Annotated in this window: 45 protein-coding genes; 23 read left to right on the top strand and 22 right to left on the bottom strand. The window is 68.2% G+C overall.

The annotated features are described in order from the left end of the window. On the top strand, positions 1–523 hold a 523-nt coding region (locus QN350_RS07485; RefSeq protein WP_323516043.1), incomplete at its 5' end, for a DUF6264 family protein. A gap of 44 nt (positions 524–567) precedes the next feature. On the opposite strand, the gene QN350_RS07480 is transcribed toward QN350_RS07485, so the two are convergent. Beyond that, complete coding sequence (locus QN350_RS07480; protein ID WP_281536197.1) at positions 568–1608, bottom strand: 4-hydroxy-3-methylbut-2-enyl diphosphate reductase; 1041 nt, start codon at positions 1606–1608, stop codon at positions 568–570. Between the two features lie 89 nt (positions 1609–1697). Between QN350_RS07480 and xseA the strand changes: the two genes are divergently transcribed. The 5 genes from xseA to QN350_RS07455 are packed head-to-tail and all read left to right on the top strand — an operon-like array spanning position 1698 to position 6050. Then, positions 1698–2984, top strand: coding sequence for an exodeoxyribonuclease VII large subunit (gene xseA, locus QN350_RS07475; RefSeq protein WP_322139288.1), 1287 nt, complete (start codon positions 1698–1700; stop codon positions 2982–2984). A 10-nt stretch (positions 2985–2994) separates the two neighbouring features. Further along, complete coding sequence (locus QN350_RS07470; RefSeq protein WP_416173025.1) at positions 2995–3240, top strand: exodeoxyribonuclease VII small subunit; 246 nt, start codon at positions 2995–2997, stop codon at positions 3238–3240. Continuing rightward, positions 3237–3899 (top strand): DUF4245 domain-containing protein, encoded by a 663-nt coding sequence (locus tag QN350_RS07465; RefSeq protein WP_281534284.1) that lies wholly within the window; start codon positions 3237–3239, stop codon positions 3897–3899. The genes QN350_RS07470 and QN350_RS07465 overlap by 4 nt, the downstream gene beginning before the upstream one ends. A 17-nt stretch (positions 3900–3916) precedes the next feature. After that, positions 3917–4582 (top strand): carbonic anhydrase, encoded by a 666-nt coding sequence (locus QN350_RS07460; RefSeq protein ID WP_281534283.1) that lies wholly within the window; start codon positions 3917–3919, stop codon positions 4580–4582. A gap of 52 nt (positions 4583–4634) precedes the next feature. Beyond that, on the top strand, positions 4635–6050 hold the full coding sequence (locus tag QN350_RS07455; RefSeq protein WP_416173024.1) for a class II fumarate hydratase: 1416 nt from the start codon (positions 4635–4637) through the stop codon (positions 6048–6050). A gap of 81 nt (positions 6051–6131) precedes the next feature. Here the strand turns inward: QN350_RS07455 and QN350_RS07450 are convergent, their stop codons facing one another. The 3 genes from QN350_RS07450 to QN350_RS07440 all read right to left on the bottom strand — a co-directional run bounded on the left by QN350_RS07450 (position 6132) and on the right by QN350_RS07440 (position 9592). After that, entirely contained in the window at positions 6132–7481 is a 1350-nt protein-coding gene (locus QN350_RS07450; protein WP_416173023.1) for a PhoH family protein, read from the bottom strand. 195 nt (positions 7482–7676) lie between these two features. Then, positions 7677–8798, bottom strand: a complete 1122-nt coding sequence (locus QN350_RS07445; protein ID WP_322139285.1) for an aminotransferase class V-fold PLP-dependent enzyme — start codon at positions 8796–8798, stop codon at positions 7677–7679. An 8-nt stretch (positions 8799–8806) separates the two neighbouring features. After that, positions 8807–9592: an isoprenyl transferase gene (locus QN350_RS07440; protein WP_322139284.1), complete on the bottom strand. Its 786-nt coding sequence runs from the start codon at positions 9590–9592 to the stop codon at positions 8807–8809. Positions 9593–9660: 68 nt separating this feature from the next. On the opposite strand from QN350_RS07440, the gene trhA reads away from it, so the two are divergent. Beyond that, entirely contained in the window at positions 9661–10416 is a 756-nt protein-coding gene (gene trhA / locus QN350_RS07435) for a PAQR family membrane homeostasis protein TrhA (RefSeq protein ID WP_322139283.1), read from the top strand. A 29-nt stretch (positions 10417–10445) separates the two neighbouring features. On the opposite strand, the gene QN350_RS07430 is transcribed toward trhA, so the two are convergent. Continuing rightward, on the bottom strand, positions 10446–10730 hold the full coding sequence (locus QN350_RS07430) for a hypothetical protein (RefSeq protein WP_322139282.1): 285 nt from the start codon (positions 10728–10730) through the stop codon (positions 10446–10448). Next, a complete protein-coding gene (gene mca, locus QN350_RS07425) occupies positions 10727–11590 on the bottom strand; it encodes a mycothiol conjugate amidase Mca (RefSeq protein ID WP_322139281.1) in 864 nt (287 codons plus the stop codon). The genes QN350_RS07430 and mca overlap by 4 nt, the downstream gene beginning before the upstream one ends. A 69-nt stretch (positions 11591–11659) precedes the next feature. On the opposite strand from mca, the gene QN350_RS07420 reads away from it, so the two are divergent. Beyond that, on the top strand, positions 11660–12091 hold the full coding sequence (locus QN350_RS07420; protein WP_322139280.1) for a DUF4307 domain-containing protein: 432 nt from the start codon (positions 11660–11662) through the stop codon (positions 12089–12091). Positions 12092–12235: 144 nt separating this feature from the next. Next, a complete protein-coding gene (greA, locus tag QN350_RS07415) occupies positions 12236–12727 on the top strand; it encodes a transcription elongation factor GreA (RefSeq protein ID WP_281534277.1) in 492 nt (163 codons plus the stop codon). A gap of 96 nt (positions 12728–12823) precedes the next feature. Here the strand turns inward: greA and ilvA are convergent, their stop codons facing one another. Then, positions 12824–14059, bottom strand: coding sequence for a threonine ammonia-lyase (gene ilvA / locus QN350_RS07410; RefSeq protein WP_322139279.1), 1236 nt, complete (start codon positions 14057–14059; stop codon positions 12824–12826). Then, the gene (locus QN350_RS07405; protein ID WP_322139278.1) at positions 14056–15417 is read right to left on the bottom strand and encodes an AI-2E family transporter; all 1362 of its coding nucleotides are present in this window, start codon (positions 15415–15417) and stop codon (positions 14056–14058) included. Before QN350_RS07405 ends, ilvA begins: the two co-directional genes overlap by 4 nt. Before the next feature lie 59 nt (positions 15418–15476). Between QN350_RS07405 and QN350_RS07400 the strand changes: the two genes are divergently transcribed. Beyond that, positions 15477–16688, top strand: coding sequence for a winged helix-turn-helix domain-containing protein (locus QN350_RS07400; RefSeq protein WP_322139277.1), 1212 nt, complete (start codon positions 15477–15479; stop codon positions 16686–16688). Positions 16689–16785: 97 nt separating this feature from the next. Here the strand turns inward: QN350_RS07400 and QN350_RS07395 are convergent, their stop codons facing one another. Together QN350_RS07395 and QN350_RS07390 are read right to left on the bottom strand one after the other, a co-directional pair. Beyond that, entirely contained in the window at positions 16786–17670 is an 885-nt protein-coding gene (locus tag QN350_RS07395; RefSeq protein WP_322139276.1) for a M48 family metalloprotease, read from the bottom strand. Positions 17671–17682: 12 nt separating this feature from the next. Then, positions 17683–18249, bottom strand: coding sequence for a LemA family protein (locus QN350_RS07390; RefSeq protein WP_322139275.1), 567 nt, complete (start codon positions 18247–18249; stop codon positions 17683–17685). 171 nt (positions 18250–18420) lie between these two features. Here QN350_RS07390 and QN350_RS07385 point away from each other — a divergent pair, with 171 nt between their 5' ends. Together QN350_RS07385 and QN350_RS07380 are read left to right on the top strand one after the other, a co-directional pair. After that, positions 18421–19242, top strand: coding sequence for an ABC transporter ATP-binding protein (locus tag QN350_RS07385; RefSeq protein ID WP_322139274.1), 822 nt, complete (start codon positions 18421–18423; stop codon positions 19240–19242). Beyond that, positions 19239–19973: an ABC transporter permease gene (locus tag QN350_RS07380; RefSeq protein ID WP_322139273.1), complete on the top strand. Its 735-nt coding sequence runs from the start codon at positions 19239–19241 to the stop codon at positions 19971–19973. Before QN350_RS07385 ends, QN350_RS07380 begins: the two co-directional genes overlap by 4 nt. A gap of 126 nt (positions 19974–20099) precedes the next feature. On the opposite strand, the gene QN350_RS07375 is transcribed toward QN350_RS07380, so the two are convergent. The 3 genes from QN350_RS07375 to QN350_RS07365 all read right to left on the bottom strand — a co-directional run bounded on the left by QN350_RS07375 (position 20100) and on the right by QN350_RS07365 (position 24501). Further along, positions 20100–21749, bottom strand: a complete 1650-nt coding sequence (locus QN350_RS07375) for a glycoside hydrolase family 1 protein (RefSeq protein WP_323516041.1) — start codon at positions 21747–21749, stop codon at positions 20100–20102. Between the two features lie 191 nt (positions 21750–21940). Beyond that, positions 21941–23254 (bottom strand): D-arabinono-1,4-lactone oxidase, encoded by a 1314-nt coding sequence (locus QN350_RS07370; RefSeq protein ID WP_322139271.1) that lies wholly within the window; start codon positions 23252–23254, stop codon positions 21941–21943. After that, the gene (locus tag QN350_RS07365; RefSeq protein WP_322139270.1) at positions 23251–24501 is read right to left on the bottom strand and encodes an alanine racemase; all 1251 of its coding nucleotides are present in this window, start codon (positions 24499–24501) and stop codon (positions 23251–23253) included. Before QN350_RS07365 ends, QN350_RS07370 begins: the two co-directional genes overlap by 4 nt. 237 nt (positions 24502–24738) lie before the next feature. On the opposite strand from QN350_RS07365, the gene QN350_RS07360 reads away from it, so the two are divergent. Genes QN350_RS07360 through QN350_RS07350 form a run of 3 tightly spaced genes read left to right on the top strand, consistent with a single transcriptional unit; the run spans position 24739 to position 28386 of the window. Continuing rightward, the gene (locus QN350_RS07360; protein ID WP_323516039.1) at positions 24739–26907 is read left to right on the top strand and encodes a hypothetical protein; all 2169 of its coding nucleotides are present in this window, start codon (positions 24739–24741) and stop codon (positions 26905–26907) included. A 36-nt stretch (positions 26908–26943) separates the two neighbouring features. Next, positions 26944–27870 carry a Ppx/GppA phosphatase family protein gene (locus QN350_RS07355; protein WP_322139268.1) on the top strand — a complete coding sequence of 309 codons (927 nt, stop codon included), beginning with the start codon at positions 26944–26946 and terminating at the stop codon, positions 27868–27870. Between the two features lie 30 nt (positions 27871–27900). Further along, on the top strand, positions 27901–28386 hold the full coding sequence (locus QN350_RS07350) for a YbaK/EbsC family protein (RefSeq protein ID WP_322139267.1): 486 nt from the start codon (positions 27901–27903) through the stop codon (positions 28384–28386). Between the two features lie 29 nt (positions 28387–28415). Here QN350_RS07350 and QN350_RS07345 read toward each other — a convergent pair whose 3' ends face one another. After that, complete coding sequence (locus tag QN350_RS07345) at positions 28416–28646, bottom strand: helix-turn-helix domain-containing protein (RefSeq protein WP_281534269.1); 231 nt, start codon at positions 28644–28646, stop codon at positions 28416–28418. A 121-nt stretch (positions 28647–28767) separates the two neighbouring features. Between QN350_RS07345 and QN350_RS07340 the strand changes: the two genes are divergently transcribed. From QN350_RS07340 to QN350_RS07325, 4 genes are all read left to right on the top strand, one after another. Next, entirely contained in the window at positions 28768–29178 is a 411-nt protein-coding gene (locus QN350_RS07340; protein ID WP_322139266.1) for a GNAT family acetyltransferase, read from the top strand. Positions 29179–29242: 64 nt separating this feature from the next. Continuing rightward, entirely contained in the window at positions 29243–30517 is a 1275-nt protein-coding gene (locus QN350_RS07335; RefSeq protein ID WP_322139265.1) for an MFS transporter, read from the top strand. Positions 30518–30697: 180 nt separating this feature from the next. Continuing rightward, positions 30698–32881: a hypothetical protein gene (locus QN350_RS07330; RefSeq protein ID WP_323516037.1), complete on the top strand. Its 2184-nt coding sequence runs from the start codon at positions 30698–30700 to the stop codon at positions 32879–32881. A 64-nt stretch (positions 32882–32945) separates the two neighbouring features. Continuing rightward, the gene (locus QN350_RS07325; RefSeq protein WP_322139263.1) at positions 32946–33542 is read left to right on the top strand and encodes an acetate uptake transporter; all 597 of its coding nucleotides are present in this window, start codon (positions 32946–32948) and stop codon (positions 33540–33542) included. Here the strand turns inward: QN350_RS07325 and QN350_RS07320 are convergent. Then, complete coding sequence (locus QN350_RS07320) at positions 33539–34633, bottom strand: iron-containing redox enzyme family protein (RefSeq protein WP_322139262.1); 1095 nt, start codon at positions 34631–34633, stop codon at positions 33539–33541. The two genes, QN350_RS07325 and QN350_RS07320, sit on opposite strands and share 4 nt — an antisense overlap. 244 nt (positions 34634–34877) lie before the next feature. Between QN350_RS07320 and QN350_RS07315 the strand changes: the two genes are divergently transcribed. The 3 genes from QN350_RS07315 to QN350_RS07305 all read left to right on the top strand — a co-directional run bounded on the left by QN350_RS07315 (position 34878) and on the right by QN350_RS07305 (position 36968). Next, positions 34878–35240 (top strand): hypothetical protein, encoded by a 363-nt coding sequence (locus tag QN350_RS07315; RefSeq protein ID WP_322139261.1) that lies wholly within the window; start codon positions 34878–34880, stop codon positions 35238–35240. Further along, entirely contained in the window at positions 35237–35566 is a 330-nt protein-coding gene (locus QN350_RS07310) for a hypothetical protein (protein WP_322139260.1), read from the top strand. Before QN350_RS07315 ends, QN350_RS07310 begins: the two co-directional genes overlap by 4 nt. Before the next feature lie 145 nt (positions 35567–35711). Then, complete coding sequence (locus QN350_RS07305; RefSeq protein WP_322139259.1) at positions 35712–36968, top strand: APC family permease; 1257 nt, start codon at positions 35712–35714, stop codon at positions 36966–36968. 49 nt (positions 36969–37017) lie between these two features. Here QN350_RS07305 and QN350_RS07300 read toward each other — a convergent pair whose 3' ends face one another. From QN350_RS07300 to QN350_RS07280, 5 genes are all read right to left on the bottom strand, one after another. Next, positions 37018–38958 carry a glycoside hydrolase family 127 protein gene (locus QN350_RS07300; protein WP_322139258.1) on the bottom strand — a complete coding sequence of 647 codons (1941 nt, stop codon included), beginning with the start codon at positions 38956–38958 and terminating at the stop codon, positions 37018–37020. Between the two features lie 15 nt (positions 38959–38973). Next, positions 38974–40710, bottom strand: a complete 1737-nt coding sequence (locus tag QN350_RS07295) for an amylo-alpha-1,6-glucosidase (RefSeq protein WP_322139257.1) — start codon at positions 40708–40710, stop codon at positions 38974–38976. A 111-nt stretch (positions 40711–40821) separates the two neighbouring features. After that, the gene (locus tag QN350_RS07290; RefSeq protein WP_322139256.1) at positions 40822–41640 is read right to left on the bottom strand and encodes a carbohydrate ABC transporter permease; all 819 of its coding nucleotides are present in this window, start codon (positions 41638–41640) and stop codon (positions 40822–40824) included. Next, positions 41640–42623: a sugar ABC transporter permease gene (locus QN350_RS07285; protein ID WP_322139255.1), complete on the bottom strand. Its 984-nt coding sequence runs from the start codon at positions 42621–42623 to the stop codon at positions 41640–41642. The genes QN350_RS07290 and QN350_RS07285 overlap by 1 nt, the downstream gene beginning before the upstream one ends. Positions 42624–42662: 39 nt before the next feature. Beyond that, positions 42663–43916: a sugar ABC transporter substrate-binding protein gene (locus QN350_RS07280; RefSeq protein WP_323503368.1), complete on the bottom strand. Its 1254-nt coding sequence runs from the start codon at positions 43914–43916 to the stop codon at positions 42663–42665. A 237-nt stretch (positions 43917–44153) separates the two neighbouring features. Here QN350_RS07280 and QN350_RS07275 point away from each other — a divergent pair, with 237 nt between their 5' ends. Next, positions 44154–45167 carry a LacI family DNA-binding transcriptional regulator gene (locus QN350_RS07275; RefSeq protein WP_322139253.1) on the top strand — a complete coding sequence of 338 codons (1014 nt, stop codon included), beginning with the start codon at positions 44154–44156 and terminating at the stop codon, positions 45165–45167. Between the two features lie 53 nt (positions 45168–45220). Here the strand turns inward: QN350_RS07275 and QN350_RS07270 are convergent, their stop codons facing one another. Together QN350_RS07270 and QN350_RS07265 are read right to left on the bottom strand one after the other, a co-directional pair. After that, complete coding sequence (locus QN350_RS07270; protein WP_322139252.1) at positions 45221–46078, bottom strand: Cof-type HAD-IIB family hydrolase; 858 nt, start codon at positions 46076–46078, stop codon at positions 45221–45223. Positions 46079–46156: 78 nt separating this feature from the next. Further along, entirely contained in the window at positions 46157–47584 is a 1428-nt protein-coding gene (locus tag QN350_RS07265) for a glycoside hydrolase family 1 protein (RefSeq protein WP_322139251.1), read from the bottom strand. Positions 47585–47662 lie beyond the last annotated feature (78 nt).

Raw genomic sequence — 47662 nt, 5'->3', positions numbered from 1 at the left:
CCCCCGCCGAGACCCCCGGCCTCAGCCCCGCTACGGCGAACTGGCCCCGGAAGGCTGGAACTGGGACCCAGGCACCACGGCGTCTCCATCGTCCGCGGCCGACCAGGCCCAGCTCGCCTCCTCAGCGCTGGGGTCCCGAAGCGACCCGACCAAGCCCACGGTGCCGACCTGGGACCGACGGGTCACCCTCGGCCTCCTCGCGCTCGGCCTCGCCACAACCTTCATGTCGATCGGGGTGCTCAATGCACTTCCCGACGCGATCCAGATGCTCTACACCCAGTCCCACCTCGGCACCTACGTGCCGGACTCCTCGGTGGCCGGGCTCGTCACGGCGGGCGGCATCACCGAAGCGATCGTCTGGCTGCTCACCGCGGCCGCGTCGATCCTGCTCATCTCCCGCGGCAAGCGGGCGTTCTACATCCCGGTGATCGGCGCCGTGATTGCGTTCGTGGTGATCTTCGCCTTCATGATGGTGGTCGTGACGACCGACCCGACGTTGATCAACTTCTACAGCCAGCCGTAGGCATCCGCCCGGAGCGCCGGAAAGGCACCCCACGGGCGTCGGCACTACTCGACGCGGGTCACGCGCCCGCCGAGGGCCCGTGCGTCGTTGTTGCCCGCGAGGTCCTTCCGCAGTTCCTTCGGCAGCGAGAACAGCAGGTCCTCCTCCGCGGTCTTCACTTCCTGCACGTCACCGAAGCCGGCGCCGGCCAGGTCGCGCAAGAGCTCGGTCACGAGCTCCTCGGGCACGGATGCCCCGCTCGTCACTCCGACGGTCGCGACGCCGTCGAGCCACTCCTGCTTGACCTCGCTCGCGAAGTCAACCCGGTAGGCGGCGCGGGCACCGTATTCGAGGGCGACTTCGACGAGGCGCACCGAATTGGACGAGTTCGCCGAACCGACCACGAGCACGAGGTCGGAGGCCTCGGCGATTTTCTTGATCGCCACCTGACGGTTCTGGGTGGCGTAGCAGATGTCGTCGCTCGGCGGATCCTGAAGCAGCGGGAACCGGGCGCGGAGCCGTTTCACGGTCTCCATGGTCTCGTCGACGCTGAGCGTCGTCTGCGACAACCAGACGACCTTCTCCGGGTTGCGCACGACGATCGTGTCGGCCTCGTCGGGGCTGCCCACGAGGGTCGTGTGCTCGGGGGCCTCCCCCGCGGTGCCCTCGACCTCTTCATGTCCCTCGTGGCCGATCAACAGGATTTCGAAATCGTCGCGCGCGAAGCGCACGGCCTCGCGGTGCACCTTGGTGACGAGCGGGCAGGTCGCGTCGATGGCGCGCAGCCCGCGCGCAGCGGCCGCGTTGACGACGGCCGGAGACACTCCGTGGGCGCTGAAGACGAGGTGCGAGCCGCGGGGTACTTCGTCGACCTCGTCGACGAAGATGGCGCCCTGCTTCTCGAGTTCGGAGACGACATGCACGTTGTGCACGATCTGCTTCCGCACGTAGACGGGCGCTCCGTAGAGCTCGAGCGCCTTCTCGACGGCGACGACGGCCCGGTCGACGCCCGCGCAGTAGCCGCGCGGGGCCGCGAGCAGCACCCGTTTCGGCCCATCCACCGGGGTATCCTTGAGGACGTTGCGTGCCCGGGGAATCCGGGGCATGCCGAGGCCGATAACGCTTGAATCCGAGCTGATAGTCACCGGCTCATTCTATGGGTGCATGACTGGACAGGCCGTGGGAGGAACGATTCATGACCGATGCACCACCCACCCTCGAGGCCCCGTGGCCCGTCGCCCTGCTCGCGAACAAGATCCGCGGGTATATCGAACGGCTCGGAACCGCCTGGGTCGAGGGCGAAATCACCCAGTGGGGTGTCAGCGGCGGCAACGTCTACGGAAAGCTCAAAGACCTCGGTGAAGACGCCACCGTCGGCTTCACCGTGTGGTCCTCGGTCAAGGCCCGGCTCAGCGACGAGTTCAAGCAGGGTGACCGGGTCATCGCGCTCGTCAAACCGAACTACTGGGTCAAGGGCGGCACACTCACCATGCAGGTCTTCGACCTGCGCCACGTCGGCCTCGGCGACATGCTCGAACGCCTGGAGCGTCTCCGCAAGCAGCTCGCCGCCGAAGGCCTCTTCGCGGCCTCCCGCAAGCAGCCGCTCCCCTTCCTCCCGCACTGCATCGGCCTGGTCACCGGCAAGGACTCCGACGCCGAGAAGGACGTCATCCGCAATGCCCAGCTACGCTGGCCCGCTGTGGACTTCCACATCGCATACGCGGCCATGCAGGGCGACCGCTCGGTGACCGAGGTCGTCGCCGCGATCGAGCGCCTCGACGCCGACCCCGACGTCGACGTCATCATCGTCGCCCGCGGCGGCGGCGACTTCCAGAACCTGCTCGGCTTCAGCGACGAACGGGTGATCCGCGCTGCGGCGGCCTGCCGCACCCCCCTGGTCAGCGCCATCGGCCACGAGGCCGACCGGCCCCTGCTCGACGACGTCGCCGACCTCCGGGCCTCCACCCCGACGGATGCCGCCAAGCGCGTCGTCCCCGATGTCTCGGACGAACTCAACCGCGTCCAGCAGGCCAGGGCCCGGTTGAGCACCCGTCTGACCGGAATCCTCGCGGCCGAGGTCGACCGGATCGGCCAGCTCCGGTCGCGGCCCGTGCTCAGCAGCACGGCCTGGATCGTCGATTCCCGCGCAGAGGACCTCACCCGGTACGTCGCCCGAGGGACCGAGCTTGTGGAACGTGTCGTCGAGGCATCCGCAAGCGTCATCGTCGAGCTCCGATCGAGGCTGCGCACGCTCTCCCCTCAGGGCACCCTCGACCGCGGTTACGCGATCGTGCAGGTGCCGGACGGCCACGTGCTGCGCGCCGCCGACGACGCTCCGGACGGTACCCGGCTCAGGATCACGCTCGGCACCGGAACCCTCGCGGCCACAGCAGGGCCGACCGCTGGACCGACCGCAGAGCGGGCCGTCGACCCGACCGCAGACCCGGCCCCTGGGCCGAAAACGACAGGCAGGAATCAATAGAATGGACGCCATGACCGCTCCCGCCGACATCGCCACCCTGAGCTACGAGCAGGCCAGGGACGAACTCGTCCGGGTCGTGAGCGCCCTCGAGCAGGGCTCCTCGACCCTTGAAGAGTCCCTCGCCCTCTGGGAACGCGGCGAGGAACTCGCGCGGCGCTGCGAGGAATGGCTGATCGGAGCCAAGGCCCGCCTCGACGCCGCCCGCGCGCGCCAGCTGGACTCCTCCGCCCCCGCGACCGGCCCCAGCGGCGAATGACCGCGCAGAAGCGACCGCCCCGGGTCGTCGCCGAGCTCGGCCGGCCCGAGACCGCCCAGGAGACAGCCGACCGCCTCGCGACGAACTCGCGGAACTACCGGTCGCGCAAGACGGTCAACAACCTGGTCCTGTCCCTGCTCGCCACCCTCGGCGCGGTTTTCGTGCTCGTCCTCCTCGTCCCGCGCAGCGACGGGCCGGTCGACCGCACCGTGGATTTCGCCGCCGTCGCGAGCCAGGTGCAGGTCGGGATCGACGAGCCCCTCGTGGTCCCTGTGCTTCCGGACGGTTGGCGGGCGAACGCCGCGCAGTGGCGTCTCGGCGGCACCGACAAGATCCCGTCCTGGTACATCGGCCTGCTGACCCCGCGCAACGAGTTCATCGGCCTCACCCAGGCCCTCGGCGCCAACCCGACCTGGATCGGGCAGCAGCTCAAGGACGCCCCCGCATCACAGACGCTCACCCTCGGGGGCGTCACCTGGGACGTCTACCGGAACCCGGCCGCCGAGAAGGACCGAGGCAACTTCGACTACGCCCTCGTGACGAGCGCGGGGACGAGCAGTTACCTGCTCGTCGGAACGGCGGACGAAGAGGAATTCGCGGCCCTCGCGACCGCGATCGCCCCCCAGATCAGCTCCAACGGACCGGCGGTGACCCAGTGAACGGGCAAGGAAAAGACGTGTTCATCAGCCAGGCCGCCGCACCCGGCGACGCGGTGGGCCCGGCAGCGGTCTGGAGCCGGCTGCAGCGGGGCAACCAGCGGTTCGTGGATGGCGAGCCGCAGCATCCGCGCCAGGACGTCGACCGTCGCACCGAGCTCGCGACCGCACAGACTCCGGCCGCGGCCCTCTTCGGGTGCAGCGACTCGCGCCTCGCCGCCGAGATCATCTTCGATATGGGCCTCGGCGACCTTTTCGTCGTCCGGAACGCCGGCCAGGTCATCTCCGATTCCGTGCTCGGCTCCCTCGAGTACGCGGTCGCCGTGCTCAAGGTTCCGCTCATCCTCGTGCTCGGCCACGACGGCTGCGGCGCGGTCCAGGCCGCCGTGGACGCGCAGGCTCCCGGGGCGGCTCCCCTGCCCGTGCACATCGGCCGGATCATCGAGAAGATCGTGCCCGCCGTGCACCGGGTGGTCGCTGCGACGGATGCGACGCTGACCGACCCCGGGAGCATCGATGCGCTCATGGTCGGCAGGGAACACCTGCGCGACACCGTCACCGAGCTCCTGGAACAGTCCGAGTTGATCAGCGACGCCGTCGCAGCGGGTACATTGGCTATCGTCGGCGCCAATTACCGACTGCTCGAGGGCCGGGCCGTTCCCGACGTCGTCGTCGGCAACGTCTGATCCCACAGCCCGGGCAGTACCGTCTCCCAATCGAAAGGTCTTACACACAGTGGTGGAAAAAACCGCAGATGCCGGCTACCGAATCGAACACGACACGATGGGCGAGGTGCAGGTTCCCGTCGACGCCCTCTACGGCGCCCAGACCCAGCGCGCCGTCGAGAACTTCCCGATCTCCGGTTCCGTCCTCGAACCCGCGCAGATCTCGGCCCTCGCCCGCATCAAGAAGTCCGCAGCCCTCGCGAACGCGCAGCTCGGGGTGCTCGACGGCGACATCGCCGAGGCGATCGCCGGTGCAGCAGACGAGGTCATCACCGGTCTCTACGACGACCAGTTCCCGATCGACGTCTACCAGACGGGCAGCGGCACCTCCTCGAACATGAACATGAACGAGGTGCTCGCGACCCTCGCCACCCGCACCCTCGGCCGCCCGGTTCACCCGAACGACCACGTCAACGCCTCGCAGTCGTCGAACGACGTCTTCCCGACCTCCGTGCACCTCGCCGTCACGAGCGCGCTCATCGACGACCTCATCCCCGGGCTCGACCACCTCGCCGTCGCGCTCGAGGCCAAGTCGGTGCTCTGGGCCGATGCCGTCAAGGCCGGCCGCACCCACCTGATGGACGCGACCCCGGTCACCCTCGGCCAGGAGTTCGGCGGCTACGCCCGCCAGATGCGGCTCGGCATCGAGCGCGTCCGCAGCGCCCTCCCCCGCGTCGCCGAGGTGCCCCTGGGCGGCACTGCCGTCGGCACCGGCATCAACACCCCCGCCGGCTTCCCGCAGCTCGTGATCGAGCTCCTCGTCGCCGAGACCGAGCTTCCCGTCACGGAAGCGCGCGACCACTTCGAAGCGCAGGCCAACCGCGACGGCCTCGTCGACGCATCCGGGGCCCTGCGCACCATCGCGGTCAGCCTCACCAAGATCTGCAACGACCTGCGCTGGATGGGCTCCGGCCCCAACACCGGCTTCGGCGAGCTGCAGATCCCGGACCTTCAGCCCGGCTCCTCGATCATGCCCGGCAAGGTCAACCCGGTCATCCCCGAGGCCGTGCTGATGGTCTGCTCCCGCGTGATCGGCAACGACGCGACCGTGGCCTGGTCTGGCGCCTCCGGCTCCTTCGAGCTCAACGTGGCCATCCCCGTGATGGGCACCGCGCTCCTCGAGTCGATCCGGCTGCTCTCGAACGCGACGCGGGTGCTCGCGGACAAGACCGTCGACGGGCTCGAGGCCAACCTCGACCGGGCGAAGGCCCTGGCCGGCTCCTCCCCCGCGATCGTGACGCCGCTCAACCGGGTGATCGGCTACGAGGCCGCGGCGAAGGTCGCCAAGCACGCGGTCGCGCACGGCGTCCCGGTGCGCCAGGCCGTGATCGACCTCGGCTTCGTGGACCGCGGCGAGGTCACCCTGGCCCAGCTCGACACCGCCCTGGACCTGCTCAGCATGACGCGTCCTCCCGCGCGCACCGCCTAGCCCCGGCACCTTTCCGGTCGAGGGCGCCCTTTCCGCGGGTCACTCCCGACCGGAAAGGGCACCTTCGCCGGAACGCGGGGGTCAGTTCGGGTCGTTGCCCTCGAGCATCTCGGTGACGAGCGCGGCAATTGCGCTGCGCTCCGAGCGGGTGAGCGTCATGTGGGCGAACAGCGGATGTCCCTTGAGGGTCTCGATCACGGACGCGACGCCGTCGAAGCGGCCGACCCTGAGGTTGTCCCGCTGGGCGACGTCGTGGGTGAGGACCACCCGCGAGTTCTGTCCGATGCGACTGAGCACCGTGAGCAGCACGTTGCGCTCGAGCGACTGAGCCTCGTCCACGATCACGAACGCGTCATGCAGTGACCGGCCGCGAATGTGCGTGAGCGGCAGGACCTCGAGGATCCCCCGCTCCAGCACCTCCTCGAGCACGTTCTCGGACACGAGGGCGCCGAGGGTGTCGAAGACCGCCTGGGCCCACGGGCTCATCTTCTCGCTCGCGTCACCGGGCAGGTAGCCGAGTTCCTGGCCGCCGACCGCGTAGAGCGGACGGAACACCATGATCTTGCGGTGCTGCTGGCGTTCCAGAACGGCTTCCAGTCCCGCACAGAGCGCGAGCGCCGACTTCCCCGTCCCCGCTCGACCTCCCAGGGAGAGGATCCCGATCTCGGGGTCGAGCAGCAGGTCGATCGCCAGTCGCTGCTCCGCGGAGCGGCCCTTGAGACCGAACAGGTCCCGGTCACCGCGCACGAGCCTCATCTCACCCTTGCCGGTGACGCGGCCGAGCGCCGAGCCGCGGTCCGAGTGCACGACGAGGCCGGTGTTGATCGGCATGTCCTGCACGAGACGGGTGTTGAGCACCTCGTTGTCGTACAGTTCGCTGATCTGGTTGGAGCCGAGGGTGATCTCGTCCATGCCGGTCCAGCCGGAATCGACCGCGAGCTCGTGCCGGTACTCATCGGCGAGCAGACCGATCGACGCGGCCTTGACCCGCAACGGCAGGTCCTTGGAGACGACCGTGACGGCGAGGCCGTCGTTGGCGAGGTTCATCGCGACCGCGAGGATCCTCGAATCGTTGTCGCCGAGCTGCAGGCCGGAGGGAAGCACCGACATGTTGGAGTGGTTCAGCTCGACACGCAGGCTGCCGCCTTCCCCGACCGGGATCGGGAAGTCGAGCCGTTCGTGCTTCACGCGCAGCTCGTCCAGGAGCCGCAGGGCCTGCCGGGCGAAATACCCGATCTCCGGGTCGTTGCGCTTGGATTCGAGTTCGGCGATCACGACGACCGGCAGCACGATGGCATGCTCTGCGAACCGGAAGATCGCTTTGGGATCCGACAGGAGTACCGAGGTGTCCAGTACAAAGGTGCGCTCGGTTTGCTTTCCGTCGGAACCCGTCTGGTTCGAACCCAGATAGTCGGTTTGATTAGCGGTCACAACCACTCCCACCCCGTGCCCCGAGAGGCGCGGATTGTGTTGGCGAGCTGGCCACGGGGGTTCTCGAGCCGTACTTATGTGGCCGTCTCGATCAGGCGCCGTACCTGATGAGCATGACGCTACTTACACTGGCTGAATATCGGAAGTGCGACACACGCATTGTCACCAGACGTTAACGGACACGGCATCTGGGACTCAGTAGATGGCCGCCGTCGCATACGACGTGAATGCCCCGCGCAGCATGTCCACGGTGTCGACGCTGAGCACGGCGTGGGCGCTGAGCCGTACCCGGCCGTCGCGCGTCGTTGCGGTGATGCCGTGGTTGTGCAGGGCGATCGTGAGCATGTTCAGCTGGGCCGGGTTGGGCTCGAGCACGATGATCCCTGCCCGCTCCCGCTCATCCCGCGGCGACACCACGGGCACCGCGTACTCGTCGGCGAGGTCGATCAGCTGCGACACGTTGTCCGCGACCGCGGCCTCGATATTATGAATGCCCGTCGCGGCAATCTCTTCGAGGGCGGCGGAGAAGCGCGCCTGCGCGATCGCATCGCCATTGCTGACCCGGAATGCGCGGGCACTGTGGCTCGGCGGCAGCACCTCGTCCCACGGCTCGTCGACGTCGGTTCCCGCGAAGCCCGAGAACACCGGAACGAGCCGTTCGACCGCGCGGTCGCTCAGCGCCAGGAAGCCGGTACCCCAGCCCGAGCGCACCCATTTCTGGCCACCGGATGCGACGACATCCGCCGCATCGTAGGCCGCGTCAGTGACGCCGAAGCCCTGGATCGCGTCAACGATCAGGAGCCGGTCGCCGATCACCTGGCGGATGCCGTCGAGGTCGACCTGGAATCCGGTGCGGGAGTCGACGAGGCAGACGGCGACGGCGACCGTCGCGGGCGTGAGCTGCTCACGGATCTCGCCGGGGGTCACCCTGCCGTGTTCGGTGTGCAGCCAGATCGGGGTCACGACGCGCAGGGCCTCCGCCGCGCGCACGGCCGCGAACGGCACGGTGGGGAAATCGCCCGGTGACAGCAGCACACCCCCCGTCAGCCCGAACATGGCCTGCATGATGCCTGTCGTGGTGTTCGGCTCACAGACGACCTGGTCGGCGCGGAAACCGGTCACGGCCGAGACGGCCTCGCGCATCCGCTCGTCCTGGTCGAAGAGATGGTCGAGACTGCCGAAGCGGGCCCGGGACAGGATCTCGGTCTGGCCGAGATTCTCGGCCACCACCGTAGCCGAGAGCGGTCCGACGCGGCCGTAGTCGAGGTAACCGGGCTCTTCGACGAACCCTGCGGCGAAGGAATCGATCTCGGTCATCCGGTCTCCTAGCTTCCGAAGCGGCGCTGGCGTTTGGCGAAGTCGCGCAGAGCGCGCAAGAAGTCGACCTGGCGGAGGTCGGGTCCGAGGGCCTCGACGAAGTAGAACTCGCTGTGGGCGCTCTGCCAGAGCATGAAGTCGCTGATCCGCTGCTCACCGGAGGTGCGGATCACGAGATCGGGGTCGGGCTGGCCGCCCGTGTAGAGGTGCTGGCCGATGAGTTCGGGAGTGAGCGTCTCGGCGAGGTCGGCGAGGGTGTGCCCGTTCTCGAGGTGCGCAGCGACGATGCTGCGCATGGCATCGGTGATCTCGGTCCGTCCGCCGTAGCCGACCGCGAGGTTGATGTGCATTCCCGACTTTCCCGCTGTGCGGGTCTCGGCGTCGCAGAGGGCAGCGACGAGCGGTTCGGGCAGGCCCTTCCTGGTGCCCACCTGCTGGACACGCCAGTTGCGCTGGCGCGAGAGCTCTTCGGCGAGCTTGGCGATGATCTTGGTGAGCTCGGCGAGTTCCTCGCTCGGGCGGTTGGTGAGGTTGTCAGAGGACAACAGGTAGAGGGTGACCACCGAGATGCCGAGGTCGTCGCACCAGCGCAGGAACTCCCGCATCTTCGCCGCTCCGGCGCGGTGACCGTGTGCGGCGGACTCGAGTCCGAGCTGCCGCGCCCAACGCCGGTTGCCGTCGATGATCATCGCAACGTGACGGGGCAGGTTCTCCGGCGTCAGCCCGCGCCGAAGTCGACGCTCGTACAACCGGTAAAGGATGCCGCGCGCCGAGGGGACCTCCCGCTTCTGCACGTAGTTACGCTAGCCCACTCGGGCAGCCCGTGCCTCTTCCGGCATGTTCGCTGTCGTATTCTGGCTGCATGGCCGCAGAGAGCAGCACCGGGGACGACGCCACCGCACGACAGCCGCTGAACGGGCCAGACGACGAGTTCATCCCTCAGTTGCCGCTGCTCGAGTCGGAGGTCCCCCGGCCGGAGGACCTCAAGCCCACCTGGCGCGGCTGGATCCATGCCGGGACCTTCCCGGTCACGATCGTCGCGGGGATCGTGCTGCTCTCCCTCGCCGAGGGCCCGGCGGCGAAATGGAGCTGCCTCGTCTTCGTGATCAGTTCCCTGCTCCTGTTCGGCAACTCGGCGCTCTATCACCGCATCAATTGGAAGCCGCGCACCAAGCTCGTCTTCAAGCGCATCGACCACGCGAATATCTTCCTGCTGATCGCCGGTTCGTACACGCCGATCACCGTGCTCGCCCTACCGCCGTCGAAGTCGGTGCTCTTGCTCTCCCTCGTCTGGGGTGGCGCGCTTCTCGGCATCGCCTTCCGGGTGTTCTGGATCACCGCCCCGCGCTGGCTCTACGTGCCGCTGTACCTCCTCCTCGGCTGGGGCTCACTCATGTTCATCGTCGACTTCTTCCAGGCGAACGCCGCGATGATGACGCTCATCATGATCGGCGGCCTGTGTTACTCGGTCGGCGCCGTGATCTACGCGCTCAAGAAGCCCAACCCGTTCCCCGGGGTCTTCGGGTTCCACGAGATCTTCCACAGCCTGACCGTCGTCGCGTTCCTCTGCCACTGGGCGGCGATCCTGATCATCGCCATGAATCCGCTCTACCCCTGAGGCTGACGCATGGGGCTGACGCCCGGGGCCTACGCCTGGGGGTGCTCGGTTCCCTCGGCGACGGATGCCTCTGCCGCGTTCTTCGCCGCGAGCTCGGCCTGCAGGCGCTCGGCGATCTCGGCACGATACGTCGTGCGGCGGATGCGGCGGACCAGGTCGAAGCCGAGCGCAACGACCGCGAGCACGACGAACAGGATCGCCACGAAGCCGGCGGGACCCGGGGTGACGGTGTCGGGGTTGAATTCGGGCAGAGGCGTGTTGGCGAGCACGAAGCCCGTCACCGCGTCAGTGAAATGCGGGAACACGGCGTTCATGCCTCGTCCCGAATACCGGCGAACAGATCTGATTCAGGCATGACCGTGTCAACTTTCGATTCGACGAGCTGGAAATCCTCGTACGGCCACGCCTCACGGATGAGGTCGTTCGGCCAGAAGAAGAAGCTGCTCGTGGGGGAAACCTGGCTCGCGTGGGCCCGCAGTGCCGCGTCCCGTGCCTCCAGGAAGTCGCCGACCGGAACGTGGGTCGTCGCCAGCGCCGGGTAGTTCTTCATCCAGTCCCGGGCCTCCCCGAGTGGCTCGAGTAGCGGCGACTCCGGTTCCTTGACGCTGAGCAGCAGGAAGAGGGCGTCGATCCGCTCGAGGTTGAAGATGCGGTCGAAGTAGAGCTTGGCGATCTGCCAGGGCTCGCCGTCGCCCGGGTAGAGCGCGGGGTCCGCGGCGGCGCGGTATGCGGCCATCGAGACCTCGTGGCAGCGGATGTGGTCCGGGTGCGGGTAGCCGCCGTTTTCGTCGTACGTGATCAGGACCTGCGGTCGGAATTCGCGGATGATCCGCACGAGCGGCTCCGCTGAGAACTCGAGGTCGATGGTCGAGAAGGAATTGGCCGGGACCGAACCGTCGTCGTTCATGCCGGAATCCTGGTAGCCGAGCCAGCGGTGTTCGATGCCGAGGGCCTCCTGGGCCCGGCGCATCTCCCGCCGGCGCAGGCCGGCCATGTCGCGTTCGGCCATCGCCGTGTCCGCCAGGGCGTCGTTGAGGATGCTGCCGCCCTCTCCACCCGTGCAACTCACGACCATGACCTCGGCGCCGCGGCTCCGGTAGTACGCGTAGCTCGCAGCCCCCTTGCTCGACTCGTCGTCGGGATGGGCATGAACGGCCAGGAGGCGCAGTGTCATCGGACTCCTCAGAAATGGCGGATAACCTAGGGACAAGACTAATCGTTGAACCGTGAGTGTGGAGTCTGAGTGACCGGCAGCAGGAACGTCGACAGCGGTACCCGCAGCGAGGGCACCCTGGATTCCCGGTACGGACGTGCCCCGAACCGGCGCCTGCGCGACCGTCGGTCCCTGTGGATCACCGCCGGAGCGCTTGCGGTCGTGCTGGTGGGCTGGGTGGTCTGGGTGGGGCTGGGCGCTTCCCGCCCCCTGCTCGAGACCCGGGACATCCGCAACGTCGTCCAGGACGACCGAAACGTAGCGGTGACCTTCGAGGCCTCGATTCCGGTGGGGTCACCGGCGAGTTGCGCCGTCGAGGCGCTCAACCAGAGCTTCGCGGTCGTAGGGTGGAAGGTGATCGACCTGCCGCCGAGTGACCAGTATTCACGTACGTTCACGGAGGGGCTGCTGACGAGCGAGCCCGCCACCACCGGATTGATTTACCGGTGCTGGCTGACCTAGACTGACGTATTCGCCCCGACGTTCTTCGCCGGGGCGAGCGTTGTTTTCCTGCTGCGATCCGCCCGGAACCACGCACCGAACACCGCACGATCACGCACATCCGGTACCACACGCATGACTCGAGCATGAGGAGGAGACCCACCCATGACTACTGAAACCACCGTCACCTGGCTGACGCAGGAGGCGTACGACCGCCTCGCCTCCGAGCTGGAGGCCCTCAGCACCGTCGGCCGGATCGAGATCGCGAAGAAGATCGAATCCGCGCGCGAAGAGGGCGACCTCAAGGAGAACTCGGGGTACCACGCGGCGAAGGACGAGCAGGGCAAGCAGGAGGCGCGCATCCGCACCCTCATCGTGCTGCTCCGGAACGCCGAAGTGGGCCACGCTCCCGAGAGCAAGGGCGTCGTCGAGCCCGGAACCGTGATCACCGCCACCATCGCCGGTGACGAGGAGCGCTTCCTGATCGGCAGCCGCGAGATCGCCGGCGACAGCGACCTGGACGTCTACAGCGAGCAGAGCCCGCTCGGCGCCGCGATCCTCGGCCTCAAGGTCGGATCGAAGACGAGCTACACCACCCCGAACGGCAAGGAAATCGCCGTGGAGATCTTCGCCGTCGAAACCTGGGGCGGCGACTAGCAGCATCCGCGGCGCCTGCGGCCGTTTCGGACAATTGCGCCCGGTGCACGGGCAACAGTTGTCCGTAACGGCCACAGTCGTCCCGCGACGCGACTCCTAGTCGATCTGGGGGTCGTACCCCGCCGAGGTGAGCACGTCGACGACGTGCTGGCGGTGGTCGGGGCCGCGGGTCTCGACGCTGACGTTGAGTTCGACCTCGCTGATCTGCAGTCCGACACCGTGCCGGGTGTGCAGCACCTCGACGACATTGGCGTGCGCCTCGGCGAGCAGCTCGGAGATGCGCGCGAGCTGTCCGGGGCGGTCCGGCAGCATGATGCGCAGGGTGAGATACCGACCGGATGCCGCGAGGCCGTGACTGATGACGCGCTGCATCAGCAGGGGGTCGATATTGCCCCCGCTGAGGATGGCGACGGTGGAACCGTCCGGGGTGACCTTGCCGGCCAGGATCGCGGCGACCGCGACGGCGCCGGCCGGTTCGACGACGAGCTTGGCCCGTTCGAGGAGCACGAGCAGCGCTCGAGCGGTGTCGTCCTCGGTGACGGTGACGATCTCGTCGACCACGTCCCTGATGATCTCAAAGTTGAGCAGGCCCGGCTTCGCGACGGCGATGCCGTCGGCGATCGTCGGCAGGATCGGCACCTCGATCGCCTTCCCCGCCTCGAGCGAAGGCGGATAGGCGGCAGCGTTGGCGGCCTGCACGCCGATGATCCGGATCGTGCGGCCTTCGAGGAGCGCCTTCTGCTTCAACGCGCTCGCGACGCCGGAGATGAGGCCGCCGCCGCCGATAGGGACGACCACGGTGTGCAGGTCGGGGACCTGGTCGAGGATCTCGAGGCCCAGCGTGCCCTGGCCGGCGATCACGTCCGCGTGGTCGAACGGCGGGATCAGGATCGCGCCGGTCTCGGCCGCGTAGGCGGCCGCGGCGAGCAACGGCTCGGCGACCGTGCTGCCCCTGAGGATGACGTGCGCGCCATAGTCCCTGGTGGCCTGGAGCTTGGGCAGAGCGACGCCGACGGGCATGAAGATCGTGGCCTTGATCCCGAGCTCGCGGGCGGCGAACGCGACGCCCTGGGCGTGGTTTCCGGCCGACGCCGCCACGACGCCGTGCTCCTTCTCCTCGTCGGTGAGCTTTGACAGGCGGTTGTACGCCCCGCGGATCTTGTAGGAGCCGGTGCGCTGCAGGTTCTCGCACTTGAGGCGGACCTCGGCGCCGAGGACCGCGCTCAGGTAGCGGGAGCCCTCCATCGGGGTCACGGCGGCGACCTGGGATACCACGGCGCGGGCGGCTTCGAACTCGGCGAGGCTCGGCCCGACGAGGGACAGGTTGGTCATGAGGTGCCTTCGGTAGTGATCGTGCGGGACGGATTTCTTCTGGTCCGGGTGAAGCCGGGGCGTTGCGGCACGGTCCGCCAGAGCGGGGATCCGGTCTCGCCGGGAACGTCCGGGAGGTCGGCACGCCAGCTGCCGCCCTGGATGTAGTTGATCATGACATTGAGCACGGCCGCGACCGGAACCGCGAAGAGCGCCCCCGGGATGCCGGCGAGCAGGGACCCCGCGGCGACGACGAGCACCACCCCGAGCGGATGCACCTTGACGGCCGTTCCCATGATGAGCGGCTGCAGCACGTGGCCTTCGACCTGCTGCACGAGGAGCACGACCCCGAGCATGGCGAGCGCGATCGGCCACGAGTTGAAGAGCAGCGCGATCACCACGGCGACGGCGCCGGTCGCGACGGCGCCGACGATCGGGATGAAGGAACCGAGGAAGACGAGCACGCCGATCGGAATCGCGAGCGGGACCCCGAGCAGGAACGCGCCGAGTCCGATGCCGAGGGCGTCGATCGAGGCGACCAGGATCTGCACCTTGGCGAAGTTGCCGAGGGTGGTCCAGCCGGCCTGCCCGGCGCCGTCGATCGCCGCGCGTGCCCGGCGCGGGAAGATCCGCACGATCCAGGCCCAGATTCCGGGGCCGTCGATCAGAAGGAAGAGCAGGCTGAAGAGCGTGAGGAGGAGTCCGGTGAGGCCGTGGCCGAGCGAGGTGCCGAGCGAGAGCGCACCGCTCACGAAGACCTGGCTGTCGGCCTGGATTGCCGCGAGCGCTTGCTGCAGGTAATCGTTGATCTGCGGTTCGGTGAGGTGCAGCGGTGAGGCGAGCAGGAGTGCCTTGAGGTCGCTGTATGAGCCGGCGAGCCGGTCGCTGAGGCCGGCGAGTCCGCCGGCGAGCTGGGTCGCGGCGAGGGTGATCAGTGCGGCGGGCACGAGGAGTGTCGTGAGGACCGCGACGGCGATGGCGAGGCCCTTCGGCCAGCGGTGTCGCACGAGGAAGGCGACGAAGGGCGCGACGATCGAGGAGACCAGCACGGCGATGAGCAACGGGATGACGATGAGCCGGAGCTGCACGACGAGGAACAGGAAGACCGCGATGACGGCGAAGAGGGCGAGGAGCCGCCACGACCAGGCGCCGGCGAGACGGATCCCGGGCGGGACGTTCTCGTCGACGCCGTTCGGTGGCGCCGATACGGCGGTGGCCGCGGCCGCCCGCTCACCTGCCGTGTCCACGGCCGCGTTTCCGGCCGCGGGGCCGGACGCCGCGCCGGGCCCGCTGTCGGGCTCCCGGCGAGTCGGGGCGGCACGTCGACGCCGCCCGGTGAGGAGTGCGCTCCAGCCCGGCCTACCCGCGGATTCCGTCATCGGACCAGTCTAGGCAATCGCAGGCAGTGACTGTCCCCTGTCCTCGCTAGGGTCGAGGAATGGCTCAGTCCCTCTCCCCCGCACTCGCCAGACGAGTGGCCCTCGCCGCGCAGGGATTCGGGCGTCCTTCCCCGGCCGCCCCGGGCATCCGCCAGCTGGACGCCCTGATCACCCGGCTCGGGCTCTTGCAGATCGACTCGGTCAACGTCTTCGAGCGCAGCCACTACCTCCCGGCGTTCAGCCGGCTCGGCGCCTACGACAAGACACAGCTCGACCGGCTGACCTTCGCTGTCGGAAAGCAGGCCCGCTACACCGAGTATTGGGCGCACGAGGCCTCCTTCGTGCCGCTCGAGAGCCGACCGCTGTTCGCGTGGCGGATGGAGGACTTCCGCGAGCGTTCGGCTCGGACGCCGGGCGCCTGGTCGCAGTCCAACCGGCCGATGCTCGCGTGGCTGCTCGCTGAACTGGCCTCCACGGGCCCGTTGCCTGCGAGTGCGATCGAGCACGACGCGAACAAGCGCAGCGGCCCCTGGTGGGGCTGGTCGGACGTCAAGAGCGGCCTCGAGACGTTGTTCCGCTGGGGCGACGTCGTCACCGCGGGCCGCAGCCGGTTCGAACGGGTCTACGCCCTGCCGGAGCAGGTGCTGCCCACTGACCTGCTCGACCGCACGGTGAGCAGGGACGACGCGCACCGCGAACTCGTCCGCCGGTCGGCGCGGGCGCACGGCATCGGCACGGCGAAGGACTTCGCCGACTATTTCCGGCTGAAGACCCCGGCGACCCTCGTCGCGATCCGTGACCTCGAGGAGGCCGGCGAGCTGATCCCCGTCACGGTGCCGGGCTGGGGCCCCGGAGGCAGCCCCGGCGCTGCCTGGCTGCACCGGGACGCCCGGTTGCCTCGGGCCCTGGACGCCGCTGCGGTGCTCTCGCCGTTCGATCCCGTGGTCTGGGACCGGGCCAGGGCCCTCCGCCTGTTCGGCTTCCACTACCGGATCGAGATCTACACCCCGGAACCGAAACGGGTCTTCGGGTACTACTCGCTGCCGATCCTGCTCGGCGACACCCTGGTCGGCCGGGTCGACCTCAAGAACGACCGGCAGGCGGGTGTGCTGCGGGTGCAGGCGGCGTGGGCAGAAGCGGATGCCCCGGCCGACACCGCCGAGCGCCTCGCGCCCGTGTTGCGCGCGACGGCCCTCTGGCAGGGGCTCGGGGCGATCGCGGTCGCGCCGCGGGGCACCCTCGCGCCGGCACTCGCCGCCCTCCTCGCCTGACGGGCGCGTGAGCGCACTGCCGCGCCAACTGCGCCGGTGCGCGCCAGGCATGCCTGGCGCGGAGCGGCGCACAGGGCGCGCGACGGGTTGTCGGTCGTCAGAACTTGTTGCCCATGGCGTGCAGCCGGTCGATCCGGTCCTCGATCGGCGGGTGCGTGCTGAACAGCTTCGCCATCATGCCGGGCTTGAGCGGGTTCGCGATCCACAGGTGCGCCATCGACGTGTTCTGCTTCTGCATCGGGCGCCCGTAGGTCTCGAGCTTGGCGAGGGCGCTCGCGAGGGCATCCGGGTGCCTCGTGGTCAGTGCGCTCGTGGCGTCGGCGAGGTACTCGCGCTGCCGGGAGACGGCGAGCTGGACCATGCTGGCGACGAGCGGCGCGACGATCATCGCGACCAGCCCGAAGACCATGACGACCGGGTTGCCGTTGTTGTTGTTGTTGCGGCCGAAGAACGCCATCCGCAGGAACATGTCCGAGATGAAGCCGACGGCGACGACGAGGCCGAAGACGACCATCGACACCCGGATGTCATAGTTGCGCACGTGCCCGAGCTCATGCGCCATGACACCCTCGAGTTCCGCGTCGTCCATGATCGCGAGGAGGCCCGTCGTCGCGGCGACGATCGCGTGCTCCGGGTCGCGCCCGGTCGCGAACGCGTTCGGGGCGGGGTCATTGATGATGTAGATCTCCGGCATCGGCGAGCCGGTCGTGATCGACAGGTTCTCGACGGTGTTCCAGAGCCGCGGATGCTCCGCCTTGCTGTTCACCCGGATCCCGCCGCTCATCGCGATCGCCTGGCGCCCGGCCGCGAAGTACTGCACGAGGGCGTAGCCGGCGGCGACGACGATCGTGAGGATCAGGATGCCGTAGCCGCCACGTCCGTAGGCCGCGTTGGCGATCCAGCCGAGCCCGGCGATGATCGCCAGGAACAGGATGATGATGAAGACCGTGTTGCGCTTGTTCCGCGCAATCGCGCTGTACATCTGTGCCCGCCGCTAGAACTGCACGCGAGGCGGCTCCGCGATGGCTGCGGAGTCGGTGACCTCGAAGAAGTCGCGCTGGGTGAAGCCGAGGTTCTTCGCGATCAGGTTGTTCGGGAAGACCTGGATCTTGGTGTTGAGCTCACGGACGCCGCCGTTGTAGAAGCGGCGCGAGGCCTGGATCTTGTCCTCGGTGTCGACGAGCTCGGCCTGCAGTTGCAGGTAGTTCTGGCTGGCCTGGAGCTGCGGGTACGCTTCCGCGACCGCGAAGATGCTGCGCAGGGCCGACTGCATGTGGTTCTCGGCGGCTGCGGCGTCCGCGGGGGTCGATGCGCTGATCGATTCGGCGCGGGCCTTGGCGACGTTCTCGAAGACCGCCTTCTCGTGGGCTGCGTAGCCCTTGACCGTCTCGATCAGGTTCGGGATGAGGTCGGCACGCCGCTTGAGCTGCACGGTGATGTCGCTCCACGCCTCGTCAACCCGCACCTTGAGGGTCACGAGGGAGTTGTAGGTCGCCCAGAAGTAGATTCCGACGATGACGACAAGCACAACAACGATGAGTAGCGGGATGAGCCATTCCATGGCAGCGTCTCCTTGTGTTTCAGCGGTGCGAGCGAGCGGGCCGCGGCGGCATACGAACAATGTTGCCATCATAACGACGCGGCCTGACACTCTCATCCGCTTCCCACCAGACTCCAAGAAACACCCCCGATCCATGGTCCTTTCGGGCCGGACGGGCGAATAATCGAGGATATGAGCCATCTCTCTGCGCCAGCGGTCCACGTGACGGATCTGTTCGCCCGCCGGGGCAGGCATCCGGTGCTGCACGGGTTAAGCCTCACGGTGCCCCGCGGCCTCGTCGTCGGCCTGATCGGGCCGAGCGGATGCGGGAAGACGACGCTGATGCGCGCGATCGTCGGCGTTCAGCTCGTCCAGTCCGGGGAGGTCATCGTGCTCGGCCGCCCGGCCGGCTCGGTCTCGCTGCGGAACCGGGTCGGCTACGTGACCCAGGATGCGAGCGTCTACGACGACCTGACCGTGCGGCAGAACCTGAAGTACTTCCGCGCGGTGATCGGCGCACCCGCCGACGACGTCGACCGGGTGATCGACGCGACCGACCTCGGACGATACGCCGGCCAGCTCGTCGGTTCGCTCTCGGGCGGCCAGCGCAGCCGGGTGTCGCTCGCCGGCGCGCTGCTCGGGTCCCCTGAATTGCTCGTGCTCGACGAACCCACCGTCGGCCTCGATCCTGTGCTTCGGGTGGAGCTGTGGGAGCTGTTCCACCGGCTCGCGGCCGCGGGCACGAGCCTGCTCGTGTCGAGCCACGTCATGGACGAGGCCGGCCGCTGCGACCGGCTCCTTCTGATGCGGGACGGAGAGATCCTCGCGGACGACACCCCGGCCGGGCTGCTCGCCTCGACCGCGACCGAGGACGTCGAGGCGGCGTTCCTGAGCCTGATCCGGCGGCATCCGTCGTCGGAAGACCCGTCGCCCCAGGACACGGTGGACCCGGACCCGTCGAAACGGGACCCGTCGACCGGTGCCGGGCCGACCGGGATCGACGGTGCGCTGTGAACCCGCGTCGCACGCTCGCGACGGCCGGTCGGGTGCTCACCCAGATCCGGCACGACCCGCGCACGATCGTGCTGCTCCTCGTGGTCCCGAGCCTCCTGATCGGCCTGGTCGCCTGGATATTCTCCGACACCCCGGTGTTCGACACCATCGGGCCGGCGATGATCGCGCTGTTCCCGTTCATCGTGATGTTCCTCGTGACGAGCATCACGACCCTGCGGGAGCGCCGCACGGGCACCCTCGAGCGGCTGCTCTCGATGCCGCTCGGCAAGGGCGACTTCATCCTCGGCTACACCCTCGCCTTCGGGCTGCTCGCCGTGCTGCAGTCCGCGGTCGCTGTCGGGTACGCGGTCTGGGTGTGCGGCCTCACGATCGCCGGTTCGGTCTGGCTGCTGCTCGCGGTCGCCGTCGCCGACGCCGTGCTCGGCACGACGTTCGGGCTGCTCGCGAGCGCCTTCGCCCGCACCGAGTTCCAGGTCGTGCAGTTCATGCCCGCGCTCGTCTTCCCGCAGATCCTGCTCGGCGGCATCTTCCTCCCCCGCGACCAGCTTCCGGACGCCCTGCGCATCATCAGCGACTGGCTCCCGCTCTCGCACGCGATCGACGCCCTCCAGGCCGTCGCCTCGAATTCGCAGGACACCGCGTACATCGGCGGCGAACTGCTCATCATCGGGGCGTGGATCGTGGGAGCCGTCGTCCTCGGCTCGATCACGCTCCGCCGCCGCACCCCCTGACCACCCCTCCGCCCCTCACCAATTCGACGGAGTTTTTGGGTCTTCGGCACGTTAGCGGCCTGCTGAACCGGTTCAGAATCGAAAATCTCCGTCGAATCGGTTCGGCGAACGGATGCCGGGGTCGGGTCAGCGGGCGGAGAGCACCTTCTGCAGCCAGCGGTACGAGGACTTCGGCGTGCGCTTCCGTTCGGGGTCTGCGAAGTCGACGCGCACCAGGCCGTAACGCTGGGTATAGCCCGCGGTCCACTCGAAACCGTCGAGCAGGGACCAGACGAAGGCTCCGCGGAGGCTGACCCCGGCCGCCGGCTTGCCCGGAGCGACGGCGTCGAGCGCGGCGACGAGATGTTCGGCGAGGTAGTCGATCCTGGCCGGGTCGTCAACAGCGCCGCGGCTGTCGACCTGGTCGGGAAAGCTCGCTCCGAGGCTCGTGAGGTACACCGGCGGGAGGGCGTCGCCATACCGGGTCGCGAGCTCGGAGAGGGCGACGCCAAGGTATTCGGGGGCGATCGCGCGTCCGGCCCCGGTGACGGTGAACTCGCGGAACGGGAGCACGTGGAACGGGAACGAGACCACGGGCGCGTTCTCGTCGACACGGCCGGCGTTCGCGGCGGTGCGCGGTCCGGTGCCCGAGCCGGCGGCGCCCGGCCCCCGGGGCCCGCGGCCCCGGCTCGCCGGCCCGCGGGAGCCGGGGCCGCGGGATCCCGGCCTGCGGGGGCCTGAGCCCGCGCCGGCTTCGCCCCGCGCGCCGCCCGCGCCGTTGCCGGAGGGACCGCCGCCGGCGACCGCACCGCTCGCGACGGGGACGGGCCCCGCGGCGACCCGCGACGGCTGCACGTAGTTGAGACCGTAGAAGTCGAGCGGCTGGTGGATGGTGCGCAGGTCCTCCGGCTCCGTCTCGAGCAGGAGCCGCAGCTCGGTCTCGTAGGGCTCCGGCGGCGCCGGGTAGCTCCCGAGGAGGACGGCGTCGGCGAAAACGCGGTTGTGCAGCAGGTCGAAGAGGGCGGCGGCGACCTCGTCGGCCTCCCTGTCGCTTGCCGGCTGAACCGGCGAGTACGCGTTGGCGATTCCGATGCCCCCGCGCACGTCGGCGGCGCGGAGACCCTGCACGGCGAGGCCGTGGCCGAGGAGCTGGTGGTGCGCCGCGGGCAGCGCGGCGAACAGGCGGGCCTCGCCGGGGGCATCCGTGCCGAGGGCGTAGCCGGCGAGGGTCACGGTCGCGGGCTCGTCGAGGGTGACCCAGGCGTCGACCCGGTCGCCGAACACGGCCCCGAGCTCGTAGGCATAGTCGGCGAAGCGCGAGGACGTGTCGCGGTTCAGCCAGCCGCCGCGCAGGGCGAGGGGCAGGTCGCGGTGCTGCAGCGTCGCCATCGGGCGGATGCCGGCGGCGAGCAGTCCGTCGACGAGCCGGTCGTAAAACGCGAGCCCGGCGCGCGAGAGCGCCCCGCGTCCGTCGGGCTGCACCCGCGACCAGGCGAAGGAGAAGCGATACGCGTCGACACCGAGCTCGCCCAGCAGGGTGAGGTCTTCGGGCAGCTTGTTGTAGTGGTCGGCGGCGACGGATGCGTTCGAGCCGTCCACGATGCGGCCGGCGGTGGCCGTGAACGGGTCCCAGGCCGATTCGGCGCGACCGCCGTCGCGGGCCGCGCCCTCGATCTGGAACGCGGAGCTCGCGACCCCGATCGTGAAGCCGTCAGGCAGCCGGTCACCGAGTTCGTTGGCGCGGTGCGGCCAGGCTCGGCCGGCGACCGTGTTGGTGTTGATCGGCTTGCTGCTCATCGTCCGAGGACTCTCTCCCGCTGGTGTTTGTGGTGCGGCCGAGGTCCGCAGGTCACCAGCCTGTCACGCGCCGCGGCGAACCCGCACCGATTCGTGGGTCCAGGGTCACGGGGTCAGGTCGCCGGTATCCGCGCAGGGCACGCCGGCCGGCATCCACTCGGTCAGCCCGGCACGCGCGGACCGGCCCTGGTTCAGCGCCCGAGCACTCGCTCGAGGTACCGGTTGGCGAACCGACGTTCCGGGTCCAGCCGGTCGCGGACAGCGAGGAAGTCGTCGAAGTGCGGATACGTCTCGCGGAGGGACTCTGCGTCCCTCGTGTGCATCTTGCCCCAGTGCGGGCGCCCGTCGTGCGCGCGCATGATGGCCTCGACGGCGGTGAAGTACTCCCCGGGGTTCTCCCGGTAGAAGCGATGCACGGCGATGTACCCGGTCTCCCGGCCGTGGGCCGTGGACAGCCACACGTCGTCCGCGGCGGCGGACCGCACCTCGATGGGGAAGGAGATCCGCCAGCCGGAGCGCTGGATGAGGGCACGGACCTCGCGCACGGCCGCCGGGATCGCGGCGACCGGGAGCGCGTATTCCATCTCGTGAAAGCGCACGGCGCGCCGACTCACGAAGATGCGCGTCGAGGCATCCGTATATTCCCGCCGTGCCATGAAACGTTCGGCGACCCGGTTGATGGTCGGCACGGAGGGCGGGAGCACCGCCCCGATCGTGCAGAGCGCCCCGAAGACGCCGTTGGCGAGCAGTTCGTCGTCGATCCAGCGGGAGACCGGTGCGAGAGGCGCGCGCCCGGCAGCCGGGTCCAGCCGGGTGTTCGTCTTGGTGAGGGCCTTCTCGGTGTGCGGGAACCAGTAGAACTCGAAGTGGTCTGCGGCGCGGCTGCGCTCGTCGAAGGTGTCGAGCACCTCGCCGAGCGGCTCGGCCTGTTCGACGGCGTGCAGGAGGAACGCCGGGACGCACTGGATCGTCACGTCGACGAGGATGCCCAGCGCACCGAGGCCCAGCCGGGCGGCCGGGAAGATCTCCGCGTTCTCGGTCTCGCTCACGTGCAGGAGGCTGCCGTCTCCGGTGACGAGGGTGAGGCCGACGATCTGGGTGGCGAGTCCGCCGAAGGCGGCCCCGGTGCCGTGGGTTCCCGTCGACGTGGCGCCGGAGATCGTCTGCCGGTCGACGTCGCCCATGTTGGCGAGGTGGAGCCCGTAGGGTGCGAGCAGGCCGCGGATCCGGTGCAGGCGGGTGCCCGCGGCGAGGGTGACCCGGCCGGTGGCCGTGTCGACGCCGACAATGCCGGAGAGGTCGGCCAGGTCGAGGAGCACACCGGGGGCGACGGCGATGCCGGAGAAGCTGTGCCCCGATCCGACCGCCTTGATCGGAATCCCGGATTTCGCCGCGGCGACGACCGCACGCTGCACGGCCGCGACGCTCGTGGGCCGCTCGACCCTGGCCGGCCGGACGGACTCGCTGCGCGCCCAGTTCCGCCAGAGCGCACCGGTGTTCGTCACAGGAACGCCTTCCCCTCGCCGCGGTAGGTGGGCAGCAGGTCGACGACCCGGCCGTCATCCACCACTGCGAATTCTGTCACGTGTTCGCTGAGCTCCCCCGATTTGGTGTGCCGCAACCAGACCCGGTCGCCGACGTCGAGTGCCGCAGCCCCGGGCCCCGAGAGCGGGGTCTGCACCTCGCCGGCGGCTTCGCGGGGCACGACGGCGAGTCCGGGCGGCCAGGCGACGGCCGGCAACCGGTCGGTACCCGGCGGTCCGGATGCGACCCAGCCGCCGCCGAGAAGTGTCGCGGTATCCGGGCTCGGCTTCCGCACCACAGAGAGGGCGAAGGCCGCGGCGGGGGCCGGCGTGAACGCCGAATAGTTGTCGAAGAGGTGCCCGCCGAAGAAGCCGCTGCCCGCGGCGATATCGGTGACCGAGGCATCCGCGTGGGTGCTCTCGAGGGAACCGGTCCCTCCGCCGTTGACGAAATCGATCGGCGCGACCTCGCGCACGGCCGCGACTGCGGCGGCGCGGCGCACGCCGAGCTCCGCGATCGAGTGGCGGCGCACCCACCGGTTGACGATCCCGGTGGTGAGCGCGCGGGGGCCGCGACCGGCGGGCCGGTCGCCGAGACCGGCGACCTGCGATTCGTACGCCATCAGGCCGACGAGCGCGAAGCCGGGACGCGCGACGATGGCCGCCGCGACCTCCCTGGCCTCCTGGGCGGTGTGCACCGGCGAGCGCAGCACGCCGAGATGCCCGAGCACCGGGTTCCGCCAGCCGGCGTCAAGCTCGATGCACAGGCGGATCACCTCGCGCCGGTGCGGCGGGATCACCGCGTCGATCAGGTCGAGCTGGGCGAGCGAGTCGACCATGAGGGTCACCCGGGAGGCGAGGAGCGCCGAACGGCAGAGGGCCGCGATCGCCGCCCGGTCCACGCTCGGATAGCCGACGACGACGTCCTCGATGGATTCCGCGAGCCAGAGCGCCTCGGCCAGGGTGTAGGCGAGCACGCCCCGGTAGCCGGGAACGGCGAGGATGGCCTCGAGCACGCCGCGGACGCGGATCGACTTCGAGGCGACGCGGATCGGGGTTCCGCCGGCGCGCCGCAACATGTCGTGGGTGTTGTGGCGGAGCGCCCCAAGGTGTAGCGCCGCGATGGGCGTGTCGAGCTGGCGGGTGGCCTCGGTCAGCGCCGGCCAGTAGCTTTCCGGTCGAAGCCAGGGCGTTCCGGTGGCGGGAGCGCTCAGGTCGGGAAGCGTCATGGCGAGATCGGCCCTGTCTCACGGCGGGGCGGCGAATCCGCCTCGTGTCCGTCAGTATGCCCTACGCCCGCGTCCCGTGGCAGATAACAATCCCGCGCACGATCGTCGCTCTTGCGCGTTGCACGTTGACAATCGGGAGGATGACCCCTGAAATGGAGGCAGGGGGGACCTATGCATCGCTCACGCTTCGCTTGCGCCGGCCCGCCGCAGTCCCGTCATGGTCGACGAACGCGGCGGATGCTTATCGCGCTTCGTGGCGCCCGGTCACCGATCCGGGTGGCCGTGCCGTCGCTGCTCATCACCGCAGGGCTTCTGCTACTGAGCCTCGGCGGTCTTCCGATGGGCGCCGACGCCGCCCACGCCGCGACCCCACCGCCGAGCGGGCCGGCCGCAACCCCGCTGTCGGCATCACCCACAATCGACAGCCCACCCCCCGGCACCTTCGTCGGCCGTTCGACCACCACGGTCTCGGGCACCCGCTCGGCCAACCAGGAGATCCAGCTCCTCAACCCGGGTGCGGGCGACCCGCTCTGCATCATCGCTGCATCGCCTGCGACGGACTGGTCCTGCCCCGCGAACCTTCCGAGCGGGCAGCACGTCCGCCTGAAGGTCGTCGTGACAGGTGATTCGACGCTCGCCGCAGAAGAAACGATCGACGTACTCGGGGAACCCGTCGTGGCGGGCGGACCGTTCGGCGCCGCGGCGTCGAACGGAACCGTCCGGGGGTCCGCGTACCCGGGGGCATCCGTCGTCGCCTCGGTCTCGACCGGAGAGACCTGCCCGGCGACGGCCGACACGGGTGGGGCGTGGTCGTGCACCTTCCCGAACCTCCCGAGCAGCGGCACCCACACCGTGACGGCCGCGCAGCAGACCGGGTTCAGCGCACCCAGCTGGTCGAACGACAGCGCCCCGAAAAGCATCCTTTTCGACTTCGACCGACCCGCCGCTCCCGTCGTCTCGTCACCGACCGCCGGCGCGCGGGTGCCCAAGGCGGGGTCGAGCTATGCGGGGACGGGAGAGTACGGCGCCGCCATCACCGTGTTCGCCGGACCATACTCCCTGTGCACCGTCGCGGTCACCGCAGGCACCTGGGCCTGCACCGCCACGGGCACGGTCACCGCGGGCAGCTATCGGGTGATCGCCGTCCAACAGGATGCCGCAGGCAACCAGAGTCAGGGAAGCCCCGGCCTCGGCGTCGACTTCGGTCCCGCTCCGGACGCGTCACCGTCGGTCACCCCCTCGACGTCGCCCGCTCCTCCTGCCGGGAGCGACTCCCCGTCAGCCTCTGCTCCGGCTCCGGCTCCGGGCACCCCCTCCGAGAGCGCCACCGCGACCCCGACGCCCTCGTCGACCGCAACGTCCGTTGCGCCGGCCCCCATTCCGCCTGCGAGCGGCGGCGATTCGGCATCCGGGCACGGATCCTCCCTCCCCGGCGGCTGGAACGACCCGACCCAGTTCACGAGCGCGGTGCTGCCCCCGGGCTCGAACGCCGACTTCTCCTGGTTCGAGGCCGTGCTCTTCGCCGTCGGCGCCCTCGTGCTGCTCGTCATTCCCGCCCGCCTGCTGAGCGGCACCATCGTGCGGGCACGGGACGGTCGTCCGCTCTGGAACACGAGCGCCCTCTCGGGCCGCAACCAGGCGAGCGAGGAATTCGACAGGGCCCCGACCCTGGTCGTGAACCGCTGGCTGCTCGCGGCCGCCGCGATCGCGGCTGCGGCGACGCTCATCATGCTCTCCGGCACCGTGTCGAGCCAGCCCGCCTACCTGAGGCTGTTGCTCGCCGTCGTGCTCGCACTCATCGTCGTCAATACGGCCGGAGCCCTCGTGCCGCAGTGGTGGAGCTCGCGGGTGTGGGGCGTGCCGGCATCCGTCACCTTCCTGCCTCGCTACCTCCTGCTCGTCGCGGTGACTGCGCTCGGCTCGCGCGCGTTCGAGATCCACCCGGCCCTGCTCTTCGGACTGCTGGGGAGCGTCGCCGTGTCGAGCGGCCACAGCGCGATCCATCGCGGCCAGCTTGCGGCGCTGCGTGCCGGAAGCCTGCTCGCGCTCGCGGTCCTCGGCTGGCTCGTGCTCGGGGTGCTGCCCACCGGCGGCGGTTTCGGAGACCTGCTCGCCGCCGAAGTCGCCAACAGCGTCGTGCTGACCGCGGTCGGATCGGCGCTGCTCGTGCTCGTCCCGATCGGCAGCACGAGCGGGCGCAGCATCGTCGCGTGGTCGCCGCTCACCTGGGTCGGGCTGACCCTCGCCGCCTTCACAGTCATGTTCGCTGTCCTCAGCCCCGTCGTCGGGCTGTGGCACGGCGAGGGCAGCGTGACCCTGATGTGGGTCGCCTCCGGGCTCTTCGCGGCACTCAGCGTGAGCGCCTGGGCGTGGCAGCGCTTCGTCGTCCCTGAGCTCACCCCATAGGCGGCGACGGCTCCTCCGGCACGGTATCGTCGGACTGTGCGCCTGGGAGTCATTGACGTCGGTTCGAATACCGTCCACCTGCTTGTCGTCGATGCCCATTCCGGCGCCCAACCGGTGCCGATGGCCTCCGATAAGGCCGTCCTCCGGTTGATGCGGTATCTCACCCCGGAGGGGGCGATCACCGAGGAGGGCTGCGCGGCCGTGTTGTCCGCGGTGCAGCACGCTGCCGATGTCGCGAGTCACCACCAGGTCGACGACCTGCTCCCGTTCGCGACCTCCGCCCTGCGCGATGCCACGAACGGTCCTGAGCTGCTCGCGACGATCGAGCGGGAGACCGGCGTCGCCCTCCAGGTCCTCTCCGGCGAGGACGAGGCCCGCCTCACCTTCCTGGCGGTGCGACGCTGGTACGGCTGGTCGGCCAGGGACATCCTGTTGTTCGACATCGGCGGCGGATCGCTCGAGATCGCCGCCGGCGCGAACGAGACACCGGCGGTGGCCCTCTCGGTCCCGCTCGGCGCCGGGCGCACGACCGTCGGGTTCCTGCACCACGATCCGCCGCTGCCCGAGGAGGTTGCGGCCCTGCGCGCGCACGCGGCCGACGTGCTCGCCGAGGCCGTCGCGTCCTTCGCCGGACAGCCGGCACCGCACCACGTCGTCGGCTCCTCCAAGACGATCAGGTCTCTCGCGAAGCTCGCCGGGTACACCTCGGACGGTTTCGGTTCGGGTGAGCGGATGCTACTCAGCCGCGCCCAGCTCGCCGACTGGGTGCCCCGTCTGGCTCGCATTCCCGCGGACGCCCGCCCGGCCCTGCCCGGCATCACGGCCAACCGCACGTTCCAGATCGTTGCCGGCGGCATCGTGCTCCAGGCCGCGATGGCCGCCCTCAAGGTCGACGAACTCGAGGTTTCGCCCTGGGCCCTGCGTGAGGGCATCATCCTGCGCTACCTCGACCGCCTCGGCTGACCTGCCGCACGGGTGTGATTGACTCGCCCCATGACTGAAACGGGGCGTGAACGAGTGACGGCGGATGCCCGCGCCCGCGGACTCGAGATCGACATCGTCCCGCGGCCGGCGGCCGACAGCCTCGAGAGCGCCGCACGGCTCCTCGGAATCGACCCGTCCGGCATCGTCAAATCGCTCGTCGTCAAGCGGCACGACGGCGACTATCTCTTTGCGCTCGTGCCCGGCGACCGGCAGATCAGCTGGGCGAAGCTGCGTGCGCTGGTCGGCGTGAACAAGCTCTCGCTGCCGCACGAGGACGTGGCCCTGGCCGCGACCGGCTACTCGCGCGGCACGATCACCCCGCTCGGCAGCACGACCGCCTGGCCCGTCTTCGCCGACGAACGCCTCCGGGGCAGCCGGGTCGCGATGGGCGCCGGCGAGCACGGCTACTCCGCATTCGTGGACGCCGATGCCCTGATCGACGCATATGGCGCGACCGTCGCCGACATCACCGACCCGCTCAAACCGCGCGCGTAACCGCCGGCGCACGTGACGGCCAGGGCCTTCTACAGCTCGGTGCGCTCGATGAGGTCGATCACGGAAATGTTCAGGTAGCGGCAGATCCGCTCGAGTTCCTCGACATAGAACGACTTCTCCCCCGTGAGCCGTCGGCGCAGGATGGCCATCGAGATTCCGGTCGCCGCCGAAAGCTCCTTCAGGGTCCGGTTCTGGTACCCCATCTCGCCGCGGATCTCCTCGGCGATCCTGGCGCTTCGGCGCGGCGCATGCTCGAGCATCGGTTCCTCCCGCGTCGAATGGTGACTGGGTGACTGGGTGACACAGCGGCTGTCGCGGACATTCAACCGCTATCCGTCGCGTTCCGAAAGAGCCTCCGACGGGAGGTGGAAGAATCGGGTCATGCACATAGCCGACCTGACTCCGGCGGACCTCAGAAGCGCATCCGCGCTCTGGGACCAGGCCGGGCTCACCCGACCCTGGAACCCGCCCGAGCTCGACCTGCTGCGCGCGCTGGCCGGGGAGACATCGACCGTGCTCGGGTTGTTCGACGGGAAGATCCTCATCGGAACCGTGATGGTCGGCCACGACGGCCACCGCGGCTGGGTGTACTACCTCGCCGTCGACGACGCCCACCGCGGTAACGGACTCGGACGGCGACTGATGGTCGCCGCGGAGGATTGGCTCCGGGAACGGGACGTCGTGCAGCTGCAGCTGATGGTCCGCTCGGCCAACGCGGCAGTGCTGTCCTTCTATGATCGTCTCGGCTACGAGGATGCCGATGTCCAGGTTCGCGCGAAGTGGCTCCGCTGAAGCGATAGCCTGACACCGATACCCCTGCGGGTATACCTGAATCAGTAATCAACGGAAGGCACCTGTGTCCAACGAATCGTCCGCCGCCGAGACCTCGCTGGCCGGGCGACCCGCCCACGGAACGCTGCAGCGCAAGGTCGTCGGCGTGCTCGTCGCGGGACAGATCCTCGGGGGAATAGGCATGGGGGCGACCCTCTCCCTCGGTGCCCTTCTGTCGGCTCAGCTGTCCGGGTCGAGCTCCTGGTCGGGCATGGCCGCCACGATGAGCACTCTCGGCGCGGCCCTCGTCGCCGTCCCCCTCGCACGGCTCGCCCAGGCCAGGGGGCGACGACTTTCCCTTGCGACCGGTTCGCTCGTTGCCGGTGCCGGCGCCGTGCTTGCGATCACCGCGGTCTCCATCAACGTCTTCGCCCTCCTGCTCCTGGCATTGATGATGCTCGGCGCCGGATCGGCCGCCAACCTGCAGGCCCGATTCGCCGCCACCGACCTGGCGAGCCAGGCCTTCCGAGCCCGCGATCTGTCGATCGTGGTCTGGTCCACGACGATCGGTGCCGTCCTCGGACCGAACCTGTTCGGCCCCGGCGAGGTCGTCGGCGCCGCCCTGGGCCTGCCGCCGATGACGGGTGCCTTCGCGTTCTCCCTGCTCGCCACGGTGGGCGCGGCGATCGTGTACACGATCGGGCTGCGACCCGACCCACTCCTGACCGCCCTCGCTGCCCGGGGAACGGACGCAGCAGCGCCCCGCCCCCGCGGCGGCCTGGTCATCCTGCGCACCACCGCTTCCGCCCGTTATGCCGTCGCTGTGATCGCACTGAGCCATGCCACGATGGTCGCCCTGATGTCGATGGCTCCCGTGCACCTGCGCGAGCACGGCGCCACCCTCACGGTCGTGGGCCTCACGATCAGCCTCCACGTCGCCGGAATGTACGCCCTCTCCCCCGTTTTCGGCTGGCTGGCCGACCGGGCAGGGCGGATGCCCGTCATCCTTGCCGGCCAGGCCCTGCTGCTCTCGTCACTCACGCTCTTCTGGCTCGCCGGAGACTCGAGCACCGTCATGACGATCGGCCTGATCCTGCTCGGACTCGGCTGGTCGGCATCCGTCGTCGCCGGCTCAGCCCTCATCGGTGAGGCGGTCGGCCTGAACGACCGTGCAGCCCTCCAGGGCTTCTCCGACCTGTCGATGAATGCGGCCGGCGCCCTCGGCGGCGCCCTGGCCGGCCTGATGCTCGGCGCCGTCGGCTATTCCGGGCTCGGCCTGGCCACCATGGCTTTGGCCGGCGTTGTCGTGGTCTGGTCGATCGCCCGGGCCGCCGGCAGCCGCGGCTCCTCCGTCGCCTGAGCCGTCGGAACTCGACACCGGCCCGGTTCCGGGCGCGATACGACACTGCACTCGTGGCGTGACAGAAGTCTTATTACTGGTCAAGAGGGAAATCCGATAGCATGCAAGCTCGCCGTTCGTCACGGCGATGCCCACAGCGCGTCGATCCTCCGGTCATCCGGGGTACTCCAGGAGAATCACTTGGCCACTGCACGGTTCATGACCTTGATCGCGGCCGGTGCCGCTCTGACCATCGCGTTGTCGGCTGCTGCCGCCTGGGGCGCCGCGAGCGCCACCCTCTCGGCCCAGTCGACCAGTGTGGTCGCATCTGCGGCGAATCCGCCCGCGCCCGCATCCACGGGGGACGGTCCAGCGACCGGTGCCACGGGAACGACCGGTGCCAGCGGCACGGCCGGCACGAACGGCACGAACGGTACGAACGGTACGAACGGCACGGCGGGTGCTACCGGGCGTGCTGGCGCCAACGGCTCGATGGGGGCCGCCGGGCCAGCGGGCGTTCAGGGCATCATCGGATTGACGGGTCCGACGGGAGCCAACGGAACAGCGGGCAAAACCGGCATCCAGGGTGCCGCCGGATCGCTGGGGGCGACAGGAGCCACAGGGGCCACAGGCATGACCGGGCCGACGGGAGCAACCGGAACCACCGGCGCCAACGGCGCCAACGGCATCGACGGAATCGCTGGGACGACGGGTTCACCGGGTGCCACGGGCCCTGGCGGCGATGTCGGAGCAACAGGGCCGACCGGCGCCCAGGGCCCCGTCGGGCTTACGGGCGCGACCGGGCTCACCGGGCAGCCCGGTCTCACCGGAGCCACCGGAGCCAGCGGAGCCACGGGGGCCACCGGAGCCACGGGAGCCACCGGGCAGACCGGCGCTCAAGGCGCTCTCGGACTCACCGGGGCGACCGGGGCGCCGGGCCTTGACGGCAAGGACGGCCAGAAAGGCGATACCGGGGCCCAGGGTGTGATGGGCGCGACGGGGATCCAGGGAATGACGGGGGTCGCCGGAACGGCCGGGGTCCAGGGGATCATCGGCCTCACCGGCCCGACCGGGCAGCAGGGCATGATGGGAATTGCGGGAGCGACCGGCAGTCAGGGCGCCGCAGGCCAGACCGGTGCCACCGGTCCCATCGGACTCACAGGTCTTACCGGCGCCACCGGACCCGTCGGTCTCACCGGTCTCACCGGCGCCACCGGACCCGTCGGTCTCACCGGTCTCACCGGTCTCACCGGCGCCACCGGACCTACCGGAAGCCCAGGCCTCGACGGCGCTACCGGCGCACAGGGGCCGAAAGGCGATACCGGAGCGACCGGAGCAACCGGGGCTGCGGGTCCCGTCGGCCCGGCGGGCGGCTCGGTCGCGGCCGCTGTGGCACTGGGGTTCCCGGCGGAATGCGCGGCTTCTGGGAGCCCGGCGCTCGTGACCGTCGGCTTCGGCACAGTCGCCAACCCAAGCAGCAGGATGTTCGCGGCACCGACGGTGTGCATCGTCAGGTCCATGTCTGCCACGGTCACCTCCGGCTCTGGGAGTACCCAGACGGGCAGGGTCGAGTGGTCGCCGGTCTACCTCGATCTCGGCGCTTCGACGTCGACGGCCCTCCTGGAGAGTTCGATGCTGAGCGGAAGGCCGTTCACATCGCTGAAGATCCAGCTCGGCACCGACCCCGGGCTCACGGGAGGCGCCTCCTGCACGGCCCTCACGACCGTGCCCTGTGATCGTTCCGCGGGATCCCTCGTGTACACCTTCGACAGCTCAGAGCTCACCGCATTTTCAGCCGGCGTGGCGACGGATTCCAATGCACCGATCGCGGTCGGCTGGGTGGGAATCCATATCAGCAGGGTGGGCGTGGGCGCGCAATACGATTCGGCCCTCGACGCCTCCACTGATGCCGCTTCCCCAGAGGGAACCGTCCTGGGGGAATGTGCCTCGACCATGCCGCTTGACCGGTTCGCCACGATCAGCGGGGTGGTCGGCCCGCTTCCCCAACAGCGTTTCGCGGTGGCCTCGGGCGACGGATGCCTCCGGTTCAGCGCCCCGGGATCGGTGACCACGCGCGGGCATGCCTACGTCGACTCGATGAAGCTCACTCTCGCCGATACCGGCGACGTGGCGATCGGCAGCATCGTCGACGGCACGGTTCGAACTCTCACGCTCACGGACCAGAATCCCAGCGACCATCGCCCCGTGAGCGTGACCACCCTGACCGGGGTGTTCTCGAATGCGGCCGTGGGCCAGGGCAACGCAAACAACGGTGCAGCCCTGGAATTCGTGATTCAGAAATTCACCCAGACCTACTACTCGATCGACACCCGGCAGGTGATCGGGACCAGCTCCTGGAACTTCCAGACCGGCACGGCCTCGTGAATCGGTCGGCTAGGGTCGAATCATCGTTCGGTGCACCGCTGGCGAGTGAAAGTCAGGTTGTCCCATGAGTGTCATGTCTGTGCCCGAATCCCTGCCCGTCCCCGAGAAGCCGGCAGATCCGGGAGCGCTCGGGCTGGGCGCATTCGCACTCACCACCTTCGTGCTGAGCCTGGCGAACACCGGCTGGGTGCCCGCGGCCGGCGCATCCGTGCTGGCTGTCGCGCTCTTCTACGGCGGACTTGCACAATTCGCGGCCGGAATGTGGGAGTTCGCGAGGGGCAATACCTTCGCGGCAACGGCGTTCACCTCGTATGGAGCCTTCTGGCTCTCGTTCTGGTGGCTGGAGACCAACCCGGCCGTTGCCCAGCAGGCGGGACCGAGTGGAGTGGGTGCCTACCTGCTGGCCTGGGCCATCTTCACCGGATATATGACGATTGCGGCGGTGAAGACGAATCGGGTCACGCTCGTCGTGTTCGCTTTGCTCACGGTGACGTTCCTTGCCCTCGCGATCGGTGCCTTCACAGGACTCGGCGGCATCAGCCAGGCGGGCGGCTGGCTCGGCCTGGCGACGGCGCTCGCCGCCTGGTACGGCTCGGCGGCCACGGTCGTGAACGCGACCTGGGGACGCATCCTGGTTCCGGTGGGTGCTCCCCGCTCTTAGGAATCTGCGGGTTCCCGCACCGTGATCGCGTCCAGCTCGGTGGTCTTCCGGGCGTCGGATCGCAGTGAGGAATGCCCGTCCGCCCAACTACTGAGCAGATGCGCCGACTGACGGTCATCGAGGGACAGGAACACGCTCGCTCCGAACATGATGTCGCCGACCGAACCAGGGTCGTCCTCGGCGAGTGAACCGGCCAGGTCCCGGCAGGCCGACCGTTCGCGCGCAAAGCCGGCTTCGACGTGCACATCGAAATACCGGGCCACGCTGTCGTCAAAACCGAGCCGCTGGAATCCATCGGAGTACAAGCGGCTAGGAATCGTCGACGTCATCTCGAACGCGGCCAGGTGCCCGACGATCGCGCCGCGCAGGCGCCGGTTGAGCCCGAACATCGAGATCGCATTGAAGGAAGCGAGCGTGATGGCCGGCACCGCGTCGACGGATGCGTCGTAGCCCCCGTCGAGCCCCGCCGCCAGCAGGGCGGCCGCGAACAGGACCGAGTGCATCCGCTCGACCCGCTCGTCGCCGTATTCATCGGTGAGGATTTCAATGAGGGCGGACTTGGACCGACCGGCCAGGCGCGGGATCCCCCAGGCGTACGGATCCGCTTCCCTGAGCGCGTAGACCGAGCGGTGGACGAGGAGCTCGAGGGCCTGCTGCCGGGAGGCCGCGCGCGCCACGAAAAGTGCCAGGCCTGGGTTGTGCTCGTGCCCGGTCAGGGTGAACAGTGCACGGGCGACGTCGTCGCGGGTCGCCGTAGGCAGTGGTGGCTGCGGCGCCGAGGCCCGCAGTGCGGCCTCGAAACCGTGCTCGAGGATGACACGTGCGGCCAGGATATCGGGATGCCATTCCCACTCCTCGTCGCCCGGAACAATTCCGTCGTAGTGCAGGCGGTATAGCAGGAAGAGAGTCAGCTGCAGGTCTTCATCGACCAGGATGTCTGGGACGCGACCGAGGGCACCGACCGCCAGCGCCTCGAACCCGCCGAGGCCGGTCCCTCCGCGTTCGGTGGGCCCGGAGAGTGCGGCGAGGAGCCGTTCGCTGACCGGGCCGCGAGCTGACAGGGTGGCGCAAGAGACGGTGGAGTGGAGCATGGAGCCTCGTTCCAGTACTGCGATCGAGTCGCGACGGTATGCCGACGTGACGATTCAAACGCCCTCCACCGAAAACAAGAGGCAGGCGTGGACTGTTCGCCGGTTCTGGATTGGAAACAGTCACTAGTAAGACGTGACTCGACCTCGAATCGTCACGATCGCGGGGAATGTTGGTGGTGAACGGCCGTCCTCCGGCGACGGCTGGAGTCGATCGAAAGCCGTAACCATGTCTTAGGTTGGGATCATGAAGCCGTTTGATCGCGATCCCAGCTCTGATCGGGACAAAATGTACGACCTGCTAGGTCAGGCGACCGACGTCCCCGTCGAGACACGCCACACACGGTGGACTCGTCGCCTGGGCGCCGCCGCTGCAGGCATAGTTGTCCTGGCTGTGGTCGGTGTCGTCTGCGTGGGCCTCCCGATCGCCTTCACCGCGGGCGGAACGACCGTCACGCGAGCACTCGTCCCCGACTCCACGTCGTCCCTGGCCAGGCTCAGCGATGAACTCAGCACGGTCCCCGGTGTCGCCTCCGTGGGCGACGCACAGTGGAGCTCGCCGCACGTTCGGTGCGAGTCGCGCGCACCGTCCTGGCGGATGCGTCGGTGACGGCCACCCTCCCCGGTCCCACACTCCGAAACGACTCATACTCGCCCGACCGGATCCCAGACGACGGAACGAACGGGTCCCGGACCGTGCTGCTCGAGTCCGTGGGCAGTTCCCTCACCGGGGCATTCGCCCTGGCCACTGCTCTCGACAGCCGCAACGACATCGTCGGATATTCCGTGTCCGGCACCTACGCGCAAATCGTCTTCCGTGCCGGCACCGATCCCGCTCTCGCCGTGGCCCAGCTAGATCTTTTGTCGCACTGGGCGAACATCCGCACCTTTGTCGAGAACTCCACCGGCGGCTGGTCGTTTCAGGAACATCCATGAAACGCGACCACAGGCTCTCCCGACCGCTGAAGGACACCCTTAGGACAGCCACGGTCGCATCGTCAGGCGCCCGGCGACACTCCTGCTGATACTCTTCCGGCAGAGCGCCTCACGTGCGCACAGCACGCACGGCAGACAGGCGGTCATGTCCAACACTCCGGCGCTTGCGCCCAGACTCGGCACCGGTGATGCCGTGATGATCGGCCTCGGCTCGATGATCGGCGCGGGCATCTTCGCGGCTTTCGCCCCCGCCGCCGCGGCAGCGGGCGGCGGTCTCCTGATCGGGCTCACCATCGCGGCCGTGGTCGCATACTGCAACGCCTCGTCATCGGCGCAGCTCGCCGCCCAGTACCCGACGTCCGGTGGCACCTACGTCTATGGCCGGGAGCGCCTCGGCGAGTGGCCCGGATTCCTCGCCGGGTGGAGTTTCGTGATCGGCAAGACCGCGAGCTGCGCGGCCATGGCGGTTACGTTCGCCGCGTACGCTGCGCCGGCCGGTTGGGACAGACCCGTCGCCGTCGCCGCAGTCCTGACCCTGGCGACGGTCAACTATTTCGGCGTCACGCGCACGGCCGGCCTGACCCGGGTCATCGTCGTCCTCGTCCTGATCGTGCTCGCGGTCGTCGTGATCGGTGGCCTCACCGGTGGCGGAACGCATCCGCTCGACCTCGGCGCCAATCTGTTCGCGGGCAGCTGGTACGGAATCCTGCAATCCGCGGGCCTGTTGTTCTTCGCCTTCGCCGGCTACGCCCGCATCGCAACGATGGGCGAGGAGGTCAGGAATCCGAAGCGCACCATCCCCCGGGCGATCATGACCGCGCTCACAATTGCGCTTGTCATCTATGCGATCATCGCGGTCACCGTGCTCTTCGTAGTCGGGCCGGACCGGCTCGCAACCTCCGTGGCACCCCTCGTCGACGTCGTCACGGCCGGCAGCTGGGCCTGGGCCGCCCCTCTGGTGCGACTCGGCGCCGCCCTGGCCTCGCTCGGAGCGCTCCTCGCGCTCGTAGCCGGCGTCGGCCGCACGACCCTGGCCATGGCCCGCACCCGCGACCTGCCCACCTGGCTCGCCGCGGTCCACCCGCGATACCACGTGCCGCACCGTGCCGAAATCGCCCTCGCCATGGTGGTGAGCGCACTCGTCCTCACCGTGGACCTCCGCGGCGCAATCGGGTTCTCCTCGTTCGGGGTCCTGGTCTATTACTTCGTTGCCAATGTGGCCGCATTCACCCAGGCCCGCGAAATGCGTCGGTATCCGAAGCTGCTCCAGGTCGTCGGCGCCGGCGGATGCCTCGTCCTGGTCGCGACCCTGCCCCAGGTTTCCATCATCGCCGGTGTGATCGTCCTTATTGTCGGCGTCGGGTACCGGCTCATCGGTCGCCGGCACCCGGAACGCTCCTGAGCCGATCTGGGGAATCTCCTCGCTGCGGTTGCGGACGAGACTGGAACGCTCAGTCCCCAGCCGTCCCTTGGCCGTGGAGGACGACGGGGAGCCAGACGCGCATGGAGGACGGGCCACGGTTTGCCCAGGCACAGTAGGGAATGAGATTCACGTCATAGCCCGTGTGGTCGGTGCCTGACCAGGCGCCGACGGAATAAGGCCAGTCGGGTTTCGGGATCGCCGCGGACAGCACCCGGGCCCGCACGCCCGTCGTCGTTGCGATGAGGTCGACACCGTCGTCGAGGAGGATTCCGGCCAGCGCCTGCCCGTCCGGCAGGTCGGTGGATTCGAGGCACATCACGAGCGGGCCGCGCTCAACGGCCGCCGTTCCGCGAACAGCGTCGATCAACGGATGCGGCCGCGTGAGTCGCGGAGTCATCGGCAGGTGGAGTGTCATTTCGTCACCGGCGCGGAAGGCACGCAAGACCGTGATCGTCGTCCCGGAGCCCGGGAGCGGTATCCCGTTGACGTGCACGGCTGCACGGCCGACTGCCCACGCGGGAATGCGGAAGGAGACAGAAGCCACGGTATCCGGTGCCTCACGGATGAGCACGGAGACTCCGCCGTCGAACGGGTATCCCGTTCGCACGCCGAGGGAGATCGAGCCCGTCTCGAGCTGGGTCGACACGTCATAGTCCCCGTACTGGTGCAGTTGCACTCCTGTGCCCGTCTTGGTCACGAAGTACAGGTTCACGCTGGCGAGGGTGCGGGCAATGTTGGTCGGGCAGCAGGACACCTCGAACCAGGGCGCGCGCAGGCTCGACTGGGCTCGCACGCTGATCTCGTCTTCCTCTGGCACTGTACCGTCCACGCGCTGGTGCAGCGTGTTGGTGTAGAAGAAGGCCCTGCCGTCCTCGCGAGGCGAGGCCAAAATGTTGTTGAGGAGCGTGCGCTCGATCAGGTCTGCGTACTTGGGATCACCGCTCTGCAACAGCAACCGCCAACTCAACATCACTGAAGCGATGCCGGCGCACGTTTCGGCGTACGCGCGGTCGGGCGGCAGCTCATAGTCCTCTCCGAAGGCCTCGTCCAGGTGATGCGACCCGACGCCGCCCGTAATGTATGTCCGCCGCGCGACGGTGTTCTCCCATTGGGTGGCGACCGCCGCGGCAAGCGCCGCGTCACCGGTCTCGACGGCAACGTCGAAAGCCCCGGAAGCAAGGTACAGCGCCCGCACGGCGTGACCGCGGAGAGCTGTGGCCTCCCGCACCGGCAGGTCGTCGAGGAAATATTCCGCGCCGAACCGGTCAGCCTTCAGCAGCCCGCGCCCGCGCCGCTCGACGAGGATGCCTGCGAGCTCGAGGTAGCGGGCGTCGCCGGTGGCGCGGGAGAATTCGACGAGAGCGACCTCGATCTCCGGGTGCCCGCACACCGCGTCGCGGCCGCCTGGACCGAACTCGGAGTAGACGTGGTCGGCGAGCAGCCTGGCAACCTGAACGAGCTCATCGTCGCAACCGGATCGCAGCCGTGCCACCGCGGCCTGGATGAGATGACCGAAACAGTAGAGCTCGTGGCCCCACTCGAGGTTCGAGTAACGCTGTGGCTGACCGGCGCGCCCGAAGCTCGTGTGCAGGTACCCGTCGGGCTCCTGGGCGGCCTCGACGCGGGCGACGAGGGAACGATACGCGGATTCGAGGGCATCGCCCGGCTTGCGTCCGAGTTCCCAGGCCATCGCCTCGAGGAGCTTGTACACCTCGGAATCCACGAATTCGATTCCGGCATGGTCGGTCCCCAGTGTGCCGAGAGCGGCACGATCGAAGTTGCCGATCCAGCCGATCCGCTCCATCCACCGCTCGCAGTGACCGAGGATGACCCTGGAATTCAGCTCTTGTTTCTCCTGCCAGAACCCCCCGGTGAGTGAGACCTCGTCTGGTCCGAGCGCTTGAAGTGCGCCCGTTGACGGCTGAACAGGACCGCCGCGGAGTGTCGGTGGTGCAATACGAGAGGGCATGTTTCTATCTTTCGGTCAGCTGTCGGACGCTCGGATGAGCGCTTCCTGCGCGAGCAGGAGGTAGGAGCTCGCGGTCCAGGTGTACGCCCGGTCGCGGAGGCCCTCGCCGGTCTGCGCGTCGAAATTCTCCGCGAAGCCCGATTTCTCACACAGGCTGCGGAAGCGCTCACTGACGATGTCGGCCAGCGTCGCAAAGCCGGCGCGCCTGAGCCCGTCCTCGGCGATGACTGTCGACGGTGCCCAGATCGGACCTCGCCAGTACCCGTCGGACTCATAGTTCGGCGACGAGGGAAGTTCGGTCGCGGGGCCCCACAGGGTGAGGTGCCCGGCGATGGAGGCCGCCACACGTTCGCGCACCTCGATCGGCAGGAAATCGGCCGCGACGATCGCCAGGAGGTTCAGAAGGCTCGTCGCGGAACTCGTGCGGCCGCTCAGCGGAGCGCGGGCGATGAAGGTGTCGCCGTCCCACAGCTCGGCGAGCAGGGCGGCTGCCATCGCATCGCGTTCGGTACGACGGGTCGCCCCTGTACCCAGGCCCAGTTCGTCGGCCAGCCTCGCGATTGTGTCGAGCTGCAGCACCAGAAAGGCGGCGAGATCCGGCGCCTCGATGACCCTGTCACTGTCGAAGGTCGAGGAATTGTCCCAGCCGCTGTCGTTCCCGTGCTGATAGTGCGCAAGCTCGTGTCCGGCCATGCGGCGTGAATTGAGCCAGAAGTCCGTCCAGGCCGAGAGCTCGTGATAGACGGCCGTGAGGTCTTCCGGACATAGAACTCCGGGCATCCGCTGCCGCAGCTTGTCGAACGCCCATCCGTGGATGGGAGGCTTGACGAAGTTGTAGAGGATCTCGGAGTGGGTGACCGAGTCGGGTAGTGCGCCGGACGCGTCCTGGTGGTCGAAGATGAGCCGGAACTGCGCGAGTGCCGCGGCCGGGTCGCCCGGAGCAAGCGCCAGTGCGTTGAAACAGTGGTCCCAGCTCCACACCTTGTCCATCCAGTGCATCGACATCAGGATCGATTCCTGCCTGAGGAAACCGAGCGGTCGAACCGTCGCCGACCACATCACGTAGGCGGCAAGGGCTGCCGCGGGCGTTCGTGCGTCCCTCCAGCCGGCGAGTCGGTCGAGGTAGGCGGAGAAGTCCCGGGCGGTGGCGCGTTCGACGTCGGTGAAGCCGATCAGGGGGAGGTAGCTCGGTCGTGCCGATTCGAATTCCTCGATCGCGACCTCCCAGCCGTCGCCCCCTGATGCGACCGCACCCCGGACGTGGACGCCGAGGGCCTCGGCGCCCACCAGGTGCAGGTCGCCCTTCAGGCTCGTGACACGATATCGACGCCCGGTTTCGTACGACGTGAAGACGGCGGCACCGTCGATCGGATCGCGAAAGAGATACGTGCCCGTAAACGGCGTCAGGCCGGTCGATGCGTCCCCTATTCTGAGGCTAATTCCCCGTCCACGGATGCGCAGGCAGGTCACTCCGTCAAAGGCCGCGTCGATCTCGCCGTCCGACGCGGTCCAGGTCAAGAGGGAGGGAGATGCCGTGATGGCCGTCTCGGTTCGCGTTCCGTCGGTCTCAGGGACGAGCACGAAGACGGCGTGCATTCCGGTCTGGTGCGAGACCAGGTGAACGTCCTCCGCGGTGGTGTGCAGAGCCACAACCGGCGAGAGGTCGAACCAGGCGCCTTTTGTGCTGAACGGGATATCGCGAACATCGAAGGTGAGCGCCTGCGCTGTCTGGGGCTGGACGGTGGTGGTCATGCTGAGCCTTTCGGTAGGTACCCGGCGTCGGGCCGATACGGGCGCGGCGGCACGCCCGGGCGCTCGCGTCGCCTTCGAGGCGGGCGGGAGCCCTCGGTGCGTGCCGGTTGATCAGTCCTTTACTGCGCCGGCGGTCACGCCGGCGGCCACGTACCGCTGGGCGACGATGAGCAGGATTGCCGCCGGAATCGACGCGACCACGGCGGTCGCCATGATGGCATTCCACTGCGAGGTGTTGTTGCCGATGTACTTGTAGATGCCCAGGGTGATCGGCAGGAATTGCCCGCTCCGGGAGAGGGTCGACGCGAAGATGAAGTCGGACCAAGCCCACAGGAAGGCGAACAGTGAGACCGTGATCGCAGAGTTCCGGCTTACGGGCAGGATGATCGACCGGAAAGTGCGCCACGGGCCCGCTCCGTCGACCGTGGCCGCCTGAATGAGCTCGTTGGGGATACCGGACATGAAAGCCGTGAAGAGGAGAACACCGAAAGGAACGGCGATCGTCGAATCAGCGAGGATCAGCCCACCGACGGTATTGAGGAGTCCGCTGTTCAGATAGATGGCGTAGAACCCCATCGCCATCACGACTCCGGGGATCATCTGCGCGACCAGCAGGATGAACGTGAGCGGAGCCGCACCCCGCAAGCGGAGTTTGGCGAGCGCGTAGCCGGCAGGCGCGGAGATGACGAGCGTGACGACAACCGTGCCGAGGCCGATCAGCAGACTCGTGCCGAGATACGGCAACTGCTGTGAAAGGACCGCCGTGTAGCCGTCGAGCGTCGGTGAAAATGGGAAAAGGTTGGGCGGGGAATCGCGCAGATCGCTTGTCTTCGTGAAGGAGACGTTGATCATCCAGTACACGGGAAAGAGCATGACAGCGGTGAGAAGGAGTCCGATCGCGGTCTTCCACCAGGAGCGTCGATGAGACATTATTTCTCCGTCCTGTTCTGAATGCGCAGATAGATGAACCCGAAGATCAGGGCGATCAGGATCAGAACGTTTCCGACGGCCGCAGCCGGGCTGAAGTCAGGATTGCCCGTTCCGAAGGCCTCTCGGTAGGACCACGTCGCGAAGGTGGTCGACGAATCCCCCGGACCGCCTGCGGTCATGATCCAGATGATATCGACGACTTTCAGCGTGTAGATCAGCCCGAGCAGGATCGTGATGAGCGAAACCGGGCGCAGCAACGGGAAGGTGATCCGCCAGAATTTCTGCCACGCGTTCGCGCCATCGAGGGAGGCAGCCTCGTAGAGGTCCTCGGGAATGTTTTGCAGACCCGAGTAGAGGACGACGAGGTTGAACGGGATCCCCAGCCAGATGTTCGCGATGATCACGGACGCCAACACGAGATCCGGTGAGGTCAGCCAGTTCACGGGTGCGACCCCGATCACACTGAGGGCCGAGTTGATCACCCCGTTGTCCGAGTTCATCATGGACGACCATGTCGACGCCGACACGATCAGTGGGAGCAGCCACGGAACCAGGAACAACCCTCGCAAGACGCCGTTCAGTCGGAAGTTGTTCCGGAAGAAGACCGCGAGGATGAGGCCGATGCCGAACTGGAATGCGATGGAGACGACGGTGAACAGCGCCGTGTTTGTCAGCGCCTTGGCGAACGTTTTCGATCCGAAGACAGCGACATAGTTTTCGATGCCGACGAATGCGGCATTGCCCTGCACGAAGGCGCGCGGGGTGTAGTCGTGGAGGCTCAGTTCGATGTTCCGATAGAGCGGGAAGGCGTAGAAGATGATGAGGTAAGCGATGAGAGGGGCGACGAAGGCCAGGGCAACCCACTGGTTGGTGCCGAAAGAAGTTCGCCTCGATCTTTTTTTCGGGGGGAGTGGAGCGGATGTGCCGACCGCCCCACCCGCGTCGGGGCGTGCGGCCCCGACGCGGGCAGGAAGTGTGGTCATGGTGGGATGCCCTTCGTGTTCTCGGTAGGAGGCTTTGGTCTACTTGGCGATAGCTGCCGCGGCAGCGGTCTGGGCTTCCTTGAGCGCTTCCGTGGGCGTCATCGCACCGCTGAGTGCGTTCTGGATGGCGGTATAGACCTGCTCTGAGATCTTCGGGTAGTTCGCACCGAGGTTGTCGCTGGTGCGCCCTTTGGCTGCCTTCACGGCGTCGACCCACACCGAGAGTTCCGGGTGTTCGACGAGGAGGGCGGCCTGGCCTGCCGTGGTCGCGGGGATGTAGTACGCGAACGTGTCTGCGGTCTTGACCTGGCCCGCAGTGGTGCTCATACATTCAACGATCTTCTTGGACACGTCGTAGCGCGCCGTGTCCTTCTGGGTCGGGATGACCATGAACTCGCCTCCGGTCGGTGCGGGTGCAGCTCCCCCGGCCTCAGCCGGGATGGTGATGTAACCGGTCTTGAAGCTGGCCTTCGCCGCGCTGTTGACCTGCCACGTGCCGTTCACCGCGAAGCCGAAGTCACCGGTGAGGAATTCCTCCCAGTTGGTGTTCTGCGAATTCGTGATGACCGAGTTCGGCGCGAGGCCCTGGTTGACCCAGTCGGTCCACAGTGTCAACGCAGAAATCGCCTGGGTCGAGTCGAGCTTGTTGAGATTGGCTCCGGCTCCCCAGAAGAACGGCAGAAACTGAAAGGTTCCTTCTTCGCTCGCGAAGCCGGCGAAGGTGATGCCTTTGTGACCGGCGGTCTTGACCTGCTGCAAGGCTGCGGTGAGGCTGGCCCAGTCGGTGACCGTCGCGGGATTAACACCCGCCGCGTCGAGGACGTCCTTGTTGTAATAGAGCGCGAGGGTGTTGGCGCCGACGGGAATGCCGTACGTCTTGCCGTCGAGGACACCGGCCCCGAGGAGATTGGGGTCGATCGCGGACGTGTCGAGGCCGATGGACTCCATGTCGTTGAGGGCGCCGGTGTCTGCCAGGGTCGTCACGGCCGGGTTGTCGAGGAGGATGACGTCGGCTGCGGTGCCCTCCTGGGCGGCCAGCAGGGACTGGTTGGTGAGCGACTGGGAGTCGTACGCCGTGCGTTTGATGGTCACGCCGGCGTCGACACCGCAGGCATCGATGCGCTTGGCCCAGTCAGAGCTGGCGTCGTGCTGGGGATACGGATCCCACACCGTGTACTCGGTGCTGCCGGCACTGCTGGAGCTGCCACCGGCAGCCGAGCATCCGACCATGGCCAGTGCGAGGGTCGCGACCCCGGCCACTGCCATCGTGCTACGTACGAACTTCATTGTCATCACGTTTTTCCTTCATTGGAAGAGGGCAGGAATATCAGAGCAGAATTGTGAAACAAATAAAACTAGTTTCAATAGGGCGAGGCTAGCACTGCGCTTCCCGGTACGTCAATTGGAATTTGTCTCTTTTGTCAGTGAATTGCGGGACACGCGGGGTACAGTCTTTTCTCGTAGGGTTTCACGACACTCGGCCGGGCGATGACTCGGCTTAGACATCGGTTTCAGGGGCGAAAGGACATCATGGGCAAGACGAATGACGCAGTCACCCTCGCCGACGTGGCGCGTGCCGCCGGCGTGTCTATTGCGACGGCGTCCAAGGCCCTCAATGGCAAGACCGTCGTCCGCGAGGCAACCCGGCAGCACGTCGAGGAGGTGGCCCGCAGCCTCGCCTTCACTCCCAACCCGTTCGCCCGCGCACTCAATTCTTCGATCACGGGCACTATCGGCGTCCTGACGGCGGACCTCGCAAACAGGTTCGTCGTTCCGATTCTTCTCGGCGTCGAAGACGCCTTCGGTGCGGACTCCACGTCGGTCATCCTCACGGATGCCCGAAACGACTCCATCCGGGAGTCGCACCAGTTGCGCACCCTCATGGCGAAACGAGTCGACGGCATCATCGTCCTGGGCGACAGCGACACGTCCCGCCCTTCGATCACGGACCAGGTGACCGTGCCGGTGGCCTATGCGTTCGCCGCCAGCCAGGACCCGAAGGACTCGTCATTCACGACGGACAATTCCCAGGGCACCGACCTCGCCATCGACCACCTCGTCTCCCGGGGCCGACGCACTATCGTCGCGATCAGCGGCGATCCCACCTTCTCGGCGGCTGTCGAACGACTCACCGGCGCCACCCAGGCGATGCAGCGGCATGGCCTGCAGCTTGTCGGCGGTGAAAACCTGTACGGCGACTGGAGCGAGGACTGGGGCCGGCAGTGCGTGCATGCCCTCATCGAGGCCGGGCACCACTTCGACGCGATCTTCTGCGCCAGCGACCAGATCGCCCGGGGCGCCATCGAGCAATTGCGGGATGAGAACCTCCGCGTGCCCGAGGACGTCGCCGTCGTCGGCTACGACAACTGGGAACTGTTCAGCGTGCATTCACGCCCGCCGATCACCACGATCGACATGAATCTCCAGGAGCTGGGCCGGGCGGTGGCACGCGAACTCATCGACGCCATCAAGAGACAGCCGCATCCGGGACTGCACCGCGTCCCGGTGCGCCTCATCCCGCGCGCATCCACGACGCGGCTCTGAAACCGTCGTTTCGCACGCCCGTAACGCCGCACCCGGTCGGCACCGGCATCCGCTCAGATCAGGCCGTGACGGCGGAAGGCGTTCCAGACCCCGTCGTCGAGCACGGCGGTGGTGACCTCGTCGGCGTGGGACTTGACCTCGTCGATGGCATTGCCCATCGCGATGCCGACACCGCAGACCTGCAGCATTTCGATGTCGTTGCTGCTGTCTCCGATGCCGATGGCGGATGCCGCGTCGAGGCCGAGCAGGTCGAGCAGCTGCAGGATCGTGGTGCCCTTGTTCACCCCGCCGAGGGTCACCTCGCCGCTGCCGCGACCCATGTGGGGAATGGTGCCGGTGATGACGTGGAAATCGTCGCCAAGCGCGGTCGAGACGCGATCGAACGCCCGGAGGTCGCCGGCCAGGAAGACCGACTTGGCGATGCCCCTGAACGACAGCGGCCGCACGTCGGCGAAGGCCTTCAGGACCGGGTGTTCGTCGGGTCCGGTGACGGAGGCGAGGTCTGGCCGGGGATCGCCCTTTCGTTCCCTGTCATCCTCGAGATAGGTCGCGTAGCGCGCGCGCACTCCGGCGCTCGGGTAGAGCTTGTCGTAGGACTGCAGGTAGAAATCGTAGCCCGCGGCCTCGTAGAACCCGACCATCCGGGCGACCGCTGCTTCGGGCATCGTGCGGGAGATCACGACGTCGTCGCCGACTTCGGCGAATCCGCCGCCGGCGCTGATCGCCCCGTCGAAGCCGATCTCCCGGATCGCCGGGTAGATCTCCACCGACGCCCGCCCCGTGCTCAGGTACACCAGGTGACCGTTCTGTCGGGCGAGGCGCACCGCCTCGATCGAGGAGGGTGCGATCGCCTCCCCGGAGTCGATGAGGGTGCCGTCGACGTCGACGAAGGCGATGCGGGGGGAAATCATGATCTGCTCCAGACGAGGCCGCCTCCGGGACAGTGCGTCCAGGAGGCAGCCGACGGGACGAACCCGTTTGCTTCTACGCTATCGGGTGAGGCTTGCACCGTTGGATCGGATGACCTCGGCGTACCAGTCGAACGACTTCTTCTTGAGGCGGTCGAGGGTGCCCGTGCCGTCGTCGTTGCGGTCGACGTAGATGAACCCGTACCGCTTGCTCATCTGTGCCGTGCTGGCGCTGACGAGGTCGATGCAGCCCCAGGAGGTGTACCCCATCACGTCGACGCCGTCGGCGACGGCCTCGCCGACCTGAACGAGGTGATCGTTGAAGTACTCGATGCGGTAGTCGTCGATGACGGTCTTCCGGCCATCCACCGTGACGAGCTCGTCATTGGCCCCGAGGCCGTTCTCGACGATGAAGAGCGGCTTCTGCCAGCGGTCCCAGAACTGGTTGAGCACGATGCGCAGGCCGACCGGGTCGATCTGCCAGCCCCACTCGGATGCCTTCAGGGTCGGATTCGCGACGCCGGGAAAGATGTTCCCTTCGCCCATGACCCGCTTTGAGTTGTCGGCGGTCTCCGCCACGCTCACGTAGTAGCTGAACGAGACGAAGTCGACGGTGTTCTCCTTGAGCAGCGCCCGGTCCTCGTCGGTGATCACGAGTTCGACGCCCTGGTCGCGCAGGCTGCGCAGGTAGTACCCGGGATATTCCCCGCGCACGTGGATGTCGCCGAAGGCGAGGTTGGTGCGTTCGGTGGTGAGCGAGGCCATCACGTCGTCGGGATCGGGCGACAGCGGGTAGACCGGCATCGCGAGGATCATGCAGCCGACCCGGGCGGACGGCGCCAGCTCGCGGGCGGCCTTGGTGGCGAGCGCGCTCGCCACCAGCTCGTTGTGCACGGCCTGGTACAGGTCGGTCCGGGTGAGCTGGTCCTTCGGGGTGTTGATGCCGCCGGACAACAGCGGGGCGTGCAGCACGGAGTTGATCTCGTTGAAGGTGAGCCAGTACTTCACCCGGGCACCATAGCGGGCGAAGAGCACCCGGGCGTACCGCTCGTAGAATCCGATCAGGTCACGGTTGACCCAGCCGTCGTAGGTCTCCGTCAGGTGCAACGGGGTCTCGTAGTGCGAGATGGTCACCAATGGTTCGATGCCGTGCTTCTCGCACTCGTCGATCACACGGTCGTAGAACGCGAGCCCTTCCTCATTGGGTTCCGTCTCGTCGCCGAGGGGGAAGATCCTGCTCCAGGCGATTGAGAAGCGGAAGGTGCGGAATCCCATTTCGGCGAACAAGGCGATGTCTTCGGCGAAGCGGTGGTAGAAGTCGATGCCCACCTGCTTGAGGTTGTCGTCCGTGGGGCCCGCTGTGCGCGGTGTCGTGATTCCCTGTGGCATGACGTCCTGGATGGACAGGCCTTTGCCGCCCTCGTTGTATGCGCCCTCGATCTGGTTCGCGGCGGTCGCGCCGCCCCAGAGAAAGTCCTGCGGGAATGTGACGGGTGTGGAATCGGTCATTCGTGTACTCCTTTTCACTACTGACTACGTATTACGCAGATGACCGGTGGGGGGGGGGCGGGGCCCCGGGGGGCCCCC

This window comes from Cryobacterium sp. 10I5, assembly GCF_035019865.1.
Lineage (GTDB): Bacteria > Actinomycetota > Actinomycetes > Actinomycetales > Microbacteriaceae > Cryobacterium > Cryobacterium breve_A.
The sequence above is the reverse complement of the archived record's forward strand: the minus strand, read 5'-3'. Positions and strand labels throughout refer to the sequence as shown.

Excerpts from the sequence above, each read along its gene's own strand:
- trhA (WP_322139283.1), top strand. The coding sequence starts at position 9,661 with ATGGCCGCAGAGAGCAGCACCGGGGACGACGCCACCGCACGACAGCCG.
- QN350_RS07365 (WP_322139270.1), bottom strand. The coding sequence starts at position 24,501 with ATGACGCTTCCCGACCTGAGCGCTCCCGCCACCGGAACGCCCTGGCTT.
- QN350_RS07405 (WP_322139278.1), bottom strand. The coding sequence starts at position 15,417 with ATGACGGAATCCGCGGGTAGGCCGGGCTGGAGCGCACTCCTCACCGGG.
- QN350_RS07295 (WP_322139257.1), bottom strand. The coding sequence starts at position 40,710 with ATGACCACCACCGTCCAGCCCCAGACAGCGCAGGCGCTCACCTTCGAT.
- QN350_RS07275 (WP_322139253.1), top strand. The coding sequence starts at position 44,154 with ATGGGCAAGACGAATGACGCAGTCACCCTCGCCGACGTGGCGCGTGCC.
- QN350_RS07375 (WP_323516041.1), bottom strand. The coding sequence starts at position 21,749 with ATGAGCAGCAAGCCGATCAACACCAACACGGTCGCCGGCCGAGCCTGG.
- QN350_RS07305 (WP_322139259.1), top strand. The coding sequence starts at position 35,712 with ATGTCCAACACTCCGGCGCTTGCGCCCAGACTCGGCACCGGTGATGCC.
- QN350_RS07445 (WP_322139285.1), bottom strand. The coding sequence starts at position 8,798 with ATGACCGAGATCGATTCCTTCGCCGCAGGGTTCGTCGAAGAGCCCGGT.
- QN350_RS07280 (WP_323503368.1), bottom strand. The coding sequence starts at position 43,916 with ATGACAATGAAGTTCGTACGTAGCACGATGGCAGTGGCCGGGGTCGCG.
- QN350_RS07385 (WP_322139274.1), top strand. The coding sequence starts at position 18,421 with ATGAGCCATCTCTCTGCGCCAGCGGTCCACGTGACGGATCTGTTCGCC.
- QN350_RS07290 (WP_322139256.1), bottom strand. The coding sequence starts at position 41,640 with ATGTCTCATCGACGCTCCTGGTGGAAGACCGCGATCGGACTCCTTCTC.
- QN350_RS07320 (WP_322139262.1), bottom strand. The coding sequence starts at position 34,633 with ATGCTCCACTCCACCGTCTCTTGCGCCACCCTGTCAGCTCGCGGCCCG.
- QN350_RS07430 (WP_322139282.1), bottom strand. The coding sequence starts at position 10,730 with ATGAACGCCGTGTTCCCGCATTTCACTGACGCGGTGACGGGCTTCGTG.
- QN350_RS07390 (WP_322139275.1), bottom strand. The coding sequence starts at position 18,249 with ATGGAATGGCTCATCCCGCTACTCATCGTTGTTGTGCTTGTCGTCATC.
- QN350_RS07325 (WP_322139263.1), top strand. The coding sequence starts at position 32,946 with ATGAGTGTCATGTCTGTGCCCGAATCCCTGCCCGTCCCCGAGAAGCCG.
- QN350_RS07480 (WP_281536197.1), bottom strand. The coding sequence starts at position 1,608 with ATGCCCCGGATTCCCCGGGCACGCAACGTCCTCAAGGATACCCCGGTG.
- greA (WP_281534277.1), top strand. The coding sequence starts at position 12,236 with ATGACTACTGAAACCACCGTCACCTGGCTGACGCAGGAGGCGTACGAC.
- QN350_RS07265 (WP_322139251.1), bottom strand. The coding sequence starts at position 47,584 with ATGACCGATTCCACACCCGTCACATTCCCGCAGGACTTTCTCTGGGGC.
- QN350_RS07285 (WP_322139255.1), bottom strand. The coding sequence starts at position 42,623 with ATGACCACACTTCCTGCCCGCGTCGGGGCCGCACGCCCCGACGCGGGT.
- QN350_RS07300 (WP_322139258.1), bottom strand. The coding sequence starts at position 38,958 with ATGCCCTCTCGTATTGCACCACCGACACTCCGCGGCGGTCCTGTTCAG.
- mca (WP_322139281.1), bottom strand. The coding sequence starts at position 11,590 with ATGACACTGCGCCTCCTGGCCGTTCATGCCCATCCCGACGACGAGTCG.
- QN350_RS07465 (WP_281534284.1), top strand. The coding sequence starts at position 3,237 with ATGACCGCGCAGAAGCGACCGCCCCGGGTCGTCGCCGAGCTCGGCCGG.
- QN350_RS07395 (WP_322139276.1), bottom strand. The coding sequence starts at position 17,670 with ATGTACAGCGCGATTGCGCGGAACAAGCGCAACACGGTCTTCATCATC.
- xseA (WP_322139288.1), top strand. The coding sequence starts at position 1,698 with ATGACCGATGCACCACCCACCCTCGAGGCCCCGTGGCCCGTCGCCCTG.
- ilvA (WP_322139279.1), bottom strand. The coding sequence starts at position 14,059 with ATGACCAACCTGTCCCTCGTCGGGCCGAGCCTCGCCGAGTTCGAAGCC.
- QN350_RS07270 (WP_322139252.1), bottom strand. The coding sequence starts at position 46,078 with ATGATTTCCCCCCGCATCGCCTTCGTCGACGTCGACGGCACCCTCATC.
- QN350_RS07350 (WP_322139267.1), top strand. The coding sequence starts at position 27,901 with ATGACTGAAACGGGGCGTGAACGAGTGACGGCGGATGCCCGCGCCCGC.
- QN350_RS07340 (WP_322139266.1), top strand. The coding sequence starts at position 28,768 with ATGCACATAGCCGACCTGACTCCGGCGGACCTCAGAAGCGCATCCGCG.
- QN350_RS07345 (WP_281534269.1), bottom strand. The coding sequence starts at position 28,646 with ATGCTCGAGCATGCGCCGCGCCGAAGCGCCAGGATCGCCGAGGAGATC.
- QN350_RS07400 (WP_322139277.1), top strand. The coding sequence starts at position 15,477 with ATGGCTCAGTCCCTCTCCCCCGCACTCGCCAGACGAGTGGCCCTCGCC.
- QN350_RS07470 (WP_416173025.1), top strand. The coding sequence starts at position 2,995 with ATGACCGCTCCCGCCGACATCGCCACCCTGAGCTACGAGCAGGCCAGG.
- QN350_RS07360 (WP_323516039.1), top strand. The coding sequence starts at position 24,739 with ATGCTTATCGCGCTTCGTGGCGCCCGGTCACCGATCCGGGTGGCCGTG.
- QN350_RS07315 (WP_322139261.1), top strand. The coding sequence starts at position 34,878 with ATGAAGCCGTTTGATCGCGATCCCAGCTCTGATCGGGACAAAATGTAC.